This is a genomic window from Latilactobacillus sp. VITA-14 (assembly GCF_046580785.1).
Classification (GTDB): Bacteria; Bacillota; Bacilli; order Lactobacillales; family Lactobacillaceae; genus Latilactobacillus; species Latilactobacillus curvatus.
The window spans coordinates 1,642-59,312 of the sequence record NZ_JBJKTM010000004.1 but is presented as its reverse complement, the minus strand read 5'-3'; the positions used below and the strand labels follow the sequence as shown (position 1 = coordinate 59,312).

General features: G+C 42.9%; 55 protein-coding genes, 1 rRNA gene and 2 pseudogenes (2 of these 58 only partly in view). 43 read left to right on the top strand and 15 right to left on the bottom strand.

Annotated elements, in window-relative coordinates:
* The 8 genes from ACF1X7_RS02955 to ACF1X7_RS02920 all read left to right on the top strand — a co-directional run.
* On the top strand, positions 1–110 hold the end of the coding sequence (locus ACF1X7_RS02955; RefSeq protein WP_039099239.1) for a DRTGG domain-containing protein. 1,213 nt of this gene lie to the left of the window's left edge; the window shows 110 of its 1,323 coding nt (coding positions 1,214–1,323); its start codon lies beyond the left edge, outside the window; its stop codon occupies positions 108–110.
* Between the two features lie 3 nt (positions 111–113).
* On the top strand, positions 114–1,064 hold the full coding sequence (locus ACF1X7_RS02950; protein ID WP_039099241.1) for a DHH family phosphoesterase: 951 nt from the start codon (positions 114–116) through the stop codon (positions 1,062–1,064).
* A 47-nt stretch (positions 1,065–1,111) separates the two neighbouring features.
* Entirely contained in the window at positions 1,112–2,467 is a 1,356-nt protein-coding gene (locus ACF1X7_RS02945) for a DEAD/DEAH box helicase (RefSeq protein WP_004265041.1), read from the top strand.
* 25 nt (positions 2,468–2,492) lie between these two features.
* Positions 2,493–3,482, top strand: a complete 990-nt coding sequence (locus ACF1X7_RS02940) for a hypothetical protein (protein WP_235601705.1) — start codon at positions 2,493–2,495, stop codon at positions 3,480–3,482.
* Between the two features lie 250 nt (positions 3,483–3,732).
* Entirely contained in the window at positions 3,733–6,375 is a 2,643-nt protein-coding gene (alaS, locus tag ACF1X7_RS02935; protein ID WP_064776913.1) for an alanine--tRNA ligase, read from the top strand.
* Positions 6,376–6,571: 196 nt separating this feature from the next.
* The gene (locus tag ACF1X7_RS02930) at positions 6,572–6,832 is read left to right on the top strand and encodes an IreB family regulatory phosphoprotein (RefSeq protein WP_039099245.1); all 261 of its coding nucleotides are present in this window, start codon (positions 6,572–6,574) and stop codon (positions 6,830–6,832) included.
* Positions 6,832–7,269, top strand: coding sequence for a Holliday junction resolvase RuvX (ruvX, locus tag ACF1X7_RS02925; protein ID WP_004265055.1), 438 nt, complete (start codon positions 6,832–6,834; stop codon positions 7,267–7,269). Before ACF1X7_RS02930 ends, ruvX begins: the two co-directional genes overlap by 1 nt.
* 29 nt (positions 7,270–7,298) lie before the next feature.
* A complete protein-coding gene (locus tag ACF1X7_RS02920) occupies positions 7,299–7,610 on the top strand; it encodes a DUF1292 domain-containing protein (protein WP_004265101.1) in 312 nt (103 codons plus the stop codon).
* Positions 7,611–8,003: 393 nt separating this feature from the next.
* Here the strand turns inward: ACF1X7_RS02920 and rnhC are convergent, their stop codons facing one another.
* A complete protein-coding gene (gene rnhC, locus ACF1X7_RS02915; RefSeq protein WP_064776914.1) occupies positions 8,004–8,927 on the bottom strand; it encodes a ribonuclease HIII in 924 nt (307 codons plus the stop codon).
* Positions 8,928–9,215: 288 nt separating this feature from the next.
* On the opposite strand from rnhC, the gene ACF1X7_RS02910 reads away from it, so the two are divergent.
* The 8 genes from ACF1X7_RS02910 (at position 9,216) to dltD (ending at position 17,373) form a co-directional block, all read left to right on the top strand.
* Positions 9,216–9,755 carry a CvpA family protein gene (locus tag ACF1X7_RS02910; RefSeq protein WP_064776915.1) on the top strand — a complete coding sequence of 180 codons (540 nt, stop codon included), beginning with the start codon at positions 9,216–9,218 and terminating at the stop codon, positions 9,753–9,755.
* A gap of 60 nt (positions 9,756–9,815) precedes the next feature.
* Complete coding sequence (locus ACF1X7_RS02905) at positions 9,816–12,179, top strand: endonuclease MutS2 (protein WP_039099248.1); 2,364 nt, start codon at positions 9,816–9,818, stop codon at positions 12,177–12,179.
* Between the two features lie 301 nt (positions 12,180–12,480).
* Positions 12,481–12,792, top strand: coding sequence for a thioredoxin (gene trxA / locus ACF1X7_RS02900; protein ID WP_004265032.1), 312 nt, complete (start codon positions 12,481–12,483; stop codon positions 12,790–12,792).
* A 149-nt stretch (positions 12,793–12,941) separates the two neighbouring features.
* Complete coding sequence (locus tag ACF1X7_RS02895; protein ID WP_004265165.1) at positions 12,942–13,091, top strand: teichoic acid D-Ala incorporation-associated protein DltX; 150 nt, start codon at positions 12,942–12,944, stop codon at positions 13,089–13,091.
* 18 nt (positions 13,092–13,109) lie between these two features.
* Positions 13,110–14,636: a D-alanine--poly(phosphoribitol) ligase subunit DltA gene (gene dltA, locus ACF1X7_RS02890; protein ID WP_064776916.1), complete on the top strand. Its 1,527-nt coding sequence runs from the start codon at positions 13,110–13,112 to the stop codon at positions 14,634–14,636.
* A complete protein-coding gene (dltB, locus tag ACF1X7_RS02885) occupies positions 14,629–15,837 on the top strand; it encodes a D-alanyl-lipoteichoic acid biosynthesis protein DltB (RefSeq protein ID WP_069468421.1) in 1,209 nt (402 codons plus the stop codon). The genes dltA and dltB overlap by 8 nt, the downstream gene beginning before the upstream one ends.
* 29 nt (positions 15,838–15,866) lie before the next feature.
* The gene (gene dltC, locus ACF1X7_RS02880) at positions 15,867–16,103 is read left to right on the top strand and encodes a D-alanine--poly(phosphoribitol) ligase subunit DltC (protein ID WP_069468420.1); all 237 of its coding nucleotides are present in this window, start codon (positions 15,867–15,869) and stop codon (positions 16,101–16,103) included.
* Between the two features lies 1 nt (position 16,104).
* Positions 16,105–17,373, top strand: a complete 1,269-nt coding sequence (dltD, locus tag ACF1X7_RS02875) for a D-alanyl-lipoteichoic acid biosynthesis protein DltD (RefSeq protein ID WP_056966567.1) — start codon at positions 16,105–16,107, stop codon at positions 17,371–17,373.
* 234 nt (positions 17,374–17,607) lie between these two features.
* Here dltD and ACF1X7_RS02870 read toward each other — a convergent pair whose 3' ends face one another.
* A complete protein-coding gene (locus tag ACF1X7_RS02870; RefSeq protein WP_056966566.1) occupies positions 17,608–18,345 on the bottom strand; it encodes a YslB family protein in 738 nt (245 codons plus the stop codon).
* Between the two features lie 188 nt (positions 18,346–18,533).
* On the opposite strand from ACF1X7_RS02870, the gene murI reads away from it, so the two are divergent.
* From murI to ACF1X7_RS02840, 6 genes are all read left to right on the top strand, one after another.
* Positions 18,534–19,361, top strand: a complete 828-nt coding sequence (gene murI, locus ACF1X7_RS02865; protein ID WP_411162414.1) for a glutamate racemase — start codon at positions 18,534–18,536, stop codon at positions 19,359–19,361.
* Positions 19,345–20,562 (top strand): XTP/dITP diphosphatase, encoded by a 1,218-nt coding sequence (locus ACF1X7_RS02860; protein ID WP_004265085.1) that lies wholly within the window; start codon positions 19,345–19,347, stop codon positions 20,560–20,562. Before murI ends, ACF1X7_RS02860 begins: the two co-directional genes overlap by 17 nt.
* 115 nt (positions 20,563–20,677) lie before the next feature.
* Complete coding sequence (locus ACF1X7_RS02855) at positions 20,678–21,199, top strand: metallophosphoesterase family protein (protein WP_004265059.1); 522 nt, start codon at positions 20,678–20,680, stop codon at positions 21,197–21,199.
* Positions 21,200–21,297: 98 nt separating this feature from the next.
* Complete coding sequence (gene cbpB, locus ACF1X7_RS02850) at positions 21,298–21,789, top strand: cyclic-di-AMP-binding protein CbpB (RefSeq protein WP_039099255.1); 492 nt, start codon at positions 21,298–21,300, stop codon at positions 21,787–21,789.
* Between the two features lie 582 nt (positions 21,790–22,371).
* Positions 22,372–23,373 (top strand): hypothetical protein, encoded by a 1,002-nt coding sequence (locus ACF1X7_RS02845; RefSeq protein WP_146955208.1) that lies wholly within the window; start codon positions 22,372–22,374, stop codon positions 23,371–23,373.
* Between the two features lie 29 nt (positions 23,374–23,402).
* The gene (locus ACF1X7_RS02840) at positions 23,403–23,597 is read left to right on the top strand and encodes a transposase (RefSeq protein ID WP_375792395.1); all 195 of its coding nucleotides are present in this window, start codon (positions 23,403–23,405) and stop codon (positions 23,595–23,597) included.
* Here the strand turns inward: ACF1X7_RS02840 and ACF1X7_RS02835 are convergent.
* Positions 23,562–23,966: pseudogene (locus ACF1X7_RS02835) on the bottom strand (excinuclease ABC subunit A); the annotation flags it as partial. The gene ACF1X7_RS02840 and the pseudogene ACF1X7_RS02835 sit on opposite strands and share 36 nt — an antisense overlap.
* 127 nt (positions 23,967–24,093) lie before the next feature.
* Here ACF1X7_RS02835 and nrdI point away from each other — a divergent pair.
* From nrdI to nrdF, 4 genes are all read left to right on the top strand, one after another.
* The gene (gene nrdI / locus ACF1X7_RS02830) at positions 24,094–24,552 is read left to right on the top strand and encodes a class Ib ribonucleoside-diphosphate reductase assembly flavoprotein NrdI (RefSeq protein ID WP_172821868.1); all 459 of its coding nucleotides are present in this window, start codon (positions 24,094–24,096) and stop codon (positions 24,550–24,552) included.
* 27 nt (positions 24,553–24,579) lie between these two features.
* Positions 24,580–26,727: a class 1b ribonucleoside-diphosphate reductase subunit alpha gene (gene nrdE, locus ACF1X7_RS02825; RefSeq protein WP_411162421.1), complete on the top strand. Its 2,148-nt coding sequence runs from the start codon at positions 24,580–24,582 to the stop codon at positions 26,725–26,727.
* Positions 26,728–26,833: 106 nt separating this feature from the next.
* Complete coding sequence (locus ACF1X7_RS02820) at positions 26,834–27,760, top strand: ribonucleotide-diphosphate reductase subunit beta (RefSeq protein ID WP_061827404.1); 927 nt, start codon at positions 26,834–26,836, stop codon at positions 27,758–27,760.
* A gap of 14 nt (positions 27,761–27,774) precedes the next feature.
* Positions 27,775–28,725 carry a class 1b ribonucleoside-diphosphate reductase subunit beta gene (nrdF, locus tag ACF1X7_RS02815; RefSeq protein WP_016265840.1) on the top strand — a complete coding sequence of 317 codons (951 nt, stop codon included), beginning with the start codon at positions 27,775–27,777 and terminating at the stop codon, positions 28,723–28,725.
* A gap of 107 nt (positions 28,726–28,832) precedes the next feature.
* On the opposite strand, the pseudogene ACF1X7_RS02810 reads toward nrdF, so the two are convergent.
* From ACF1X7_RS02810 to ACF1X7_RS02800, 3 genes and pseudogenes are all read right to left on the bottom strand, one after another.
* Positions 28,833–28,982 (bottom strand): annotated as a pseudogene (locus ACF1X7_RS02810) (transposase); the annotation flags it as partial.
* A gap of 210 nt (positions 28,983–29,192) precedes the next feature.
* Positions 29,193–30,089: a DUF368 domain-containing protein gene (locus tag ACF1X7_RS02805; RefSeq protein ID WP_064776923.1), complete on the bottom strand. Its 897-nt coding sequence runs from the start codon at positions 30,087–30,089 to the stop codon at positions 29,193–29,195.
* 31 nt (positions 30,090–30,120) lie between these two features.
* The gene (locus tag ACF1X7_RS02800; RefSeq protein WP_064776924.1) at positions 30,121–31,017 is read right to left on the bottom strand and encodes a mechanosensitive ion channel family protein; all 897 of its coding nucleotides are present in this window, start codon (positions 31,015–31,017) and stop codon (positions 30,121–30,123) included.
* 156 nt (positions 31,018–31,173) lie between these two features.
* On the opposite strand from ACF1X7_RS02800, the gene ACF1X7_RS02795 reads away from it, so the two are divergent.
* The gene (locus ACF1X7_RS02795) at positions 31,174–31,608 is read left to right on the top strand and encodes a DUF948 domain-containing protein (RefSeq protein WP_004271257.1); all 435 of its coding nucleotides are present in this window, start codon (positions 31,174–31,176) and stop codon (positions 31,606–31,608) included.
* Between the two features lie 5 nt (positions 31,609–31,613).
* The gene (locus ACF1X7_RS02790) at positions 31,614–32,066 is read left to right on the top strand and encodes a YtxH domain-containing protein (RefSeq protein WP_004271254.1); all 453 of its coding nucleotides are present in this window, start codon (positions 31,614–31,616) and stop codon (positions 32,064–32,066) included.
* A gap of 639 nt (positions 32,067–32,705) precedes the next feature.
* Here the strand turns inward: ACF1X7_RS02790 and ACF1X7_RS02785 are convergent.
* Positions 32,706–33,803, bottom strand: a complete 1,098-nt coding sequence (locus tag ACF1X7_RS02785) for a M24 family metallopeptidase (RefSeq protein ID WP_004270512.1) — start codon at positions 33,801–33,803, stop codon at positions 32,706–32,708.
* A 217-nt stretch (positions 33,804–34,020) separates the two neighbouring features.
* On the opposite strand from ACF1X7_RS02785, the gene ccpA reads away from it, so the two are divergent.
* On the top strand, positions 34,021–35,022 hold the full coding sequence (gene ccpA / locus ACF1X7_RS02780) for a catabolite control protein A (RefSeq protein ID WP_004270523.1): 1,002 nt from the start codon (positions 34,021–34,023) through the stop codon (positions 35,020–35,022).
* 184 nt (positions 35,023–35,206) lie between these two features.
* Here the strand turns inward: ccpA and ACF1X7_RS02775 are convergent, their stop codons facing one another.
* Positions 35,207–37,906 carry a transglycosylase domain-containing protein gene (locus ACF1X7_RS02775; protein ID WP_411162413.1) on the bottom strand — a complete coding sequence of 900 codons (2,700 nt, stop codon included), beginning with the start codon at positions 37,904–37,906 and terminating at the stop codon, positions 35,207–35,209.
* Positions 37,907–38,261: 355 nt separating this feature from the next.
* Here ACF1X7_RS02775 and ACF1X7_RS02770 point away from each other — a divergent pair, with 355 nt between their 5' ends.
* Positions 38,262–38,969 carry a glucosamine-6-phosphate deaminase gene (locus ACF1X7_RS02770; RefSeq protein WP_069468415.1) on the top strand — a complete coding sequence of 236 codons (708 nt, stop codon included), beginning with the start codon at positions 38,262–38,264 and terminating at the stop codon, positions 38,967–38,969.
* Positions 38,970–39,264: 295 nt separating this feature from the next.
* Here ACF1X7_RS02770 and ACF1X7_RS02765 read toward each other — a convergent pair whose 3' ends face one another.
* Together ACF1X7_RS02765 and ACF1X7_RS02760 are read right to left on the bottom strand one after the other, a co-directional pair.
* Positions 39,265–39,969, bottom strand: a complete 705-nt coding sequence (locus tag ACF1X7_RS02765) for a DUF4811 domain-containing protein (protein WP_089542335.1) — start codon at positions 39,967–39,969, stop codon at positions 39,265–39,267.
* On the bottom strand, positions 39,966–41,441 hold the full coding sequence (locus tag ACF1X7_RS02760; protein ID WP_411162412.1) for an MDR family MFS transporter: 1,476 nt from the start codon (positions 41,439–41,441) through the stop codon (positions 39,966–39,968). Before ACF1X7_RS02760 ends, ACF1X7_RS02765 begins: the two co-directional genes overlap by 4 nt.
* Before the next feature lie 155 nt (positions 41,442–41,596).
* Here ACF1X7_RS02760 and ACF1X7_RS02755 point away from each other — a divergent pair, with 155 nt between their 5' ends.
* Positions 41,597–42,031, top strand: coding sequence for a MerR family transcriptional regulator (locus tag ACF1X7_RS02755; protein ID WP_004270507.1), 435 nt, complete (start codon positions 41,597–41,599; stop codon positions 42,029–42,031).
* A gap of 287 nt (positions 42,032–42,318) precedes the next feature.
* Here ACF1X7_RS02755 and pepV read toward each other — a convergent pair whose 3' ends face one another.
* From pepV to ACF1X7_RS02735, 4 genes are all read right to left on the bottom strand, one after another.
* Entirely contained in the window at positions 42,319–43,722 is a 1,404-nt protein-coding gene (gene pepV, locus ACF1X7_RS02750) for a dipeptidase PepV (protein ID WP_004270506.1), read from the bottom strand.
* Between the two features lie 149 nt (positions 43,723–43,871).
* A complete protein-coding gene (locus ACF1X7_RS02745; RefSeq protein ID WP_411162411.1) occupies positions 43,872–45,956 on the bottom strand; it encodes a heavy metal translocating P-type ATPase in 2,085 nt (694 codons plus the stop codon).
* Positions 45,957–46,146: 190 nt separating this feature from the next.
* The gene (locus ACF1X7_RS02740; RefSeq protein WP_004270504.1) at positions 46,147–46,479 is read right to left on the bottom strand and encodes an ArsR/SmtB family transcription factor; all 333 of its coding nucleotides are present in this window, start codon (positions 46,477–46,479) and stop codon (positions 46,147–46,149) included.
* A gap of 14 nt (positions 46,480–46,493) precedes the next feature.
* On the bottom strand, positions 46,494–47,888 hold the full coding sequence (locus ACF1X7_RS02735) for a glycerophosphodiester phosphodiesterase (protein ID WP_039099269.1): 1,395 nt from the start codon (positions 47,886–47,888) through the stop codon (positions 46,494–46,496).
* 291 nt (positions 47,889–48,179) lie between these two features.
* Here ACF1X7_RS02735 and ACF1X7_RS02730 point away from each other — a divergent pair, with 291 nt between their 5' ends.
* The 7 genes from ACF1X7_RS02730 to ACF1X7_RS02700 all read left to right on the top strand — a co-directional run bounded on the left by ACF1X7_RS02730 (position 48,180) and on the right by ACF1X7_RS02700 (position 53,326).
* On the top strand, positions 48,180–48,494 hold the full coding sequence (locus ACF1X7_RS02730; RefSeq protein ID WP_004270514.1) for a hypothetical protein: 315 nt from the start codon (positions 48,180–48,182) through the stop codon (positions 48,492–48,494).
* Between the two features lie 12 nt (positions 48,495–48,506).
* Positions 48,507–49,118, top strand: a complete 612-nt coding sequence (locus ACF1X7_RS02725; protein WP_039099270.1) for a metallophosphoesterase — start codon at positions 48,507–48,509, stop codon at positions 49,116–49,118.
* 18 nt (positions 49,119–49,136) lie between these two features.
* Positions 49,137–50,516 (top strand): bifunctional metallophosphatase/5'-nucleotidase, encoded by a 1,380-nt coding sequence (locus tag ACF1X7_RS02720; protein ID WP_004270527.1) that lies wholly within the window; start codon positions 49,137–49,139, stop codon positions 50,514–50,516.
* A gap of 18 nt (positions 50,517–50,534) precedes the next feature.
* Positions 50,535–51,140, top strand: a complete 606-nt coding sequence (locus ACF1X7_RS02715) for a YutD family protein (RefSeq protein ID WP_052202757.1) — start codon at positions 50,535–50,537, stop codon at positions 51,138–51,140.
* Positions 51,141–51,163: 23 nt separating this feature from the next.
* Positions 51,164–51,949, top strand: coding sequence for a TIGR01457 family HAD-type hydrolase (locus tag ACF1X7_RS02710; protein ID WP_004270522.1), 786 nt, complete (start codon positions 51,164–51,166; stop codon positions 51,947–51,949).
* A complete protein-coding gene (locus ACF1X7_RS02705; protein WP_004270510.1) occupies positions 51,937–52,569 on the top strand; it encodes a TIGR01906 family membrane protein in 633 nt (210 codons plus the stop codon). Before ACF1X7_RS02710 ends, ACF1X7_RS02705 begins: the two co-directional genes overlap by 13 nt.
* Positions 52,570–52,678: 109 nt before the next feature.
* On the top strand, positions 52,679–53,326 hold the full coding sequence (locus ACF1X7_RS02700; protein WP_039099271.1) for a VTT domain-containing protein: 648 nt from the start codon (positions 52,679–52,681) through the stop codon (positions 53,324–53,326).
* A 296-nt stretch (positions 53,327–53,622) separates the two neighbouring features.
* On the opposite strand, the gene ACF1X7_RS02695 is transcribed toward ACF1X7_RS02700, so the two are convergent.
* Positions 53,623–54,609, bottom strand: a complete 987-nt coding sequence (locus ACF1X7_RS02695) for an NAD(P)/FAD-dependent oxidoreductase (RefSeq protein WP_039099272.1) — start codon at positions 54,607–54,609, stop codon at positions 53,623–53,625.
* Positions 54,610–54,775: 166 nt separating this feature from the next.
* Here ACF1X7_RS02695 and ACF1X7_RS02690 point away from each other — a divergent pair, with 166 nt between their 5' ends.
* From ACF1X7_RS02690 to ACF1X7_RS02670, 5 genes are all read left to right on the top strand, one after another.
* Positions 54,776–55,360 carry a peptidylprolyl isomerase gene (locus ACF1X7_RS02690; RefSeq protein ID WP_039099273.1) on the top strand — a complete coding sequence of 195 codons (585 nt, stop codon included), beginning with the start codon at positions 54,776–54,778 and terminating at the stop codon, positions 55,358–55,360.
* Positions 55,361–55,383: 23 nt separating this feature from the next.
* Positions 55,384–56,247, top strand: a complete 864-nt coding sequence (locus tag ACF1X7_RS02685) for an ROK family protein (protein ID WP_004270509.1) — start codon at positions 55,384–55,386, stop codon at positions 56,245–56,247.
* Between the two features lie 141 nt (positions 56,248–56,388).
* Positions 56,389–56,769, top strand: coding sequence for a CvfD/Ygs/GSP13 family RNA-binding post-transcriptional regulator (locus ACF1X7_RS02680; RefSeq protein ID WP_004270515.1), 381 nt, complete (start codon positions 56,389–56,391; stop codon positions 56,767–56,769).
* Positions 56,766–57,152: a hypothetical protein gene (locus ACF1X7_RS02675; RefSeq protein WP_064776930.1), complete on the top strand. Its 387-nt coding sequence runs from the start codon at positions 56,766–56,768 to the stop codon at positions 57,150–57,152. The genes ACF1X7_RS02680 and ACF1X7_RS02675 overlap by 4 nt, the downstream gene beginning before the upstream one ends.
* Positions 57,153–57,541: 389 nt before the next feature.
* Positions 57,542–57,671, top strand: a 16S ribosomal RNA gene (locus ACF1X7_RS02670); it runs 1,219 nt beyond the window's last position.

Genomic DNA, 57,671 nt, shown 5'->3' with positions numbered 1-57,671 from the left:
GCTTGCTCGAAATTGGACGGCGTTCAGCTAAAATCGATGTCGATGTTTACGCCAATCATGTGATTGTGGCTAAGGCCCTCGTCACTGGTCAACTCTTAGAAAGAGGTTAATAAATGACAACTCCAGAACAAATTATTGCTAAAATTGAAACTTACGATACGATTATCATCCATCGTCATGTCAATCCTGATCCTGATGCGATTGGCTCACAAGTTGGCTTAGCTGAAGTACTGCGTAACAGCTACCCAGATAAGACGATTTACCAAGTCGGGAGCGACACCGGTAACTTGGCATGGCTCGCAAACGTTCAAGAAATTGAACCGGCTGCTTATCAAGGTGCATTAGTGATTGTGACTGATACAGCCAACTCACCTCGGATTAGTGGTGAGACGTTTAACTTAGGCGCTGAATTAATCAAAATTGATCATCATCCCAACGATGATCCTTATGGGGATTTAAACTGGGTGTTACCTGATGCCTCAAGTACCTCAGAAATCATTATTGACATCGTCAATAACAGCGAAGGCCACTTACAATTCAATCAAGCAGCTGCGCGTGTTTTATACGCCGGGATTGTTGGTGATACGGGGCGCTTCATGTTTAATTCAACCAGTCCACATACCATGGAATGTGCCGCCCAAATGATGACGTTTGATATTCACCATGATAAGCTCAATCAAAAGATGAACGAAATCACGTTGGAACAAGCCAAATTACAAGGGTACTTATTCGATCAACTTCAAGTGAACGACCAACAAGTCGCCTACTTAGTGGTTGATCGCGCAACCCAGGACCGGTTACATGTTGAACCGCAACAAGTACACTCGATTGTTGGAACACCCGGTCGTTTGAAAGGGGTATTAACGTGGGTCATCTTCGTGCAACAAGCAGATGACACTTACCGCGTGCATTTCCGCTCAAAGGGCCCAATCATTAATGAACTAGCGAAGCAACATGATGGCGGTGGTCATCCACTCGCTAGTGGCGCTAAGGCAGCTGATCAAGCTGAAATCGACATAATTATTGCAGAATTATCAGCGCTAGCCGCGCAGTACACTGAATAGACGCAGATCCAGATTTACCGGATTCAAACAATAGAAAGCAGGACTTTATGGATAATCAATTTACACAATTTAATCTAAAACCCGAAATCATTGCGGCTTTAGACGACATGCACTTTACAAAACCCACGGCGGTTCAACGGCGTGTGATTCCAGCCATCAACGCTGGTAAAAGTGTTATCGGTCAATCACAAACGGGGAGTGGGAAAACCCACGCGTTCTTATTACCCCTTTTAAATAAACTGGTGCCTGAAAAAGACGAAGTTCAAATCGTCATCACAGCCCCAAGTCGCGAATTGGCTTACCAAATCTATACGGCTGCCGAATTAATCACTCAACACATGACGGGGGATATTCGGATTGGTCGTTATGTTGGTGGGACTGACAAGCAACGCCAAATCGAAAAACTCGAACAACATCAACCACAGATTGTGATTGGGACTCCTGGTCGAATTTTAGATTTAATCAAGAGCAAGGCGCTTAAGATTTATACAGCGAAGATCTTGGTCATCGATGAAGCGGATATGACACTTGACATGGGCTTTTTGAAGCCAGTTGATGACATCGCTAGTCGTTTGCCAGAAGACTTACAAATGATGGTCTTCTCAGCAACCATTCCTGATAAGTTACAACCCTTCTTACAAAAATACATGCACAATCCTGTGATTGAAGAAGTTAAAAACGAAACTGTGATTAGCCCAACAATCGACAACTGGTTAGTGCCAACGAAGGGGAAAGCCCTCAACCAAACCATTTATTCATTATTGACGATGGGCCATCCTTTCATGGTCTTGGTTTTCGCTAATACGAAGAGCAAGGTTGATGACATCCACCGTTATTTACAATCACAAGGCTTGAAAGTCGCTAAAATTCATGGTGATATTCCACCACGCCAACGTAAACGGATTATGAAAGAAATTCATAACTTAGACTATCAATATGTTGTGGCAACTGATTTAGCGGCCCGCGGTATTGATATCGAAGGGATTAGCATGGTCATTAATGCTGAAGTCCCACGTGAAGATTTAGAATTCTTCATTCACCGGGTTGGTCGGACTGGTCGGAATGGTCTTAAAGGAACCGCGATTACGCTTTATGGTCCAGATGATGAACAAGCCGTTGCACAAATTGAAGCAATGGGTATCAAGTTCACACCAAAGACATTTAAAGATGGCGAATTGGTCACATCATATGATCGGAACCGTCGTAAAAAACGGGTAGCTACCACGCATGAATTAGATGTCGGCATGAAAGGGATGGTCAAAAAGGCCAAACTTAAACGCAAACCCGGTTATAAGAAAAAGATTAAAGCAGCCATTAAACAAGATGCACAAAAGAAACGCCGGATTGAACAACGACTTGAATTACGTGAAAAGAAACGTCAAAACAAGAAGCAAAATAGCTAGTTAATTCATAATCGAGGTGGCTGTGATGCATGAAAATGACTTACAATTACTGAACTGGTTATCGTTATCCGAAGAAGCACGGCGCGCTAATTTTGGCCAGGTGTTGCGCTACTTTGTTAGCCCGCTGATTCCAATTGAAGCGATTCAGAGTGAGACCGCAACGATTGGCACTCAAGTATTTCAAACTTACAGTGCCCGGCTAGCTGGGCAGCAGTTTATTTTTATCCCCGGCCAAGCTAATGTGCAGTTGGGATGGCAAGCAGGGGCAGCCCACTTAGCACCGAGTGAGTGGTTTGCACAAACTAAACGTACGTTACTAGTTGATCAAGGACTCGTTTGGGCGACGCAAGCGGATGTCAATCAATACGTTGATCAGATGACATCAGAATATCGGATTGTTAATATGGCACCGATGTTAGTGGCACAAACACCAATTTCAAGTGAGTGGGTACTCCAAGGCGAGTATGAAACGACAACAGGACGTTTTAATGGAAACCAACTAGTTGGGCGTCAGTTTTTGGCGGAAATCCAAAATACCTTGTTTCGGGCGCGGCGGGAACAAAATTCAGCTGAAACACTTGAAAGTGCGCACCTAATTTTACAAGCGGGTGGGCGACCAGATTGTTACCAAGTGTTTGAAAAAACTAATGGTGACGAAAGTGAACTACGCCAGACATTGCGGCGGCGCGGTTTTGATCTGGTGAGTGTTGATCAGTATGAATGGCTTAAAGGTGCAGGGAGTAAGACGTTGTGGTTAAGTGGTAATCACTTACCACGACCGACTCAGCGCCAGCAGATGCCATTTGGGTTGCAAGCAACAGCCGCTGACGGTTATGAACTTACTCAAGATCCACTTGTTTATAAGGGTGGTGCTTGTGTGACAGGGGGACGGTATAGTTTGGAACAATGGTTGCCTGAAGCACCCGCCTATGAATCTGGGATTCAAACGGCGGCATTGGGCAATCCGACGCTTCAGTGCTACTATCGGCCTGCGATTACCGTTACCTTGGATTAGTTGACAATTCAGCAAATCTTTTTTATACTTTGGAAGTGTTGGGATATACGCAACGAACTGACGGAGACAGGAACGCCTTTCTAGACTGAGAGAAGGTGCCGCCATTGGTTGACGTGCTCCCCAACATCACAAACAATTCAATAAACTCATAAAGAGGTTAACGACTAACATCGTTGCAATCAAGGTGGTACCGCGCTTTTGCGTCCTTGAAATTGCAGCGGTGTTTTATTTTTTTGAAGGAGCAAACATGATGAAAAAACTAACCAGTGCGCAAGTGCGCCAAATGTTCTTAGATTTCTTTAAAGAAAAGGGTCATGATGTCGAACCAAGTGCATCGCTTGTCCCAGATGATGATCCGACATTATTATGGATTAACTCAGGGGTTGCGACCCTAAAGAAGTATTTCGATGGTCGCGTTGTACCTAATAATCCACGGATTACCAATGCACAAAAGAGTATTCGGACCAACGATATTGAAAATGTTGGGAAGACTGCTCGTCACCATACTTTCTTCGAAATGCTCGGCAACTTTTCTGTCGGGGACTATTTCAAAGAAGATGCGATTCCATGGGCTTGGGAATTCTTAACCAGCGACAAGTGGATTGGTTTCGATCCTGAAAAATTATACGTGACGGTTTATCCTAAAGATCAAGATGCGCACCGGATTTGGCATGAAAAAGTCGGTTTGCCAGAATCACACATCATTGAAGTTGAAGATAATTTCTGGGATATCGGTGAAGGCCCCTGTGGCCCCGATTCAGAAATTTTCTACGATCGTGGTCAAAGCTTCAACAACGTTAGCGAAGATGATCCTGAAAACTATCCTGGTGGCGAAAACGAACGTTATCTGGAAGTTTGGAACATCGTATTCTCAGAATTCAACCATTTACCAAACGGCGAATATGTTGAACAACCCCACAAGAACATTGATACGGGGATGGGCCTCGAACGACTTGTTTCAGTGATTCAAGAATCCCCAACCAACTTTGAAACAGATTTATTCATGCCATTGATCGAAGCGACAGCTAAGATGAGTGACCACAAACAATACGGTCAAAATGCAGCTGATGATATTTCATTCAAGATTATCGCAGATCATGCGCGGGCTGTGACGTTTGCAATTGGTGACGGTGCAATGCCGGCCAATGAAGGTCGCGGCTATGTACTCCGCCGTTTAATTCGTCGGGCCATCTTAAATGGTAAGAAACTCGGCATCAACGACGCTTTCATGTACAAGTTAGTACCAATCGTTGGTGAAATCATGCAAAGCTATTACCCAGACGTATTAGCACAAAAAGAATTCATCGAAAAAGTCATCCGTTCTGAAGAAGATCGTTTCCGTGAAACCTTGAATGATGGTTTACGTTTATTGAACCAAACGATTGACAGTGTCAAAGCTGCTGGTCAAAGTGAAATTGCTGGGGCAGATGCTTTCAGGTTATTTGATACGTATGGTTTCCCAATCGAATTGACAACTGAATATGCCGAAGATGAAGGCTTAACGGTTGATCAAGCTGGTTTCGAAAGTGAAATGGCACAACAAAAATCACGTGCACGTAATGCCCGTAGTGATGAACAATCAATGGGGATGCAAAACGAACTTTTAATGGATATCAAAGTGGAAAGTACCTTCACTGGTTATACAACGCTTGAAACAGAAAGTAAGTTAAGCGTCATCTTACAAGATAATGCCGAACAACAAACGATTAAGAGTGGTACGGCGCAATTAATCTTCGACCAAACACCATTCTATGCTGAAATGGGGGGCCAAGTTGCTGATCAAGGGATCATTAAGAACCTAGCTGGGCAAGTAGTCGCTAAAGTGACTGACGTGCAATACGCACCAAACGGGCAACCATTACACACCGTTGAAGTGCTCGAAGAAATGATTAGTGGTGTCCACTATGTCTTATCAGTTGATCCAACCTTCCGCGGTGGCGTCATTAAGAATCACACCGCAACGCATTTATTGGATCAAGCCTTGCGTGATGTTTTAGGCGAACATACGCATCAAGCTGGTTCATTGGTTGAACCTGACTACTTACGGTTTGATTTTACGAACCTCGGTCAAGTCACACCAGATCAATTAGCCACTGTGGAAAAAATTGTGAACGAAAAAATTTGGGCTGCACTACCTGTGAATACTGTTGAAACCGATATTGAAACAGCTAAACAAATGGGGGCCATCGCACTCTTTACCGAAAAATATGGTAAGACAGTCCGAGTGGTTCAAATCGGTGATTACTCAATGGAACTTTGTGGTGGGACGCATGCTGCTAACACTGCTGATCTTGGTCTATTCAAGATTACGAGCGAATCTGGGATTGGTGCCGGGACGCGCCGGATTGAAGCCGTGACTTCAAAGGCAGCCTTCAAGTATTTGAATGACAAACAAGCCTTATTAAATGAATTAGCTGGTGAATTGAAAGTTGCTCAAACCAAGGATTTACCTAAGAAGATTCAACAATTACAATCTGACTTAAAAGCAGAACAAAAAGAAAACGAACAACTCAAAGCAAAATTTGCCCAACAACAAGCTGGCAATGTTTTTGAAAATGTCGAAACAGTTGGTCAATGGCGCTTAGTGGCTGCTGATGCAGAAGTTGCCGGAATGAACGAATTACGACAATTAGCGGATCAATGGCAACAAAAACAAATTTCAGATGTCTTAGTGCTCGCAACAGTTGCGGGAGATAAGGTTAGCTTGATTGTCGCGGTCGCACCTGATGCGATTAAAGCGGGGATTAAAGCCGGTGATTTGATTAAACAAATCGCACCACTCGTTGGTGGTGGCGGTGGTGGCCGTCCAGACATGGCCCAAGCTGGTGGGAAGAATCCAGCTGGGATCGCAGATGCTTTGGTAGCTGCTAAAACAGCTTTAGCGAACGCTTAACTTATAACGGGATTGTCGTCAATTTTTTATTGATTGCAATCCCGTTATTTTTTTGTTCTTTTTGTTAATCAATTTAGCGAAATGTGTTATAGTTATCTCTCATCTGCATTCTGCTAAGAGAGGGGAGAGTTGTACTTTGTCCTGTTTTCGAGTAGAATATGGTTGTATAAGTAGCGAAAAGTTGAGGTGTTGAGAGATGAATCTAGATAAAACAGTCCATTTTGATTTTGGTAAAAACAGCCCCAAGAATGTTCATGAAACATTAACGACGGTCTATCAGACATTAGAAGAGAAGGGCTACAACCCAATTAATCAGATTGTAGGTTATCTGTTGTCCGGTGATCCAGCATACATTCCGCGCTATAATGATGCTCGTAATTTAATTCGCAAGCACGAACGTGATGAGATTATCGAGGAATTAGTTAAAAATTATTTGGATAAGGAAACGACGAAATAATGCGCTTAATGGGATTTGATGTAGGATCAAGAACGGTTGGCATTGCGATTAGTGATCTATTGGGCTGGACAGCTCAAGGGGTCGAGATTATTCGCATCAATGAAGATGAATCAGAATTTGGGTTAGACCGCGTCAAGGAATTGGTTGCAGAACATCAAGTGACTGGTTTTGTTTTGGGGTTACCCAAGAATATGAATAATTCGATTGGGCCACGGGCGCTTAAAGCGCAAGAATACGGGGCAATGCTGAGTGAACTTTTCCCAGAGATTCCGGTTGATTACATCGATGAACGCCTAACAACGGTTCAGGCTGAACGCATGTTAGTGGAACAAGCAGATACGTCACGTAAGAAACGGAAGCAAGTGATTGATAAGCTTGCTGCGGTGATGATTTTGCAGAACTACTTGGACGCGCACGGTCGCTTAACACAAGGCTAATAAATAAAACAATTAAGGAGTTTTGATGAATGACTGAAGATAACAAGAACATCCACCAAGATGAAGAACAACAAATTACACTAATCGACGACCAAGGTAACGAAGAATTATACCAAGTGCTCTTTACATTTGATTCAGAAGATTACGGTAAATCATACGTGCTATTGTACCCAACAAGCGCTGAAGAAGATGAAGAAGTTGATATCCAAGCTTTCTCATTCACATCAGACGATGCAGGCGATGCCAGCAAAGGTGACCTATTCCCAATCGAAGACGACGAAGAATGGGAAATGGTTGAAGAAGTACTAAACACATTTTTGGCAGACGACAACATGAAATAAGTGCGTTCAAACCGGTTATACTTTGAGGACTATGCTAGCCGCAGAAGTATGGTTTGAAAAGCACGTTAAAGAAAAGAAGTGCGTCATCAACGGGGAACTTCTGAGCATTTGCCTAACTTAGCGAATTGGCGATGCAATCGCCGATTTGATAAGTGTAGCAAAGCACAGGAAGTTGTTGATGAAAGCACGTTATCACTATCTATTTCAAAAAGGGTCCCGATAGCAATTAATTAAATTGCAGTCGGGACCCTTTTTTTATGTGGAGAAGGTGTGGGTTGAAACGTGCTTTTTAAAGCTGACTCTTGTGCTTAGCTTCGTATTGCAAACGACCGACTTTGTCGGTCATTCACAACACTGTGCTAATGCTCAGAGTCAACCCGCTTTAAACGTACTCTATAATAATTTTTTCGCTTTTTCCGTGTTAATAAAATGCAATTTAGCGAATTCGCCTAGGTAATCGATGCCACCTTGTGCGAGTAAATCTGCGGCGATTTGGTTAACTGCTTGATGATTGCCAAGCGGAATTTGGCGGCCCGCTTTTTTAGACAGTTCAAGCATTGATAGGTTGGCTTGGTGGCGTGCAATGATTGAAGCGGCAGCAACGGCGAGGTGAAATTGTTCCGCCTTGGTTGAGAAATAAACGTTCTCGCGTAAAACAACCGGTTCATTCTTCAAATAGTTGTAGTAAATGCCGCGTGGTTCGAATTGATCAATGAGGATGCCAGCGGGTTTTTCGGGTTGGATTTTTTGGAGGACTTTGAGGAGTGCGAAATTATGGCTGATGGCCTTCATTTTTTCGATGTTCATTGTGGCGTGTACTTCATTGTATTTCGGTGGCATGATGTTGACGATGTGATAGGGGAGTTTAGCCATCATCTTGATTGCCATCTGATCGATTTGTGCATCGGTTAGCGTTTTGGAATCCGCGACGCCTAGGCTATTGACGAACGCCAGATTTTCTTGGCTGACATAGACGGCGGCGATGGTCAGCGGACCGAAGTAGCTTCCGTTACCAACTTCATCTGAGCCTAAAACGGACCATTTGGCAAAATCAGCTGGTAAAACATCGCCTTTGGCGGCTTTAGGCTTAGTACGGCTAGCAGATTTTGCTTTGCTAGGGGCAGCGGTGCCCCACTTAGCAGCTTCTTGTTCGGCACTAGCGCCTTGGAAAAGTACTTTGCCAGATTTATAGCCGGTAATGCTTAGTCCATTGGCTTGGTGCGCAAAAACGGCCCCCGGCGGTAGTTGACGGTTGGTCGGATAATTTTTTTGAATAGTAGTTAATTGTGAGGGTGTCACTTTAATGACTGCTTGCATACGATTGGCTCCTTAATGAGTGGCAAATGAAGAGATTCGGAGTAAAATTGCCACTTTCCCTTATTTCATGATAAAATAGTTCAGTTGAACTAGCAAATAAAATTAGAGTGCGACTGCAGATGGTCATACTCTGAGGATTAGTATAGACTCGTGAATAAGCGACGAAGTCGATTGTTTGCGAGGCGTAGCTAACCGGAAGAAGAGGGCTTATGGAGCACGTTTCAGAATATTTTATCCAATCAATCATACACACATCCGCGCCACAAAACGCGTATCTAAGGGGAACTCATGTTAAGTCTAATTATTATCTTAATGCTGTTATATGCCATTTACACAGGGGTCAGACGGGGGGTTATCATGCAAGCCGTCTACACGATTGGCTACTTTATCGTCTTTTGGATTGCCAAAGCGATGAGCCAAACACTAGGGCCTAAGCTAAGTTTAATGGTGCCATACCCATCGGCAACTGAAGACAGCTATTTTGCATTTTTCCAAAAGAGTATCGGGTTATCACTCGATGATGCGTTTTATATCGGCGTCGCCTTTGTCCTCGTGATGTTTATCGGTGGCTTGTTGGTGCGCTTCATCGGACTATTGTTGAATTCATTGACTTATATGCCAGGTTTGAAGCAATTTAACAAGGCAGCCGGTGGACTTTTGAGTTTCTTGGTCGTTTACGTGGGGCTCTTTTTGCTCCTCTACGTGCTGGCTTTAGTGCCAGTCGATGGCTTACAGAAGACATTGGAAAACTCGACAGTTGCGCGCGTCATTGTCTTACACACACCAGTCCTCACCTCTCAAGTGACGAGCTGGTGGATTGCTGGCTAAAATGGATAGTGCAGTTGGGGCTGACGGAAGTCGCCCCTTTTTTAGAAGGAGCTAACTTAAATGAATCATAAAATATTACAAACACTAGAATACGATAAAATTAAACAAATGCTTCAAGGCCATGCCATCACGGCGTTTGGTCAAGAACAAATCACACAATTAACCCCCTCCAACGATGCGGAATTGATTCAAGAACGCTTGGACCAGACCAAAGATGGGGTCGATATTGAACGGCTAAAAGGTGGCATTCCTTTGCCACAGTTAGATAATATTCGTCCGCACCTGAAACGAATCGAAATCGGTGCGACTTTAAACGGTACCGAACTCGCGCAAGTTGGGCGAGTTTTACGTGCGACTTCTGCGGTTGTGCGTTTCTTTGATGACTTAGAAAAAGATGAATTAACCTTAAAGGCGTTGCCAGACTTAGTTGCCCAATTGGTGACTTTACCGCAACTAACTGAAAAGATTAGAAGTTCTGTTGCTGATGATGGCGCCGTTTTAGACACGGCTTCAACCAAGTTGCGTGGCTTACGGACTAGTTTAAAACAATTGGAAGGCCAAATCAGATCGCGGATGGCAAGTTATACACACGGTGCTAAAGCTAAATATCTGAGTGATTCGATTGTCACGATTCGGAATGACCGCTATGTCATTCCTGTTAAGCAAGAATACCGTGGCCAATTCGGCGGCGTTGTGCATGATCAGAGTGCTAGTGGTCAGACCCTTTTCATGGAACCACAAGCCCTCATGGAATTGAATAACCGCTTGCGCCAATTACAAATTGAAGAACAACAAGAAATTGAACGGATTTTGGCGGAATTATCGGAAGCCATCATGCCAGAACGCCACAATATTTTAGCCAACGCTGAATTATTGGGGCAACTCGATTTTGTCAATGCTAAGGCTCAACTTGCTAAAGCGTTGAAGGCCACTGAACCGCTGATTAATTTAGAAAACCATGTTGAACTCAAACAAGCACGGCACCCATTAATCGACCCAGCTAAAGTCGTTGCTAATGACATCGCGATTGGGGCGGATTATCAGGCCATCGTTGTTACGGGTCCCAATACCGGTGGGAAAACCATCACGTTGAAAACATTGGGCTTAGTCCAAGTGATGGCACAATCTGGTTTATTTATCACTGCGCGTGAAGAGAGCCAAGTCGGCGTCTTCTCGGATATTTTTGCTGATATTGGTGATGAACAATCAATTGAACAGAACTTGAGTACGTTCTCAGCGCACATGGAAAATATCATTCAGATTCTCCAACATATCGATGATCGTAGTTTGGTCTTGCTCGATGAATTGGGGGCAGGGACTGATCCACAAGAAGGGGCGGCTTTAGCCATCGCTATCTTGGATCAAATTGGGATTGTTGGCGCTGATGTCGTTGCTTCAACCCATTATCCAGAATTGAAAATTTACGGTTACAATCGGCCACAAACGATTAATGCTAGCATGGAATTCGATGTTGCTACCTTACAACCAACGTACCGTTTATTAATTGGGGTGCCTGGTCGTAGTAATGCGTTCGATATTTCAACACGACTTGGTTTACCAAGTACAATCGTCCAACAAGCCAAACAATTGATGAACGATGAAAGCCAAGATTTAAACAATATGATTACCGATCTCGAAAATCAACGTAAGGCAGCCGAAACGGAATACCAAGCCTTGCGCCATGAATTATCAGAAGCCACTGATTTACATCAACAGTTATCCAACGCTTATCAACAATTCTTCGAAGACCGTGAAACAGAAATGACGAAGGCGAAAGAAAAAGCGAATGCAATCGTCGAAAAAGCTGAAGTTAAAGCAGACAAAGTGATCACCAAGTTGCGGGATATGCAGATGAATCAAGGCGCCCAGATTAAGGAAAATCAATTAATCGATGCGAGGTCGGAATTAGGGCAATTGCACCAAGAAACAACCTTGAAAAAAAATAAAGTATTGCAACGAGCAAAACGACGTCAAACCCTTAAAGAAGGCGATGATGTTTTAGTTACTTCATACGGTCAACGTGGGACATTAGTCCGGCAAATCGATGCCAAGAACTGGGAAGTTCAAATGGGCATTATCAAGATGAAGATTGCTAATGAAGACCTCGAGAAACAAAAGGTCGTTGAGGATAATCGACCTCAACGACACGTGACAACTGTCAACAGCGGTGGAGCGCGGCATGTTAAAGCCCAACTTGATTTGCGGGGCAAACGCTACGAAGAAGCAATGGCTGAAGTCGATCAATATGTCGATGCGGCCTTGTTAGCGAACTACCAACAAGTGACAATCGTCCATGGGAAAGGCACCGGTGCAATCCGCCAAGGTGTCCAGGACTACCTAAAAGGCAATCGCCAAGTCAAAAAATACGAATACGCCCCAGCAAACGCAGGCGGCAATGGCGCAACAATCGTAACATTCAAATAGAGTGCGGAAGCAGGCAGTTATACGCCGAGGATTAGCATAGGCAGCCGAATGACCAACTTGTTGGTCGTGTGGCTGGTGTAGCTAACCGGAGGAGTATGCCTGCTGGAGCACGTTTACGCCCCCAATCCAACCAGTCCTTTCTGGTTTTGAGTGGGAGTGTTTTTTTAGGCTTGTTAGATTAAACGGGGATGAAATAGTCCGTTTGTAACGAATAATAAGCGAGTTAAGTTGTTATTTACGCCATATAGGAGTATTATAAAAAATAATATGTTTTGTACAATTGAATGGAGGGCAAAGAATAATGGTTGAAGTATTGACAGATAAAAATTACGAAGAAGAAACAAAGAGTGGCGTTGTCTTGACAGACTTCTGGGCAACTTGGTGTGGTCCTTGTCGGATGCAATCACCTGTTATCGAATCATTGGCAGAAACTAACGACAAAGTTAAGTTCAGTAAAATGGATGTGGATGCTAATCCAGAAACGCCTGCTAATTTCGGAATTATGGCGATTCCAACGTTAGTGGTTAAAAAAGATGGTCAAGTTGTTGAAAAAATTACTGGCTTCCATAATAAGGAACAACTAGAAACGATTTTGGCACAATATACCGACTAATTATTAAAACACCTACTATTCAGTAGGTGCTTTTTTTATGTGACAGCGTGTGACAAAAATGTTAGTGGTTGTTTAATAAACGTTGTGGTAACTTTAATGATGAACAAAATGATGAAAATCAAAAAGAGAGAGAAAGAGATGGTGAAAAAATGGGTCAAAAAATACTTAATTTTTGGAATAAACCGGCCGTCAATTTCATTGGCAAAACCATAATTTATTTTGTTATTCTGCTAATTCTACTTTATTTATATGATTACAGTGGTATCGGTAGTCCTAAATTTATCTACAATGAATTCTAATGAAGGAGCGTCGTTAAAATGAAAAAGAATATCATTCAACAAATTGATGCAATTGCAATTGACCAACCACAAACTGTGGCTTATCAATTAGGCACGACGCAACACACTTACGCCGACTTAAAGGCTGCTTCAGACCGGATTGCTCATTTCATTCAAAGCCAAGACTTGCCAGCTAAAGCACCGGTGATTATCTTCGGTGGCCAAAACTTCGAGATGGTGGCAACTTTTCTAGGTGCTGTTAAAGCAGGCCATTCTTATATTCCAGTGGAACAACATTCAGATCCAGCGCGGATTAAACAGATTGAATCAGTCGCAACGCCGGCTGCTGTCCTATCATGGGCTAGTGAAACAGCAATTGATGTTAATATGCCCGTTTTCGCAGAAACTCAATTGACAGATGTGATTGCAAACGGAGCAACCAATTATGATGCTAGCCAAAGTGTGCAAGGGAATGAGAATTTCTACATCATCTTCACGTCAGGGACAACAGGGTTACCTAAAGGCGTCCAAATCAGCGAAAGCAATTTACAAAGTTTCGTTGACTGGGCCAACCCAGCTTTCAACGTTGCGGATAACAGCCGCGTTCTAATTCAGGCCCCATACTCATTCGATTTATCAGTCATGGATTTATTTCCCGGGTTATGCTCAGGTGCAACCCTCGTCGTTTTAGAAAAAGCTGTGACGGACAACTTCAAGACGTTATTTGAAGTCTTGCCAACTCTTAAGGTGAACGAATGGGTTTCAACACCATCTTTTGCAGAAATCTGCTTATTATCACCAACATTTGATAGTGAACATTTTCCAGAATTAAAACAATTCGTCTTCTGTGGGGAAGAATTAACGCATCAAACAGCAACGAAGTTAATCGAACGTTTCGGTGATGCGCAAATCTTTAATACTTACGGTCCAACCGAAGCAACGGTTGCGATGACCAGCATCGAAATTACGGCGGAGGTCTTAGCGACTTACGACCGACTACCAATCGGCTACACAAAGGCTGATACTCAAACTGTCGTAGTGGACGAACAAAATAATCCAGTCACAGTTGGCCAACCTGGTGAACTCTTAATCAGTGGCCCAAGTGTTTCAAAAGGGTACTTGAATAATCCTAAAAAAACAGCTGCAGCCTTCTTCGAAAAAGACGGGCAACGTTTCTACCATTCAGGCGATTTGGTCACCCAAAACGAAGATGGCTTGCTCTTTTATAAAGGGCGGACCGACTTCCAAGTTAAGATGCACGGTTACCGGATTGAACTAGAGGAAATCGACCATCACTTAAGCCAATTAGCAGCCGTTCATCAAGCATGTACTGTACCGCGCTACAACAAAGCCCATCAAGTCACCCAATTGATTGCCTATGTTGTGCCAGCAGACGGTCAAGAAGCGGGCAATGATTTAACGAAGACGTTAAAAGCAGAACTCGCTGAAAATACGATGGACTATATGATTCCGCAACGATTTGTTTATCAAGAAAAATTACCATTATCCGTCAATGGGAAGATTGATCGTAAAGCGTTGATTAAAGAGGTTAATGGCAATGCTTAATTTACAACCGTACGCGAATCCGAACTACTTTCTCATTCTAGGTGCGGCGTTAATTCCGTTAGTGATTGGCTTACTTAACGGCAAACGTTGGCATGTTTATGAGACACTTGTCTCACTGCTCTTTTTGATCCTAATCTTTGACGGGGATAAGGTTCACCAGGGAATTGCCTTGATTAGTTATGTCCTGTTCGAAGGAGCACTGATTTGGGGATACACTGTCTATCGTCAAAAGCACAACAACACCTGGCTATTCGATCTGGCTGTTATCTTAGCGATTATGCCGCTAGTGATTGTCAAGTTCGTGCCATTCTTAAATCCGGGTAGTAATTCAATTCTTGGCTTCTTGGGGATTAGTTATCTGACATTTAAGTCAGTTGGGATGATTATGGAAACCCGTGATGGCAGTATTAAGAAATTTGAACCATGGTTATTCTTACAATTTATGCTATTTTTCCCGACGATTTCATCAGGACCAATTGACCGTTATCGTCGTTTCAAAAAAGATTACCTAAAAGTTCCTGATCGTGACCATTATCTCGACTTACTGGGTAAGGCAGTCCACAACTTCATGTTGGGATTTGTGTATAAGTTTATGCTCGGTTACTTATTCGGGACCGTGTTACTCCCTAAAGTTGCGCATTTAGCAATGGCGAGTCGCGGTGGGTTCCTTGATATCTCATGGGGGCTTGTTGGTTACATGTATGTTTACAGTATGTATTTATTCTTCGATTTTGCGGGCTACAGTTTATTCGCTGTTGCGACAAGTTATGTGATGGGTGTTGAAACGCCAATTAACTTTAACAAGCCATTTGCATCAACCAATATCAAGGAATTCTGGGATAGATGGCATATGACATTATCATTCTGGTTTAGAGATTACATCTACATGCGCTTAGTGTTCTTCTTGATGAAACATAAGATTACCAAGAACAAGGTCCTCATTGCCAATCTCGGCTATTTAACACTCTTCTTATTGATGGGCTTCTGGCATGGGTTGACATGGTACTACATTGTTTACGGCTTGTTCCACGCCATCTGGATCATCCTTACCGATGTCTGGTTGCGTTTCAAGAAGAAACACAAGGATCACATTATCAGCAATCGGTGGACGAACTACTTAGCAATTTTTGCAACGTTTAACACCGTTTGTCTCAGTTTTCTAATTTTCTCAGGCTTTTTGGACCGGTTATGGTTCCACTAAGACCTACACACTAAAGGAGCGATTTAATCATGGACGTAGAAAATACAGTAGTAGAAATTTTAGCAGATTTAACAGGGAACGACGATATTAAAGACGATATGGATATGGAATTATTCAAATCAGGGACATTAGATTCAATGGCAACTGTGCAAATGTTACTTGAATTACAAGGCCAATTAGATATTGAAGTACCTGTTTCAGAATTCGATCGTGAAGCATGGTCAACACCTAACAAGATCATTGCTCGCGTAAAGGAATTGCAATAAAATGTTTAAACGTTTATGGCAAATTTTCGGCCCGGTTTTAGTGGCCGGTCTCTGCTTAACAGCCTTATTACTATCACCTCTTCGATTAGGACGACCTAGCGAAAAGACGTTGTCGACAGCGGCGACGTCATTATCCGCCAATGTGCTAAAAGGGGAAGCCATCAAAGATGCTGCATTTAACGACAACTACATTCCGATGATTGGTTCATCCGAACTATCCCGAATGGACGCGTTACATCCATCTGTTATGGCAAACAAGTATGATTGGCAAAATAAGCCATTCCTACTAGGGGCACCAGGGACTCAGTCATTGACCCACTTTTTATCACTTCAAGCGACTGGTAATCACTTGAACGGTAAAAAGGCCGTCGTCGTTATTTCGCCACAATGGTTTGTACCACAAGGGGTAAAACCTGAGATGTTCGATTTCTTCTATTCACCACTACAAACCAGTTATTTCTTAATCCACGCGAAGGATTCTGAAAGTACGCGGTATGCAGCGAAACGAATTCTAGAACTCACAAGTGATACAACCAACGGGGTAATGCGGGATGCATTGAAGAACAAAGCTCTAGGCATACCTTTAACGGAGACGCAAAAAGTATACATTAATAATGTGAAACGCCCAGCGTTACAACATCAAGATCAACTCTTCAGCCAATTATTCATTCGGGGTCGTGAACGCGAATTGCGTAAAGGCTTGAAGGTGTTACCAAAACAACCTGATAACATGCAACTTGATCAAGTCGCAACGGAATTAGGACAAAAAGTAACGGGTGATAATCCGTTTGGCATTCAAAATAGTTTTTACAAAAAACGGGTTAAACCCAATGTTGGTAAATTGAAGGGTGAACAAAGTCACTTTAACTATGAAAGTTCACCTGAGTTTGCTGATTTCCAATTGATGTTAGATTACTTCGCAGCCCATAAAGTATCTGTTCAATTCATCATTCCACCCGTTAATGCGCGTTGGGCCGCTTATACAGGGCTCTCACAAGCGATGTTGAATCGTTTTGATAAGAAGATTCAATATCAATTGAGAACGCAAGGCTTCAACAACATTGTTGATATGACTAACGACGGTAATGAACAATTCTTCATGCAAGATACGATTCATCTTGGCTGGCGTGGCTGGTTGAAAGTTGATCAAAAACTCCAACCATTCATGAGAACGAAAAAAGCAAAAGCAGTGCACTATGACATGTCAAACGACTTCTTAAGTCGCGACTGGCAAAACGTCAGCGGCAATAACGTCCATGACTTTGATTAGAGTGAGACAGAGCCGGTTATCACTTGAGGATTAACACAGAACGGTGAATGATAGCGAAGCAATCATTTGACGTTCGGGGTTAACCGGAAAGAGATGGCTCAAGGAACACGTTTAGATTAGAGTGAGACAGAGCCGGTTATCACTTGAGGATTAACACGTTTAATATGCTAAGTATTCAAAAAGGGTAGGAACAAAATTTAATTTTGTTCCTACCCTTTTTTTTATAGCACATGCTTATCTGTGTTTTCTATGCATTTCTCGTCGACTTGGTAAGTCTGCCACGCGGGTTCTTGTGTAGTGTGGTGTTTCTTCAGAAGTTGGCTTGTTTTCTGGTTCCACCGGTTCAGGAACAACTGGTGTTTCTGGAACGGATTCTGGTTCTAGTGTGGGAGCAGCCACTTCTTCAGGGGCTGCTTCAACAGGTTGTGTCATCACAGGTGCTGGTTCTTCTTCAACAGATTCTGATTCACTTGGTACAGATGCGACTTGTGATGCATCAACCGTTAAATGAATGGCTTCGACTGCTTCGTCTTCAATTGGTGCTTTTGAATCTGTTTGGACGAAAATCGTTACGTTTTTTTTATTTTCAATGGTTGCTTTGGCTTCAGTCACAATCCGCAATTGTTGTTCGAGGATTTGGGCAACGAAGCCGGCTTCTAATTGGAAGTCAGGAGTATCGAAATCCGCAATCCGTGAAGCGACAATCGGGCCTGTTAATTCGAAGAAGTATTGTTCCTTCTTCTGTTTCTTAAGACTGAGATGGCCGAAGTTGATTTGTTCGAAGAAGGCACAGAGGTCTTCGAAAGAATCGAGTGGGAATTGCAAAGCGAGTTGCTTACCGGCCCAATAGCTGATGGCGTCATTTTCGGCCCCAAGAATTGATGGTAACAAGATATCCCGTAATGTTGCCTGTGTCAGATATGATGCAGTTTGTGGATTTTGGGCGAGTTGTTCATAGCGTGATTGAGTCACAGTGGCACTCCTTTATGGTTCGTTTTTTATAAGTACTCCTATTATACCGCGAAAACTCTTTATTTTTTATAAAAATTAACGCCAACTGTGAATTGCCGGCCGTGCCCGTTGTTTTAGTTGAATTTTGCACCGAAAAAAGAGAAAATAGAGGTTACGAGTGTATCCTGAAATGAAAAGAGAAATCTAATATGCAAAAACAACCCATTGGTTTTATGGATTCAGGTGTGGGGGGCCTAACCCTCTTAAAAGAGGCGCTTAAACGTCTACCCAACGAAGACATGGTCTTTATCGGGGATCAAGCGCGCCTACCATATGGTGAAAAGCCGGCGGAAACCGTGCGCAAATTTGCGTGGCAGATGACCAATTTTCTACGGGGGCAAAATATTAAAGCATTGGTTGTCGCCTGTAATACCGCAACGGCGGCCGCCTTACCTGATTTACAAGCGCAATTGACGATTCCTGTAATCGGTGTGATTGCACCAGGTAGCCAAGCGGCATTGGTAACGACCCGTAATCGGCATGTCGGGGTAATTGCCACGACCGGAACGATTAACAGTGGCGCATATGCCTATCAACTAAAGGCACTCAAACCGGAGACACACGTCACGAGTTTGGCTGCGCCGACTTTTGTACCGATGATTGAAGCAAACCAATTGAGTGGCGAAACTGTGCAAAACACGGTTGACGAAACCCTCGCGCCATTAAGCGGGACGGGAATTGATACGCTAATTCTCGGCTGTACCCACTTCCCATTATTAACTGCGGCGATTCAAAAGACAGTTGGACCGGCAGTCACGCTGGTTGACCCCGCGCATGCCGCTGTTGATAGTTTGATTCAGGCATTACAAGATCGCAATCAGTTGGTGGCCGATGCAACAGCTGGGCAACTACACACCTATACGACCGGATCTGTAACCAATTTCGAAGCAATCGCGCGTCAATGGTTAGCAATCCCAACTCTTGAAGCCCAACAAGTTATTATTAAGGAGGAAAAAAACGATGGTCCGAATGAATAATCGTGCTGATAATGATTTACGGCCAGTGCAAGTCACTTGGCGTTTTCTAAAGCAACAACCCGCTTCTGTTCTATGGCAACGCGGTGATACCAAAGTGCTCGCTGCTGTTCAACCTACAGAAGGTTCCTTGCAAGTCAATGGCAATGGCATAACAGCGCACCAATTAGAATGGTTGCAAACGACATTACGCCCCTTATTGGCAACCGAAGCACTCACTATCACCGTAACCTGTCTTGAAGATGGTGGCGGCTTATTAGCAGAACTCTTCAACGCTGTTTATTGCGCACTAACCTTATTACCAAAAGGCAAAGGCCCCAAACAAGTCGCTGCAGCCGTCACAGCAGCGATGGTCGCTGGTGAGTCACTCGGTGACCCAGACGCCGCGGAAAGCGACCTAGCGACTAGCTTGGTGACGATGGTGGCCACACCGCAGGAACAAATCATCGCCCTTGAACTCGGCGGACAACAAGCAGTCAATAGTAGTGAATTCAACGAACTTATTTTACGTGCGAGCCAAGGTGTGACGCGAACCAATGATCAACGTCAAGCTAGTTTTGAACGCGCCGTTCAACCGAATATCCAAGTGGCTGATACCGATGAACAAACAATCGTGATTGCCACGAAGAATCCAGGTAAGGCCCGCGAATTCGAATCCGTCTTCGCAGCGGAAGGGATTCAAATCAAAACATTATTAGATTACCCAGAATTGCCAAACATTGATGAAACTGGTTCGACATTTGAAGAAAATGCTCGCCTAAAGGCGGATCAAATTGCAGCGATCTTACACTTACCTGTCTTGGCAGATGATTCTGGTCTAATGGTTGATGAACTAGGTGGTCGTCCAGGAATTTATTCTGCACGCTTCTCTGGTGATCATAACGATGCCGGCAACAACGCGAAGTTGCTCTATGAATTAACGGGTGTGCCTGCTGAAAAGCGGACCGCAACCTTCCATACAACATTGGTTTTTGCTAAACCAGACCGACCAGATGAAGATTTAGTCGTTGAAGGTAACGTGAAGGGCCAAATTCTAGGTATTCCTCGTGGGGATAACGGCTTCGGCTATGACCCACTTTTCTACGTGCCAGAATTAGATGCAACGATGGCCCAACTCACGGTGGAACAAAAAAATAAAATCAGCCACCGCGCAAAAGCAATTGAGAACCTAGAAGATAAATGGAAAGAATGGATCAAAGACTAGCGTGCGACGGCAGGATCACGTTTAGATTTGGCTGATGTAGCTAGCCGGAAGAATATGTCGGAAGAAGCACGTTTCAAAAAAACAACGCCCCTTGGCGCCGAAAGGACTGTTTAGTATGCGTTTTGTTGTTGTGAGTGATAGTCATGGTGATCGCGATATTCTCGTGCAGTTAGTGGCGCAGTATCAAGATCAACCAGTAACCATGTTACATTGCGGGGATTCTGAATTAACAACCGATGATCCCTTGTTTAACCAAATGACCGTTGTCCAAGGCAATATGGATTTCAATGGTCAATTTCCAGCACAAGTTGTTGTCCCAGTTGCAAATGAACGAATCTTCTTAACGCACGGGCACTTGTATGGTGTAAATGGCGATTTAATGCGGCTTTTATTAGCGGCCCAAGAAAGCCAAGCTAATCTCGCGTTCTATGGGCATACACACCAATTGGCCTGTGAAATGCACGAAGGTGTGCTGCTCTTGAACCCTGGCAGCATTGCCCAACCACGTGGGCAGTTCCGTGACTTGAAAGGGACATACGCCGTTGTAGACGTCACACCTGACCAATATCAAATCCAGTACTACAATCGTCGGTTCGAACCCGTTTCGCAGTTACACTTTACATTTAAACGCGCCTAATTCTAAAGACTATCCAAAGTTTAGTAGCTATGGATGGTCTTTTGTGTTTGCTCTTTGTTACAATCTAAAAGTAGCATTAGTTTATTGGAGGCCAAGTGATGATTTCAGATGCATTTTCGAACTTATTATTAGAAAATAAAGAACACTTCTTAATTCCCGGTGAGGTTGTTGCGAGTGTTCAAGAAAGCAACTCCTTGGAACATGCGTTTATTCTACTAACCACGGTGAAATATTCGAGCATTCCCGTCTTAGACAACCATTCGAAGTTCAAAGGGATGTTGACGATGCCGTTAATTACCGAGACGATGCTCGGATTGAATAACCTCAGTTTCGAAAATTTGCGGAAGCTGACCGTTAAAGATGTCATGCAAACCGATGTCGTGACGATTAGAGATCCATATGATATTGAAGAAACGCTCCATCTCTTAGTTGATCACCCCTATCTGCCTGTGATTTCGGATGAAGGGGAGTTCACAGGGATTGTTACCCGGCGCGAAATGATGAAAAGCTTCAACCGAGTAGCCCATAATATCGAAAAAGAATACCAAATCGAGCCAATAACCGCAGAAACAACCCAAAAAGGACAATAAGGGTTAAAAAAGCGTCTTCCAGACACCAACGAATAATGTTTGGAAGACGCTTTTTGTTTTGGACTGAATCCAGCTTAATTACTGGTATATCAACATTTGTAAGCAAAATTAAGTTAGACGTAATGACTTTAAAAAATCCATGATAGTAGGTCATAACTCATGAGTTGTGACCCCTTTAATATAAAACCAGTTTACACCATTATTTAAGGACATACAAGTTTATTTTTCGTAATTATTCAAAAAATATATATTATCTAAACGTTGATATAATCGCATTTAAATGGATTTGTTCATAATATTTAAATTTCAAAAAAATTCGCGGACAAATATTTTATGTAATAAAGGTAATTATTAATAGAGGTCGCAACTCATGAGTTGTGAACCTCTTATATCGTTATATATTGTTCTTGGGTAATGATGGTTAGATGACTAATATTCACCCCTACATAGGCATTCTTGGGAGTCTAGCCTAGGGGGAAGTAGTGATACCGTCAAAGTTATGCCTGATGAACATAGTCAAAATATCGAAAAATTATCATGTAACAAAGTTTTAAAGGCATTAGAACTGGGAGGAAATTTGATATGCAAAAGAGAGTCGTCCATCTAATTTTAGCAATTATTTTCTTAACCACTACAATCGTACAGTCATTTGGTAGCGCATTAGCGGTGGCTATGAATAAGGAGACGGTGACAGCCAACACGACTTCTAAGATTGTGAACCCACGAAGCGCAATTGAAGGCGCGAGCTCAGTTTCTGAAAGCTTAGCCAGTTCGTTGCAATCACAATCGACAAGCAGTGCTTCAACAAGCTCAGATAGTAAGTCGAGTTCAAAGAGTTCTGATTCAGAATCGAGTTCAAGTACTTCTGAGAAAAAGGAAAGCGTTAAATCGACCACGAGTAAATCGGTGATTATTCAACCACGATACTGGCTTTCAGATTTGACTGATCCGGGCAGTGAATATCCAGACTTTTCGATTCCTTTATCTGGTCAAAACAACGTTACAACGATTGAAGATGTAGCTAACCCTGTTGATGGCAACGGTGACCAAATTGAAATTCCATATTCTTACAATGCTTTCCCGGTTTATATTCCTGGAGTTTCAAGTGAAACAGTGCATATGCCTGCTATAGATGAGTATGGATCGCTTGCTGGCGCGAACCTTAAATATGATGAAAATGGTCTAATTAAAGATAACTACATTGATTATAAAAAAGTGATGATATATAAAGACAGTGCGGGGAAAATGCATTGGATTGATATGAAGCAACGGTTTATTGGATATGAGAAACATGGTTGGTATAATGATGCGCCGGCATATCTTGACAATAACTTTACTTCTAATAGCACGGGTAAAAATAATTTAGGTACATTAATCAATGCTTGGGCAACTACTAAGATTGGTAAGGGAACGGATAAACCTGGTAAAGCTCCTGGATTATTGGGGATTACAGGGACTTACGACGCGTTGAATTTCTTCCCTGCTTATATTCCAAATAGTAATTCTGTCGGTGATGCAGCGATGCGATTACCTGGATGTAAGCTGATTCCTGAGACAACTTTTAAGAGAGGGTATAATGAATAAATCATCTCTCAAAAGGAAGGAATTTTTACATGCCAACTCGTTACGACAAAGAATTCAAACAAAACATTATCAACCTATATAAGCAAGGCGAATCAGCTGCCCAACTGGCCAGAGAATATGGCATTGGCTATTCAACAGTTCATAAGTGGATCCAGGGCCAGGCCAAAACTCAATCCGGTAAATCGCCAGACGAAATCATGGTTGTGTTTAGCATAATTATCTAAGGCTAATTTAGCTTGAAGCGGATTGTCACCAATCCCTACAGTGGTGTATAAACCGAGTTTTTGGCGGATCGTCGTTTGAATTAACCGTGCTACTTCACGAACGGAATTGCCAAACAGACGCCACGAATGGGTCATATCCAAAATGCTTTCATCAATTGAATAGGGCCAAACTTCCTTTTCAGCCGCAAACTGATGAAAAACTTGATTAATCTGCAAATTACGTTGAATATAAAGGTTCATGCGGGGTGGCACAACCCATAGTTGCGGGTCATTGGGTAAGTTATGTTTGCGGGAGACATTGGCTTTGATATGAAATAAGTGTTTAGCTTCGGGTGACGTGGCTAAAATTAGTCCTCCATTGGTATTTTCAACACAATTTTTAGCTCAATCAGACCTTTAACTAATTTACCTGATTGTTGCAATTTCTATATGTAGTGCTATAATGTAATTCTAACCACCATATATAGAGAAAGGACGATGATTAGTTACGGAAACCATAAATATCCTCTACATCAGCTTGAGTGGCAACACAAAATATTTTATTAGCAGACTGACAACATACTTTGAGAAAGAACGTCATGTTCAGGTTAGTTCCATTAATGTTAAAGAACACCCTGAATTCACCACTCTTGACCAGCCGTTTGTTACCTTCCTACCAGCCTTTATTAAAGGTGGTAATGGGGTTAATAACGGTTATACTGAAATATTAACTACTATTTTGGGAGATTACCTCGCGTACGAAGGCAATTACCAGCATTGCTACGGTATTATCGGTAGCGGTAATCGTAATTTTAATAAGCAGTTTGCACTCACGGCTAAACAATATGCTAAACGCTTCGGTTTTCCTTACATTACCGATTTTGAGCTACGTGGCACCGTACACGACATTCCTCGCATTGCCGATGCCATCTTAACCTATCGCGATCAATTCTGTTTTCAAACAACAAAGGAGTAATCCCTAATGGTAACTAGCACCCCAGAAATGGAAAATACCTATTTTTACTTAAATAACCTAGTAAATATCCCAAGCAACGGAGAAATTCCGCTACATTATGATCAAGAAGCCCTAAAGGCTTATTTCGAAGAGACAGTTAAACCGAAGACCAAGCAATTTGATTCGTTAAATGCCAAGTTAAATTACTTGGTTGACGAAGATTATATCGATCCAAGTATCCTGGAACAATACTCTCACAAGTTTGTGCAGTCCTTGTTCGACCAAATGAGAGACCATCACTTTCGTTTTCGCAGCTTTCTCGGTGCCTACAAGTTCTACACACAATATGCCATGAAAACTAATGATGGCCAGCAATTTTTGGAAGACTTTGTCGATCGCGTCGTCTTCAATGCCCTCTATCTCGCTAATGGTGATGAACAACTTGCCAATGACGTTGCCGATGAATTGATTTCACAACGTTATCAGCCTGCCACCCCCACGTTTCTCAACGCGGGTAAAAAACGGCGCGGTGAAATGGTATCATGTTTTTTAATCGATGTGGCCGACTCCATGCTCTCAATTGGACGTGGCGTTAATTCTGCCCTTCAACTATCTCGAATCGGTGGGGGCGTCGGCGTTAACCTGTCAAACTTGCGCGCCTCAGGTGATCCTATTAAGCAGATTTCCAACGCCTCGTCTGGCGTTATACCAGTGATGAAGTTACTTGAAGACTCATTTAGCTACAGTAACCAACTTGGGCAACGGAACGGCGCCGGAGTGGTTTATCTCAACGTCTTCCATCCTGACATCTTACATTTTCTGGATACCAAAAAGGAAAATGCGGACGAAAAAATTCGGGTGAAGACCTTGTCCCTCGGTTTGATTGTTCCTGATAAATATTATGAATTACTCAAGACTAACGAACCAATGTATCTTTTTAGCCCCTATGATGTCGAACGTGAATATCGTACGCCATTTGCTTACATCGATATCACCAAAGAATATAACAACATGGTCGCTAACCCCAATATTAAGAAGTCAGTCTTTAACGCGCGGAAACTAGAACAAAAGATTTCTCAACTCCAACAAGAATCTGGTTATCCTTACATCTTGAACATTGATACGGCCAATCAAACTAACCCTGTCGATGGCAAAATTATTATGAGTAACCTTTGTAGTGAGATCTTACAGCCTCAAGAACCGTCAAAACTTGATGATGACCTATCGTACAAGACAACTGGCACCGATATTTCATGTAATCTCGGATCAACCAATATCATGAATATGATTGACTCGCCGGACTTCGGTCACTCAGTTGAGGTCGCTGTTCGTGCGCTCACCCTCGTAACTGACACAACCGACGTTAAGGAAGTACCGACTGTTAAACATGGTAACGAACTTTACCACACGATTGGATTAGGGGCTATGGGTCTGCATACTGCCCTTGCACGCCACCAAATTGAGTATGGCTCACCAGAGGCCCTTGAATTTACTGATGCCTACTTCCTAGCTTTAAACTACTATTCACTCGTTACGAGCAATCGAATTGCCCGTGAACGCCACGAAACCTTCGCTAAATTTGACCAATCAAAGTATGCTGATGGCAGTTACTTCGATCAATACTTGAACGCAGACTTTGAATTTAAGAGTACCAAAGTTGCAGAGATTTTCAAAAACATTAAATTACCATCTGTTGCCGACTGGGAGGCCCTCAAACAGGCCGTCATGGCGGATGGTCTTTACCATCGTAACCGACTTGCCGTGGCACCGAATGGTTCCATTTCGTACGTCAATGAAACAAGTGCGTCACTTCACCCAATCACACAATTAGTAGAACAACGGCAGGAAAATAAAGTGGGATCAATCTTCTACCCGGCACCTTACCTGTCTAACGAAACTTTGCCTTACTACACACCCGCATATGATATTGATCAACGAAAAATTATTGACACCTATGCCGTAGCTCAAAAGCACATTGATCAAGGTATGAGTCTGACACTATTTATGCGTTCAGTTTTGAAACCTGACCTTTACGAGTGGAAGGACAATAACAATTTAAAGATGACAACCCGAGACCTTAACCGGTTACGGAATTACGCCTGGACAAAAGGCATTAAGTCACTTTATTACATTCGAACGTTTACAGAAGACGATGAAATTAAAACGGCAAATGAATGTGAATCATGCATGATCTAGGAAATTCACTTGGGGTCTTACCGTCCGTTTAACACACCGGCATACGTTATTGGGTCACAAGACCCATATACCCATGAATCCTAATTAAGGAGACGAACAAATAACGATGGACTACTTATACTACAAAGCAATTAACTGGGATGATATTAAAGATAATTTCGATAAATACATGTGGGAACGACTCACCACTAACTTTTGGTTAGACATTCGGATTCCCATCACGAATGATCAAACGGCTTGGCAACAGCTATCAGATACTCAACAACAGGCCATTACTCGTATGTTGGCAGGTACATCAATGTTAGCCGTCTACCAATCAGAAGTTGGCACCCCTGCTATTCGCCACGATCGGAGAACTCAACAAGAAGAATCCGTATTAAACACCATTACCTTTATGAAATCAGTCCATGCCAAAAGCTGTACGACCATTTTTCGGGCTCTGATTCCGGGTAACGATGGTGAAAGTTTTACTTGGGCAGATGATAATGCCAATCTGCAAGCTGAAATTGACCAACTAGCCCAAACGAGCACTAGCGATATGGCCTTACAGAAAAAAGCCCTTTTTATTCTGACTGAAACTGGGCTCTCGTTTGGTAAATACTGGACAATACTTCAAACACAGGATCTCGTCAATACTTACCAAATGTTGGCTAATATTCTCCGCGGTAGCGCCCTTTTTAGTGCTTATATTGGTTACAAATTTCGCCTCAGATTTGAAGAACTCACTGTAAGTGATCAAACCGAACTGCAGTATTGGATTAATACACAGTTTGATCAACTCATGCAAACTGAAAAAGACTTCTTAGAAGCTAACCTTGACGATGCCACCGAAGCCATCAATCTGGCCTCCTATGGTGCCAATCATGCATTAATGTTACTTGGCTTTAACGCTGTCTACGAAGTTCAACCGTCTTCACTAGTGGCGCAACTCAAAGAACTGATGATTGACCAAAATCAATTTTTGCAACAGGTAACGGCTTCAAACAATGAATCGGACACTGAAAAAATGACCGATAACGACTACGACTTTTAAGGAGCATTCAACTAATGAGCTATAAAACAATTAATTGGGACGTCATCGAAGACGAACTTGACGAATATGTATGGGATAAAGCAACGGCACAATACTGGCTGGATACGCGAGTACCTGTTTCTAATGATTTACGGGACTGGCGGACACTCTCTGGCACCGAAAAATCGGTTATCAATCGGGTTGTGGGTGGATTAGCCTTGCTGGACACACTCCAATCCGAAGAAGGAGTCGACGTGCTGCGGCCCGACGTTCGGACACGAAAAGAAGCAGCAGTCCTCAATGACTTTTTGATGATGGAGTCAATTCATGCCAAAAGCTACGGCACTATTTTGACATCTTTGAACGATCAAGCCACTGTTGACGAAGTATTCAAATGGATGAACAATAATCCCAGAATGCAATACAAAGCCAAACGGATCAATGATATTTATCAAACGGGAAACAACCTTGAAAAGAAAGTTGCAAGCGTCTTTCTTGAAGGAATTTTGTACTACACCAACTTTTTTACCCCACTTTGGTACCGTGGTAACAATAAGCTGGCAAATCTTTCTGAAGTTATCAAACTGGTGATCCGCGATGAATCTGTTCATGGTACCTACCTCGGCTACAAATTTCAATTGGGATATAACGAGCTATCGGCGACTGAACAAAAAACATTCAAAAAGTGGATGGATGAGTTGCTCGATGATCTCCTTGAGAATGAGTTTGCGTTCACCGAAGAAGTCTACGCGCCGATTGGTTTAGCGGAAGACGTTAAACAATTCGTTCACTACAACGCCAACAAGGCGCTCCAAAATATGGGCTTCGAATCTCGCTTCCCCAATGCTGAGATTAAAGATATCAACCCAATCGTAATGAACGGAATTTCAACCGAAACGGCCAATCATGATTTCTTTTCACAAGTTGGTGCTGGCTATCTAATGGGTAATGCTGAAGCTATGAGTAGCGGCGACTATGACTTCTAACATAGGCTTCTAGGCATAATTCAAATTTAAAAAAAGCCAATGTCCACAGGAGATATTAAAGGTGCCTCTGTCAACCGGTGTTGACGAAGTTATATTTAGAAACCAATTTATTTACGAATTGGTTTCTTTTTTCGATTTTGATTCCAATCCCGAATTCGATAAATAAAGGTTTTCCAGTTCTTGTAATCATACGCGGTTCTTTTGGTTTGCTTGATTTTACGGTTCACACCTTCTGCGAAATCATTTGATACCCGTCCGTCCATTGAACATCTTAGAGCGATTAAAGCACTATAACAAATAAAAACTATCCACAACCTGATTGGGAAGGGTGTGGATAGTTTTTTTGTGAAAACGTGCTTTTTAATTGCAACACCTTCCGCTTAATCTAAAATGAGCCTTAATCTCAAAAGACGAGATTGAGGCTCATTTTTAATTAATGCTCAGAGGCAAATCGCTTTAACAGCACTCTATGCTTTGTCGAAGTAGATTGTTGCGATTGTGCCTAGGATGATCATAGCGATGATGAGTGCGATGGGTCCTAGTAGTGCTGTGGCGGTTGTTAGGGCTGGCCAGGCTGGTACGACGCCGGTTTGGGCAAGAATCCAGATGGCGGCAATGACAACACCGAGCACACCGGCGTAAACGTATTCGACGAAGTGTGCTAATAGGTAGTGCATTAATTTAGCAACAATCACAGTTCCGATGACGGCCCCAATGATGAACGGTAAAAGGAGCGCGACGCTTTTGAACGCTTCTGTGGCTTGTGTCAAGCGTCCTGTGACGAGGTAGACCATTAAGTCGAGTAGTTGACTGACAGCGTGATAAACAGTGCCATATTGCTTCACAATCATGAGCATGATTGACCCAGAGACGCCTGGGATGAGCATGAGTGATACTGAGAAGAAGCCGGCAAATAGTAACGTGCCAAAGTCTTGGAGGGTAGTGAGTTGTTTGATAGCGATGTCGGATTCAGATTGGTGACCACCAATCTGGGTGAGTAGTAGCATAATTGCGCCACAGACGATGGCGATTAACACTTTTTGCCAGTTGAGTCCGGCGAGTCTACGCCAGATGAATGGGAGACTGCCGACGACAAGACCGATGAAGAAACTGTATGCCGCTAGTGGATAAGCGGTGCATAACCAAAGAATGATTTTGGTGGAGAGTAAGACGCCGATCCCAGCGCCAATCCCGATTGGCCATAAAAAGCCAATTGCTTGGCGCCAATCTTTTTTGAATTGCGCGATAGCCGCCAGAAGCGGTTCGTATAGACCAACGATAACGGCGAAAATGCTGCCGGATAGACCAGGTATTACGAGTGCGACGCCGATTAGGGCACCTTTGAGTGCGTTAATAAGTGGCATAAGCGGTTCTCCTTTTTATATGAGGGGACTTTTATTTGGTGGGAATTGTAACGAGTGTTGAAGGTAATGGGACACCAGCTTCATTCAAGGCTTGCAAGTAAGCCTGTAAGAAAGTACGGTTAGTGGCAACTTGTTCGCCGTTAGTGGTGTGCATAACAATCTGGTAAGCAAGAACACCATCTGCGAGGGTGGTTACCCCGAGAATCGTAGGGCCATCTTGTATTTCAGGATGTTTGGGCACCAGTTGCACATTGACTTCATTGACGGTTGCCGCTAACAGCTGTAAGTCGGTGTCGGGTAAGATGCGAATGTTAATCAGAACACGCATATCATTGCGGGATAGGTTGCTGACGATCGAGATATTGCGGTTAGGAATGAAATTTAAGGTGCCATCGTAACTTTGAACTTGTGTGGTTCGTAAGCCAATCGCGTTGACGGTGCCTTCTACCGTACCAATTTTAACCATATCACCCACATCGAATTGTTGTTCTGCGAGGATGAAAAAACCGGTAACGATGTCGTTGACGAAACCTTGTGCGCCTAACCCAATGGCTAAACTGAAGATCCCAGCGCCGGCAATCAAGGTACCAACAGGAACGCCGAGAACGCTGAGTAGCGCATAGAGATAGAAGAAAATCACGAGGTATGAAAAAGCGTTGACCATCAAAGTATAAATGGTGTTCATGCGGTTACTTGAGAAACCATCAGTTTTGCGGTATTTTCTGAAGCTGCGCTTAATGATGTACTTACCTAAGCGATTGATGAGGTAGAATAAAGCGGAGAGTAGGATAATTTGAAACAATCCAGCAACGAGGGTGCTGAGTAATTTATCCCAGTCAATTGAAGTGATGTAGCGCATAAAAATATTGGTCTGTTTCTGAACAGATTCGACCGGAGTTGGTGCGGCCGCTAATAAACGTGTGAACATGCGTGAAACTCCTTTTTTGTAGCATGTCTTTAGTTTAGCAAATGTCAGAAAAAATGGCACCTAATATAGTGAAGATAATTGAAGGTTAAGGGAAATAATGCTATTCTAGTCTTTAAGAGACAATGTAATAGATAACGAAGTAGGAGGAACAAATCAATGACGGGTGGTCAAATTGCGGCGCTAATCGCCGCAGGGGCTTTTGCGGTCCTAGTTGTTTTTCTAATAGTGATGCTATTAAAAGTCACAAAAGTATTAACGGATGTTTCTAAGACAGTAACGGAAGCCAACAAGAGTGTCACGGTTGTTACTGAGAATGTTGATATTTTATCTAAAGAAGTAGAAGGTTTACTCAGCAAAGCCAACGTATTGCTAGACGATGTGAACGGGAAAGTCGCTGACTTGGATCCTGTTTTCAGAGCGGCTGGCGAACTTGGCGAGAGCGTTTCAAGTTTGAATACGGCAAGTCGCAATTTAACGGAACATGTTACCAACGTTGGGCGGACAACCGCTAAGGCAACGGTCGCTTCGAAGGTTGGCGCAAGTGCATTAAGATTTTATCAAAATCGACGTCAAACAAAGGATAAGGAGTAATTCTCATGGCAAAAAAAGGACATTTTCTATTAGGTGTATTAGTCGGTGGCGCAGCAGCCATTGGTGCAACATTAATGTTAACTCCTAAGACGGGTAAGGAATTACAATCAAAATTAGTGGACTTAGGTGATGATTTAATGGATCGCGCACAAGACTACTACTATTTAGCAAGTGAAACAGCAGCAGACTTAAAAGACGACGCAAAGCTACACATGAATCGCGTCCATGATTATGCAAGTGATTGGCAAGACAATGCGTCTGATATCAAAGAACAAGCAAAAGCACAATTTGATGAAAAAACAGCAGACTTGAAATCACAATTTGGCGGCAGCCTTGAAGCTAGCCAAGAAGATTTCGACGATATCGTGATCGACGGCAAGAGTGCATTTGGCCAAGCCAAAGACGAAGCAGCCGCCGCTGTTGAAACTGTTCAAGAAGAAGTCACTGAAGATAAATAATCAATGAAAAAGCCCCCGCCAAGCCTGATTTAGCGGGGGCTTTTTTGCTTGTTTGAATTGACGACTAGTGCAAATTTTAAAAGTCGGTGTTATAATGAAAACATAGAAAAAGAGCCGTGCGACAACACGACTCTTCTCCACAGTCCGCCTAAGACGGTGGCAAGTTTTTGGTAAAAAATAACCGTGACTCGTCAAAGTTTAGACGGTTATTTTTTTTGATTAAATTTTAGAATCTCAATGACTAACATGGCAACCGAAATTGCCAACATCAGTGTGTTGAAAACCGACATGTTATCCTTTCTCAAGGTAACGCTTAATCAACATAGGCATCACCTCATTTCTGAGCGTTAGCCACCGTCATAAACTTACTGTTAGGATTACTGTAACATAGTTTGAATGGTTAACGACTAGGGATTATAAAGTTCTTTAAAACAAAAGGCAGGCGAAATCATTTTGTGATTTCGTCTGCCTTTTTTAATTAGTGCTCAGTTACTGACCGCAATTAAGGGCACCCTTATTGAAACGTGCTGTTTCAAACTGCCTTTTCCGGTTAACCAAAAAACGCGAATCATGACGAAAAGCGTCATAATCCGCGTTTTTAAGTTAATCCTCAAAGCCAACCCGTTTGAATCAGCACTCTTAGAATGTTTGTAGTTCTTTTGTCATGTGTGTGAAGGCTTCTGATCCTGTTTCTGTTACGTGGACACAGTCTTCAATTCGAACACCGGCAACGCCTGGGATGTAGATTCCTGGTTCGATTGAGAAACACATGCCTGGCTTGATAATCATGTCGTTGCCTTCCATGATTGATGGGAATTCGTGTTCTGAAGTTCCAATGCCGTGACCTAGACGGTGGATGAAGTATTCGCCGTAGCCCGCTTTAGTGATGACGTCACGTGCAATCTTATCTAATTCAGCCGCTGTGATACCGGGTTTGATTGCTGCTTGGGCAGTTAAGTTTGCTTCAAGACAGACTTTGTGGATTTCGAGTGATTTCGCATCGGGTTTGCCAAAAGCAACGGTCCGCGTCGCATCACTCATGTAACCCTTATGCAATGTCCCAAGGTCAAAGAGCACGAGGGCATCTGGGGTTAAAATGTTGGCTTCGGGGCCACCATGGGGGTTAGCTGCGTTGATACCTGATTGTACGATGGTATCAAAACTCATATGCATAACGCCTTTGCGCATTAATGCGTATTCGATTTCTGCAACGATATCTTGTTCTGTTTTACCTGCTTTTAAGGCATTGAAACCAACTTCGAAAGCATAATCGGCTTCACGGCCGGCTGCTTCCATTAAAGCGATTTCTTCAGGTGTTTTAATTAATTTTAAGTTTTCCATGAAACGTGAAGCGTCGCCTGGGAATGTTGCGTCTGGGAATTGCTTTAGAATGGCTTCGTAACGTTGAACAGGAAGGTCGTCTTTTTCAAGTGCCCAACGTGTAGGGTTCGCATTCCGTTTCTTGATTTGATCTGCGATGATTGCGTATGGATCTTCGTGATCGAGATAGCCGTAAACGTCGAGTTTCCAGCCAGCTTTTTTAGCAGATTCAACTTCTAATTGTGGTGTAAATAGGAATGGGTCCTGATCTGCAAAAACAAAGAGGGCTAAGACCCGTTCTGCAGGATCACTTTCGAAACCAGTGAAATAGAGGATGTTGGTTGGATTACTGATGTAAGCCACATCCATATTATTCTCACCAAGCCAATTTTGTAATTGGGCTAATTGATTATTCATCTAAAGCACTTCCTTTACAATTGATATCACTAGTATATCACAACCAATGTAAACGGTAATGTAAACCACAAATGAAAACAAAAATGTAAATTTCATGAAAATTAGTGTAAACCGCTTGCATTTGCTTTAAATCTCTGTTAAATTAATCAAGAAGTAAAATGAAAACTGCTGAAAATATAATCTGTTTTATTTTACAAATGAAAGGAATCATTTAATCATGGAAAAACAAACAATTACAATTTATGACGTTGCGCGCGAAGCCGACGTTTCAATGGCAACTGTCTCACGAGTTGTCAATGGTAACCCGAATGTGAAACCCGCAACACGTAAGAAGGTTCTTGAAGTTATTAACCGTCTTGACTACCGTCCAAATGCGGTGGCCCGTGGATTAGCAAGCAAGAAGACAACAACGGTTGGGGTCATCATTCCCGACGTTAGTGACATCTATTTTGCATCACTTGCTCGTGGGATTGACGATGTTGCGACAATGTACAAGTACAACATTATTTTGGCTAACTCAGATGAAAACAACCAAAAGGAAGTTCAAGTGTTGAATACCTTATTGGCAAAACAAGTTGACGGTTTAATCTACATGGGCCACAGTATTTCAGACGAAATCCGCGCTGAATTCTCACGTTCAAAGACACCAATCGTGTTAGCTGGTTCAATTGATCCAGACGAACAAGTGGGTAGTGTTAACATCGATTACGTTGCCGCTGTTAAAGATGCAACTTTGAAGTTAATCAAAAATGGTCATGACAAAGTGGCGTTCGTTTGTGGTAGCTTGAAATTCCCAATTAACAGCAAGTATCGTTTATGCGGTTACAAGGATGCCTTGAATGAAGCAGGCATTGCTTATGACGAAAGTTTAATTTTTGAAACAGAATACAGCTACAGTGCTGGTGAAGCATTGTTCAGCAAAATCAAAGCAACTGGGGCAACAGCTGCTGTTGTCAGTGATGACGAATTGGCAGTTGGTGTCTTGAACGGGGCAGTTGATGCCGGCGTTCAAATCCCAGCTGAATTCGAAGTTGTGACAAGTAACAACACGAAGTTAACTGAAATGGTACGTCCTAAGATGACGTCAATCTCACAACCATTGTATGATATGGGTGCCGTAGCAATGCGGCTTTTAACAAAGATGATGAACAAAGAAGACGTAAACGACAAGACAATCCTATTGCCATACAGTATCGTAGCAAGAGAATCAACAAAATAGAGTGCTATTGGTTGCGGTCAGTAATTGAGCATTAATAAAAAAATCCCGTTAATCCAGGTTTTAGGATTAACGGGATTTTTAGATTAAGCGGAAGTTGTTGCAAACAAGAGCACGTTTCCACCAATCAAAAAAGGCCTCAGTTCCAAACGATTTTAAATCGTTAGAACTGAGGCCTTTTTTTAGTTTAGTTCGTTGTCTCTGTATCTGTTGGATTGGTATTCGCTGTATAATTCGTACCGGTTGTAGTGCCAGTCGTAGCAGCAGTACCAGTCGTAGCAGCAGTACCAGTTGTGTTTGCTGTGTAATTATTTGTCGTTGTTGCTGCGGTGCCACTGCGACGACTACTGTAGCCACTAGTTGGATTTAATTCATCAGCGGTGCTATAGGTAATTGAACCATAGCCGTTGTTATAACCTAAATAGTGGTTCCAGAAAGTTTCGTAGTTCCGGGCAGAACCGCCAATCCCGAATTCATAGCTAGTTGCTTTTGGCGTCCAGTTGTTATAAAGCGAGGTGACGGTTGAACCGTTCAAGTTCTGTGAGCTGCCGTTGATTGAAACCGTGCCAGGTAATTGACCAGTTAATTTCAAGACTTTGCTGCTTGTGACCGTACTTGGCTTTTCATGATCATCTTCCAAACGCATGAGGCTTGGGTTGATCTGATAAACGCTGTTGGCCAATTTTGACCAGTATCTTTCATTAATCTGGCTTGAGTTGTCAGTTAAGTTACGACCAGTACTGTCATAACCCATCCATGAAGCGAGGGTGATCCCAGGGGTACTCCCGATAAACCAGATATCGCGGTTATCATTTGAAGTCCCGGTTTTCCCAACTAAGTTGTTGGTATTAAAGTAGAGTTGATCGTAAATTGAAGTAGCAGTCCCATCTGTTAAAACGCCGGCTAACATTTGGTTCATGATGTACGACGTTGCTTTTGAAAAGACGCGTTTCTTCTTAGCGTGATGTTGGTAAACGGCATTACCGGCGGGATCCGTAATCTTTTCAATCACGTAGGCGTCGGTATGTTCACCTTGATCCGCGAAGGTTGAAAATGCACTGGCCTGTTCTAAGACGCTGACCCCATCACTGGTCCCACCAAGTGAAATCCCCAGTTGACTGTATTCATCAGCGGTGAGGTTGATGCCCATCTTACTCATGTACTTAGAAGGATCTGTTGTGTTCTTCAAAGCGTTATAAAGGTTAACGGTTGGAATATTCAATGACTGGGCTAACGCTTCGTCAGCTGGAATGAATTTGTTCTGGATCGTGCCACCGTAATCGGTTGGTGCGTAATCCTTGAAGTTGGTCTTGAAATCGGCCAACATCGTTTTAGAACCAATCAGTTTCTGATCGATTGCCGGACCATAGACTAACAATGGCTTGATAGTTGAACCAGGAGAACGTTTGGTCAACATGTAGTTTGTTTGTTTGAGTGAGAAATCACGTCCGCCGACAAAAGAAATCACTTTCCCAGTGCGGTTATCTAACAAGACGCTCCCGTTTTGAACAGGGGACGAAACGGTCTTTTGTAACCCCGTTTCTTCGTCAGTAACGGTATCGGTATAAGTCCGTCCGAATGTTGCGCCCTGTTGGTGAACAACCCCTTGCATGGCATCGTAAATTTCTTGATCGATAGTACTGTGAATTTGATAGCCTTTAGTGCTGAGTAATTCAGTTGCTTGTGTTTCATATTGTTTGTAGAGATTTGGATCTTTGTTGAGTTTGGCAGTTGAAACATTGGCTTCTTTAGCTAACTGTTTGGCCATAATATCAGTTGCTTGTGTTTCAAGTAAGTTATAAACATAGCCATAACTCTTCGTTGTTTCGGCTGGATCGGCTTTTGGTTGGAATTCTTTGGTTAAGTCGACTTTCTTAGCGGCTTTGTATTCAGCCTTTGTAATGCGATCGTCACGATACATCCGGAATAACACGGTATTTTTACGATCTAGACCATATTTTAAGTATTCAGGATTTTTAAGGGTGCCGTCTTGATCATATGGTGTATAGACGGAAGGACTCTGTGGCAGACCAGCAATGTAGGCAGCCTCGGCTAGAGAAAGATCCTTAGCATTTTTGCCGAATAGGCCCAATGCTGCTTCTTGAACACCAGCGATATTTTGTCCTTTATTGTTACGGCCAAGAGTGGCAACGTTTAAGTAGTCTTGTAAGATTTCTTTTTTAGTGAAATACTTATCGACCCGCAAGGCGAGCAAGACTTCGGTTGCTTTCCGTTTAAAGGTTACTTGGGAGGTTAAAACCTGCATCTTAATCAATTGTTGCGTTAAAGTCGAGCCACCGGTTTGTGAACCAAACCCAGTGACATCGGAAATAACGGCCCGCAAGAGTGCTTTGGGGACAACCCCATCGTGTTTATAGAAATCCTCATCTTCGGTTGCAACAATCGCATCCTTTAGATAAGGGGACATCTCATTGATGTTGATGGGAGTCCGAATTAAGTCGGTTTTGATTGCGCCGAACTTATTGTTCTTGGCAAAGTATAAACCGGCTGCTTGATCGGTATTATCAAGTTGTTGCTTTAGCACTTGATAACTAGGAATTGGTTCGGATTTCATTAACGCAGCAAAATAGCCCGCGCCAATTCCAGCAGCGAGCGCCATACAGATTAAGCCAATTGAGATCCCATAGAGAAAGATACTCTTAATGGCTTCAAAGAAGACGTTAATCTTAAAAGAGAGTGGTGATTGGCTCAACTCTTGGATGTAGGCTCTTTTTTGTTCCTTAGTTGGTTGTGCAGAACGTTTATCGGGTAAATGGAGCAAATGTGCGAGTCTGTCTTTAGCAGATGTCAATAGCGTTGAGACCTTTTGTCTGCTCGACTGGAGCAGTGCTCGCCATCGACTGGAACGGTGCTTTGGATCATTCAAATAATAACGCCACCTTTTTTCTCATACTGTTCCATATTATATAATAGTTCAGCGCATTATCATACCCGATTTCGGATTTGTAAGACAAATGAAAAATATCCAGAAATGCACGGCAATCAATGAATATAGTGCAATTGGTTAACCAATTTGAATCAGCAGACACAAAAAGGGGGGCGTTTGCTAGCGATTAAAAGTAAGCTTTTAACGAAATGCCGTGAAAACGCTAAACGTTAGGTATACCAATTATTTAGCGCATTTTTAGCGTCAAAAGGCTTGCAATTGAAATTTTAGCCGTTTATAATTGGACTATACCAATGAATGACTTGAATTTTTAAATGATGAGGAGATAATCATGATGAAAATTATTAAAGTGAAAGATCAAGTAGAAGGCGGCCAAAAAAGCTTTGAAATCTTCAAAGAAGGTTTAGCAAACAACGCTAAAGTATTCGGTTTGGCAACTGGTAGTTCACCAATTAAATTCTACGAAACATTAGTGGCTAGCGACTTAGATTTCATAGGTTGCACATCCGTGAACTTGGACGAATATGTTGGCTTATCAGCTGATGACGACCAAAGTTACCACTATTTCATGAAGAAGAACTTATTCGACAAGAAACCATTTACTAAATCATACTTACCAAACGGCTTAGCAAGCGACATTTCTGCTGAATTAAAACGCTATGACCAAGTGATTGCTGATAACCCAGTTGATATCCAAATCTTAGGGATCGGCCAAAACGGTCACATCGGCTTCAATGAACCCGGTACTGCGTTTGACAGCAATACACAAGAAGTGCAATTAACAGAATCAACAATCAAAGCTAACGCACGTTTCTTCGAAAATGAAGCAGATGTACCAACAAAAGCAATCTCAATGGGGATTGGCTCAATCTTAAAAGCTAAGAAAATCGTCTTGTTCGCATATGGCAAATCAAAAGCTGAAGCCATCAAAGGCACAGTAGAAGGCCCACAAACAACAGACGTCCCAGCAAGTGCATTACAACTACACGACGACGTGACAATCATCGTAGACGAAGCAGCAGCAAGCTTGTTAAGCAAATAGAGTGCGACAGCAGGCGGTTATGCTCTGAGGATTAGTGGCATATCGTGAATGAGCGGCAAAGCCGATCGTTTTCGATATGTAACTAACCGGAAGAGTATGCCTGATGGAGCCCGTTTCAAAACAGAGTGCGTAGCCAGCCGGGTATATCCCGAGGATTAACACAGGATGGCGAATGATTGCGTCAGCAATCGTTTGACATTCAGGGTTAACCGCAAGGATATGGATGACGGAGCACATTTCCACCACAAAAAAATCCCCCACATCAAATCACGATGTGGGGGATTTTTTGATTGCATTATTTCAATGTTGCCATCACTTTAGCCATTGCGGCTTGTTGATAGGCGATTGCTGCTTTTTTAGCAACCGCTTGTTGTTGATCAGCAGTCATTGCTGGATTGGCTTGCATAGCAGCCATCACAGCTTGTTTACCGGCATTTTCTGCGCCAGTTTTAAGTTGTGCTTGTTGACCTTTTAATGTTTTAGCGAGTTGTTTAGCTTGAACATCACTTAGAACGAACCAGCCTTTAGCAACCTTAAATGTGTTGTGACGACTTACGAATTCGTGGTCGTTACTAGAAATTCCGAACCAGAATTTAGCCGTATTATTTTGATAAACGCGGTATTTGGTGGTTGTCACTAAGACTGCTTTATCAGCATTTTTTTGAACACTGTTGGTTGTCTTTTCAGTTTGGGTTGCTTTGGGTTTACTTTGGTTGGCATCGGTCCGATAAAGATAGACTTTTTCAGTGCCGTTACCAAGTGGGTGATAGAGAAGCATTGACATGCCCTTCGCATCTGCGCTTGAAACGAGCGTGTGCGTCTTAGTTTCGGTCACAGTTTTCATTCCGTAATGATTGTGATCATTTTGGACGATGAAAACGAGTGAAGCGATAAATGTGAGTCCAAAGATGGTCATTAAGATTGGTCGCCACATCTTTTGACCGAAAATCGATGAAAAGAATAATGCGAGTGTGCTGATAACGAGTGTAATGACGATCATGCCTTGGCACCTCCATTAATCGTAGATTTCTTTGAAGAGAGGAAGAATGTGATGATGAAGCCAATCACACAGAAAATCACAGCAACGATGAAGGCTGCGTGATAACCAGAAAGGGTGGCATCAATCATCTTATCGCGGAAGGCCAATGGTAATGTCTTGACCATGTGTGTGCTTGGCATATTGCCTTTTGTAACACTAGAAAGCACACTGATTAAGATGGCTGTCCCGATTGAGCTGGCAACTTGGCGGAAAGTATTATTAACAGCTGTCCCATGACTAATTAAGTTCATTGGTAAAGCGTTCATTCCGGAAGTTGTGACAGGCATCATCACCATTGAAATCCCAAACATCCGGATAGCGTATAACACAACGATGTAGATGATTGGGGTAGTAGCTGTTAGGAAGATGAATGGCGCAGTTGCAGCCATCAATAAGAACATCCCGGTCATTGCTAAGCGTTTGGCACCATATTTATCAAAAATACGGCCCGTAATTGGCATCATAATCCCCATCATGAGGGAACCAGCTAATAACGTTAAGCCTGAATGGAAGGCAGATTCGCCACGAATGTTTTGAATGTATAGTGGCAAGACCATTTCGGCACCGACCATCGCCATGTTCGTCACACCACTTAAAATAGCGGCAATTGTGAAGACAGGTGATTTGAAAACGCGGAGTTCCAAGAATGGGTTTTCCATCGTGAGTTGGCGCCAGATGAATAAAGTAATTACCACAACGCCAATTGCTAAGGTTGTGAGAACGAGCGCATCGCCCCAGCCTTTATCGCCAACTTCTGAGAAGCCATAAAGCAAGCTCCCGAAGCCGACAGTTGATAAAATAATTGAAGGGACATCAATTTTAGGTTTTGAAAGTTGAATAACACTCTTCATTTGGAAACTAGCGAGGACTAAGACGAGAATCACGATTGGAATAATCATGCCGAATAAAACACGCCAGTTGTATGAATCGATAATCCAGCCTGAAAGGGTAGGCCCTAAAGCAGGTGCCAGGCCGATAACAATCCCGGCCATCCCCATGGCTGTTCCCCGTTTTTCAGGTGGGAAGATGGTGAGCATAATGGTTTGCAAAATGGGCATTGAAATCCCAACACCAGCAGCTTGAACAAGCCGGCCGATTAATAGAGTTGCAAATGAGCTCGTTGGTGCGATGTAACAGATAATAGTCCCGATTAAGAAGACAGTCATTGCTGACATGTAGAGGACTTTTGAATTGAATCGGTTAATTAACCAAGCACTAATGGGGATCATAATCCCGTTGACTAGTAAGAAACCGGTTGTGAGCCATTGAACGGCTGAGGTGGACACATCGAATGCTTTCATTAATGTGGGGAAAGCAGTTGATAAAATCGTCTGGTTCAAGACGGTACAGAAAGTACCAATCAATAAGACCAAGACTAAGACTGTCCGATTATATGGTTTCCCATGAATATCTAATGGTCTAGCGTCTGACAAGATAAAAATCTCCTTTGTGTGTTTTTGTTGATGCGATTTATTAGTTTAGACGCATTTGGTATCTTTGTCAAGTGAGTTGACAAAGGTGTTATTTAACTTGACAATCCCAATAGATTATCTATAATGAAAAATAATAATAGGAATGGAGTGGGGACTTGCAAAAAGACCTTTTTTTAAAGTTAATAGATACGGATCGATTGATTTTTGGGATTAGTGAAGTTTGTAAAATGGCGGGGGTTACACCGCGTCAACTCCGCTACTGGGAGCAAAAAGGATACATTAAAGCGCGTGAATTGGATGGCAATAAGGCCCGCGAGTACGACGCGCAAACAATGATTAAGGCGATCTTTATCAAGCATTTCTTAGATGAAGGCTACACGCTAGGGGTTGCTGTACAGAAAATTCAAAAACACATGGATAACATGAAGGTTGTTCGTTCGATAATTCGGGAACATTTTGAGGGGATTGAAGAGATTGATGGCGAAATGGCTGTTAATCTCGGTTACTTCGATGAAACAAAGCAACAAATCTTATACGCAATTGTCAAAGATGGGCATTCAACGTTTAAGCTGATGCCTGCTGATAAATGAAGGCAATCAAAAAAACGGTCCAAAGCGATTAAGCTTTGGACCGTTTTTGATTGCTAAATGTGTTCTATCAGCCATATCCTTCCGGTTAACCCTGAGCCGCAAACGATTGCTACGCAATCATTCACAACTTTGTATTAATCCTCGGTGGATACCCGACTTACGTCACACTCTAAACGTGTTTCAGCAGGCATATTTCTGCGCTTAACCAAATTTGCAAAATCAGCGATTGCATCGCCAATTCGTCAAATCCAGTTAATGCTCGAAATATAAGCGCCTGCTTACGCACTCTATCTTGTTAATCTGTAAATTGCATCTGCATAGATTGCAATGGCATTCATGATATCTTCAATGTGCATATATTCATTTGCTTGATGCATCACATTTTCGCGTTCTTCTGGTAAGGCACCGAAAGCAACACCACGTTCTAAGATACGACCATATGTGCCGCCACCGATAACTTGTTCGTGACCTTTAAGACCAGTTTGTTCTTCGAAGACGCTTAATAATGTTGCAACCAATGGATCGTCACCAGGCACGTAATGTGGTTCTTGTGCATGACCGTCAATTGTTACGTCAGCAAGATCACTAAGTGTGTTTGCTAAACCGTCGCGTGTGCTTTCAGCAGTCACACCTTTAGGATAACGGACGTTCAAGAGCACTGTTGCTACACCATCTTGTGTGTAGTTGAAGACTGCAGGACATGCTGTTAAGTCGCCCATCACATCATCTGTGTGGTTGATGTTTAAGAGGTGCCCACGTGAATCTTCGTGCATTAAGCGGGCAATTGTTCCGATGTAGTTGCCACCTTTAGTATCTAAGGCAAAGTCAGCTAAGAAAGTTGCCAAGTGTGTTGCAGCATTTACGCCGGCTTTTGGTTCTTGAGCATGTGAACCTTTACCGATTAAGTCGATGATTGTTTGGTCACCGTCAGTTGTGATTGTCCCTTGTAACTTGTGGTCGGCAACATAGGCGTCAAACTTAGCTTGGAAATCAGCTGGCATTGCACCCGTTAAGATGGCTTTAGCTGTTTGTGGCACCATGTTGGCGCGTAAACCAGATTTGAAGCTAACCAATGTCATATCGCCATCAGCACCGTCAACTGGTTTGAAAGTCATGAGGTATGACACAATCCCTTTTTCACCATTGATGATTGGGAAGTTTGCATCTGGCGAAATTGCAAAGTCAGGTTTTGGTTCAACTTCGAGGTAACGGTTGATCCCAACCCATTCACTTTCTTCGTCAGTCCCAACGATAAAGTGCACTTTTTTGTTTAATTCGATACCGTTGTCTTTTAATAATTTCAAAGCATAATATGCTGCGATTGAAGGCCCCTTATCATCTGATGAACCGCGGGCATAAATCTTACCGTCTTTGATCACTGGTTCAAATGGGTTTGTTTCCCAACCGTCACCGGCAGGCACAACGTCCATATGACCTAAAATCCCGAATATTTCGTCGCCACTACCGAGTTCAATGCGACCTGCAACGTTTTCAACATTCTTTGTTGTAAAACCGTCGCGGTCAGCGATTGCTAAGAATTGTAGCAAGGCATCGCGGGGGCCAGGGCCAAGTGGTGCGTCGTCTTCTTTATGGTCAACGTCGCGCGCACTATTAATCTTGAGTAAACTTGTTAAGTCAGCAAGCATTTGATCCTTATACTTTGCTGCTTCTTGTTGCCAATTCAATGTCATTGCAGTCCCAGCTTTCATTGTTAAATTTTAACCAAAAAACGGTTAATTAATTATTAATCTATTCACATTTTAGCATATTATTACAGATTTAAAAAGCGCTTGCCATTAAAAAATAAAAGGTTCACAAAGTCTCCATGAACCCTTTAAGGTTAGTGCTTCTTTAAAATCCGAAGTGCGTTTAAAATCGCGATTAACGTTACCCCGACATCGGCGAAAACGGCTTCCCACATTGTGGCAATTCCAAAGGCGCCTAATAATAAGAAGATGCCTTTGACCACTAATGCGAAAATGATGTTTTGCCAAACGATGCGGCGGGTGTACTTGGCGATCGAAATCGCAGTTGCTAATTTTGTCGGTTCATCGGACATCAAGACGATATCGGCAGCTTCAATAGCGGCGTCAGAACCTAACCCGCCCATAGCAACGCCCACGTCGGCACGGGCTAAAACGGGCGTGTCGTTGATTCCGTCACCAACAAAGACGATTTTTCCGTTGGTAGCGCGGTCTTCTGTGAGTTTGGCGACGGCGGCCACTTTATCTTGCGGCAGAAGTTCGCTTTGATACTTATCGATACCTAAGACGGCGCTGACTTGTTGCGCAACGGGTTGGTTATCGCCAGTCAACATAATTATTTGATGAATCCCGGCGTATTTTAGCTGCGCGACAGCCGTTTGTGCATCTGGTTTGACGGTGTCCGCAATGACGATATACCCCAAGTAGCGGTTGTTGTAAGCAACATGGACACTGGTGCCCACTTCACTAGGTGTGAGTGTTGCGATGCCACTGGCTTGTAACCAACTAGCCTTACCAGCTTGTAAAAGTTGTCCGTTGAGTTGCCCGCTAATCCCGTGACCAGCGGTTTCTTGGACGTCAGATAACGTCTTTGTGAGTGGCGTTTGGTTAGCTGCTAAAATCGATTGACCAATTGGATGGGTCGAGTGTTGTTCGACAAGGGCAGCTAGTGCTAAAAGTTCATCAGGTTGTTGATCGACCGAATGAACGGTGGTGACGCTGAAACTACCTTGGGTCAATGTCCCAGTCTTGTCGAAAACAACGGTTTGGACATCGTTTAAAGCTTCGAGATAATTACTCCCTTTAACCAGGATGCCGTTTTTAGAAGCCATTCCAATCCCAGCGAAAAAGCCGAGTGGAATTGAAATGACGAGGGCACATGGACAAGAAATCACTAAGAAAATCAATGCCCGATAGAGCCAATCGCCAAATGGAGCACCGAATAAAAGGGGCGGTACAATGGCCATGGTGGCTGCAATGCCGACAACAATTGGTGTGTAGACTTTTGCAAACCGCGTGATGAAGTTTTCAGTAGGCGCTTTTTGACTGCTTGCATTTTCGACAAGGTCTAAAATCTTAGCGATGGTTGAATCAGCATAAGGTTTCGTGACTTCAAGCGTTAATAAACCTGATTGGTTAATCGTCCCACTGAGTAGTTCATCACCAGGATGAAAGGCGCGAGGAACAGATTCACCGGTAATAGCTGAGGTGTCCACGTAACTGTCGCCGGTAGTAATCACACCGTCGAGCGGGACTTTTTCCCCTGGTTTCACCACGATGTGTTCGCCAACCTGAATTGCTTCGGGTGCAACAACTTCGGTGGTGCCATCAGCCGCTAACCGATTGGCGATGGTTGGTTTAATTGCCACTAAGTTAGCAATTGAGCGCCGGGAATGATTAACCGCTAATGATTGGAAATATTCACCAACTTGATAGAATAACATGACACCAACGGCTTCGGCATATTGTCCGATTCCAAAGGCCCCAATGGTTGCAATTGACATTAAGAAATGCTCATCGAACCATTCGCCGTGGAGAATATTTTTGATTGCGGTCCAGACGATATCGTAGCCGATGACTACAAAGGCAGCTAGGAGCAACGTGGTTTTAGCTGGCGCGCTTAGAGGGACAAGATAAGAAATCGCCAAGCCTAAAGAGCTGACGAGAATTCGGATGAGATCATAATTAATCGCATGTTTTGCGGGGGATGGTTCTGGGGTTGGTGATTGTTGAATCCCCACATCTGGTTCAATGGTTGGCAAAAGAGTAGCGAGTTGTTGTTCGAATTCCGTAACAGCTTCTTGGCCGGTGAGTTCATAGTTTAATTTTTGAGTGGTGAAATTGACGGAGCAACTTTTAACGTTGGCCATCTTGTTAACGTTCTTTTCAATTTTAGTAGCACATGCGGCACAATCGATGCCGGTTAATTGAAGTTGTGCCATGTTATTTAGGCCTCCTTGTTGAGTGAAAAGCTAAATCGTAATCTTTACTAAATAAACAAACATATGAGCATATATTCATATGTTGACTATAAGATACCACCAAACACGATAGAATGCAATCGAGATGATGGGTTTGGGACATTAAAAAAAGCACCGACCAAAGTGAATTTGATCGGTGCCAATAGGATCCTTAGTGTTCGTTGACGTGGGCGATAACTTGCGAAAAAATATTGATGACATGGTTGTCAGCTAATGAATAGAAAACTTCCTTGCCTTCTTTACGACTTTTTACCAGTTTCGCTTGCTTGAGTGCACGTAATTGATGTGAAATTGAGGATTGCGACATCTCTAACACACTGACAATATCGCTCACCCGCAATTCGGATTGAAAGAGGGCGTACAAGATTTTAGCGCGTGTTTTATCGCCTAGTATTTTAAAAAGAATTGAGATGTGATCAAGTGTTTCTTCCTTTGGAAGAGTATTTTGGACGGAACGAATCAATTGTTCATAATCGGATGTCATAAAAGGTGACCTCGTTAGAATTTAATGGTAGTTAGTTGTAGAGAACGGGCAAACTGGTTAAACAGTTGCGCGTCGACTGGTGGTTGTTGGGGCAATTGCAGTGGCAGTGCTGGGTTAATCAGTAAGTTGGTTGGCCGCAATTGTTGGGGAATTTCACGGTAAAAGTGGGTTACCATCAGCGATTGGTTTGGGTTGAAGTCGATTAATGCTTGGCGACTCTTGAACCAACCACTAGCGACTTTCAACCAGACTTGATTACCAACATAGCGCACTCCTAAAATTTGCTGTTGTGAATTGGCACTAAGATAACCGGTTGTCTGGGTGGGGTGTAGCGGATTATTCCAAGTAGCGACAATGTTCGCAGTTGGTTTAATCTGCGCCGTTTTACCCACCAATAAAGCAGCGGCTTTCGCTGTTTCACCGACGTTGATGCTGTCGCTGAGGACAAAGCGGTTAGTGCCAATGCGGTAGTAAGTTTGATCGGCAATTGTAACGGCTTCGGTGATGTTGTAGATATGGCCCGCTTTAGCCGGCTTTTTATTGAGGGTTGGTTCATATGGATTTTCAACGGTGGGGAGGTCTTGAACGTCATTGACTTGCCCAATTGTGTCGATGGCTTCACTTTCTGCTTGATCCTGTGCGGCCTGATAGTGGCGTCCCAGTGCCGGATAGTTCGTGACCACGCCGTCGACATTTAGGTTGACTAACCAGTTCCAAGTCGCTTGGTTTTCAGACATCTCATTCCAGACATATACTTTTTGATGGAGATAATGGAGCTGTTTAATGATGGTTGGGGTGACGAGGGATGATGAGATGTTAATCCCGTCGGCGTATTTAAAACTCTCGAATGAAATCCGCTGTAAACTGCCAACGATAAAAATGCGGGGAATCTCTGGCATTAAACGTTGCATGTTTTGCAGACTAGCGAGGGAAAAGGAATGGACCATAACGCGGTCTTGCATGTGATATTGTTGAATCAGCGCCACGAGTTTTGCTTCCATGTCCTGCGGATTTCCCTTTTTGGTTTTCTTGGTTTCGATGAGGAATTTCGCATTTGGGTTGTTTTGATAGTGCTCAAATAATTGATCGACGCTGTGTGGTGGTTCCCCGTTACTCATTTTGAGTTCACTGAGCTTGGCAAAAGTATTTTGCGAAACAATCGCATCGGTCCCCGTGACGCGTTGTAAGTTACGGTCGTGGGAGATGACTAAGACGCCATCTTGAGATTCGTGTAAATCGAGTTCGACATAGTTAGCGCCTTGCGAAAAGGCCATGTCGATACTTTGAAATGTTTCTTCGGGTGCGTTGATGGGGTCGCCACGATGAGCGACAACGGTAAAACCGGTTAAAAACCAGAAACAAAGGCTTGTTAATACTAAAAGCCCCCATCGTGAATGTTGCTGTGACAAATCAATGGCCTCCTCAATTGATAAAAACTACTCTTTTTAAGATACCATTATTCCTTTCAAATGCCTACGGTTGTTACAGAACTTTAAAGAAACGGATAAATAAATTAAAAATAACAATTGACAACGCTTACATTAGGCGGTATATTATGTTTGTAAGGTACTTATGCAATTACCTTTTTATCAATTCTCTTTCTCTCTTATGCCAACCACTATCTGCGGGTAGTGGTTTTTTTGTGTACATATTGGTAGAATAAACGTAACTGAAATCGGATTAGAATAGGAAGTAACACAATGGCGGAGAAGTACCAAACATTTGATATTATTGAAGAAATTACGCGCTTAGATGGCACAACGTATTATGAATTGGCTAACATCTTTATGAATGGGCGTGCCGAACTAGCGGCTAACCGGGGATTTATTAAGCAAGTCCGGATTTTACAACTCAACATTCCGCATTCGAATGCGGTCCAAACTTACGAAGCTTACATTAATGAACGTTACACAATGCCTGCGGTTGATTTTGACCACTGGGAAGAATGGGAAAAAGAAGACGGCGCAGTTGCGCAAGCCTTTCAGGAGATTTTAAAAGCAAATCATATTGGTTAGGTGGGATTGTGAATGATTTATTTCACAGCGGATACGCATTTTTTTCACGCCGAATTATTAGGTAATAATGATTTTGCGCCGCGTCCGTTTAAAGATGTAGCTACGATGAATGCAACGATTATTGCTAACTGGAATCAACGGGTGCAAGCTGACGACCAGGTTTATTTGTTGGGTGACGTCGCAATGGTGCCCAATAAGCCGAGTGCTTTTGCTGAAGTCGCTGCTGTGTTAGAGCAGTTGAATGGGCAGCTGATTATTATTAAAGGTAATCATGATAACCGTGCTTTTTTGAAATATTTGGCGAAACATGATGCGGGATTATCAGCTGGCAAGGCGCATTATCAATTTGCTGATGTCGGTGAGCTAATTAAGATCAATCACCATCAGTATTTTTTAACCCACTATCCGTTATTATTGGGAAAGGTCCAACAGACGTTCAACTTGCACGGACATATTCATCATTATATGTTGCCGATTGCAGAGAATATCAATGTCGGGATTGATGCACCAGAGCGCGAATTATTACCTGAACGGGTGCCGTTTGGAACACCCCTTGCGGCAAATGAGATTGAAATCATTTTTGAACGCAAACAAGCCGCGCTGGCAAACCCCAGCCACGACTAGCTGAAGGGAGTAAGCAAAATGGAAACAATTCATATTTTACACACGAATGACTTACATTCACATTTTGAAAATTGGCCCAGAATGCGGCGCTTCCTCTTAGAACATCAAGCAGCATACCGAAAACAAGGGGATACGGTCTTGACCTTCGACATCGGGGATGCAATGGATCGTAGTCATCCATTGACTGAAGCAACGAATGGTCAGATTAATACCGAGTTACTCAATCAAATTGGGTATGACGGAGTAACGATTGGAAACAATGAAGGAATCGGTAATAGTCATGCTGATCTGGAACATTTGTATGATAAGGCGAATTTCCCGGTATTACTGGCTAATCTGTATGAACAAGCAACAAACGAAAGGCCAGCATTTGCGCAATCTTACCGACTAATGACGACCGATGCTGGAACGCGGGTAGCAATTATTGCCTTGACCGCACCATTTTTCTTAACTTATCGGCCGAATGGTTGGGAACCGACGACTGTCAGTGAAGAGTTGCCGCGGCAATTAGCGGCGATTGAAGGTCAATATGACATCTTAATCGTCCTATCACATCTTGGGATTACGACTGATAAGTGGCTGGCGGAACAATTCCCTGAGATTGATGTCGTCTGTGGTGCGCACACGCATCATCTTTTAGAAGAGGGGCTGCTGGTTAATCAAACCTTATTGACGGCTGCCGAGAAGTACGGTCATTACCTTGGTGATATCACGCTTGAACTGGATGATCAGCACCATGTGATGCATAAAAGTGCTCGGACGGTTTTAACCGCGGATTTACCAGTTGTGAAGACTGACGCAGCAGAAATTGAAGGCTACCTGAAAAAGGGGCACGCACAATTAGCCGCCGAGCATGTTGCCAAGTTGCCACACGCTTTTAAAATCAACGCAATTGGTGAATCAGAAATGATGACGACCGGTTTAAAGGCAATTGAAGAAGCGACCAGCACTGAAGCTGCCGTATTGAATACTGGCTTGTTCTTGCAAGATTTGCAGGCTGGGATTGTTACTAAAGATGATTTGCAAACTCAATTACCGCATCCAATGCATCTGATTAAAGTGACGCTCAAAGGGTATGATTTGTGGCGGATGGTGCTTGAAATGGAGAAAAACCGGCTCTTTTTACGCAAGTTTCCTATTAAAGGGATGAGTTTCCGTGGTAAAATCTTTGGAGACATCGTTTATGACGGGATAGCGGTTGATATGAAATTGCGGCGCGTCTTTTGGCATGGGCAAGAAATTGATCCAGAAGCCAGCTATACGTTGACGACCGTCGATCATTATCTATTCATTCCATTCTTTCCAACAATTGAGATTGTTGGCGAGACCGAGATCGTGTTCCCTGATTTTCTCAGAGACGCGGTCGCTAAATATTTAAGTAAACATTATCCCTTATAAGGGAAGAGGAGGTTCGCTGTGGCGGATACGAAAAACAGTCCCAAGATTGCCAAGAAAGTGACCAAGGCGATTGAAAAAGAAATGATCGCTTCAGCCAAACAACCGGAAGTGCCACAACACGTTGTCATGAAGACTGAAACCACGCTTGAGATTGATAAATGTGCTTATGAAGTCGTTGTGAACTATCGTGAAGGCTTCGACGCTGAAAAGTTGAACGAACGCTATAATGAAGTGTTGGCTAAGTACGATTATATTGTGGCTGACTGGGGCTTTGAACAACTGCGTTTGAAGGGCTTTTACAAAGCAACCAACAAACGCGCTAATAAAGATCAATTAATCAATACGTTACAAGATTATCTATACGAATACTGCAACTTTGGTTGTGCCTACTTTGTTTTGGAACGTCAAGGCAAGCCAATCATTAAGAATGAGAATCGGCGGAGTAATCGCCAACGTGGTCAGCAACGGCGTCGGCGTCAAAAGCCAGGTTTTACAGAACGGAAAGTCACCGATAACAAGCAAAAAGTGACTAAAGAACGCCCTCAAAAGGCGGTAACCGAGAATCAAAAATCAGTTAATAAGCGTCATTTTAAGATCCGTCCTTTGGAACACAATAAAAAGTAAAACGTAATTGGAGTTAGACAACTATGACAAACACAGATTATGCAGGGTATTTAATTGATTTAGACGGCACCGTGTATCGCGGCCGTGATCGGATGCCAGAAGCCAAAGATTTCATTGAACGCCTACAAGCAAAACAAATTCCGTTCATGTTTTTGACGAACAACACTACGAAATCACCAGCTGCTGTGATTCAGAATTTGGCGGATAACCATGACATTCATGCGACAGTTGACCAAGTGTATACCCCTTCTTTGGCAACGGCGCGCTATCTATTGAATTTAAACGGTGGTACAGCGAATGGCAAAACGGTCTACGTGATTGGAGAACTCGGTTTGAAGCAGGCTCTATCAGATGCCGGTTTTAGAACCAATGAATTCGATCCAGACTACGTGGTAGTTGGTTTGGATTATGATGTGACTTATCACAAGTTTGAATTAGCAACGTTAGCGATTAAGCGCGGTGCATTATTCATCGGCACCAATGCGGATACGAATTTACCAAACGAACGCGGGCTAGTGCCAGGTGCTGGTTCAGTGATTGCGATGGTTGAACGGGCAACGCAACAAAGTGCACTTTATATCGGTAAGCCTGAAAAAATCATTATGGAAATGGCCTTAGAGCAATTCGGCTTGACGAAGGAACAAGTGGTGATGGTTGGCGATAACTACAATACAGATATCAAGGCTGGCTTGAATGCAGGGATGGATACGTTGTTAGTTTACACTGGTGTTTCAACGCCAGAGGATGTGGCAAAAGAAGCCTTGCAACCAACGCATATCATTAACGACTTAACCGAATGGGACGTTTAAAGCGGGTTAGAAGTACCACTAGTTGGGCGGCGTTGTATTTGGCGTTAGTCAGCAGTGCGATTTTAATAACGTTATTGTTAAGCTGGGCACTTTATCCGCTAGTGAGTCACTACCTCGATCTAGCGAGTCAACGGGAATTAACGCAACCGCGGCTGATGATGAACTTTAACCGGTTAATGGGCTACTTACTTGTGCCATGGCAACCACGCTTACAACTACCTGACTTTCCAATGTCATTGGATGGTCGGCAACATTTTGTTGAAGTGAAACGCTTGTTTGGTTTAGCAGTAGTTATTTGGCTAGTAACGATTGGAGCGGCGATTCAGCATTGGCGGAGTCGGCGCAAGACCAATCGGGTTTGGCAATACGTCCGCCCAATGCAAGTTGCTCTTGTGGTGCCACCCATATTAGGGTTTATTGCTAGTATGAATTTCGATCGGTTTTTCATTACGTTCCACGAATTATTGTTTCGCAATCTGAACTGGCAGTTTGATCCAATCACTGATCCGATTATCTTAGTGTTACCGGAAGTCTATTTTGGCCTTTGTTTTGCACTCTTCTTCATTTTGTTAGAGGGTAGTTTTGCTTGGCTGTTATGGCGCGGTAAACGTGCGCTATAACGTTTGGCTTTTTATTAAGAAAATGCAAAAGTGATTGCTTTGATGCATGGATTCGGTATCCTAATAAGGGATATATTTTTAAATTGAAAAAGAGTATAGGAGAAATCGCATGACGCAGTTAATTGATTTTGTTTTGCATATTGATGCCCACCTGGTCAATATTGTTAATCAGTTCGGCAACTGGACCTATGTCATCTTGTTTGCCATTATCTTTGTTGAAACCGGGGCGGTTATCTTACCGTTTCTACCGGGGGACTCGCTTTTATTTGCCGCTGCTGCTTTGGCAGCCCGGACTGATAATGACTTGAATGTCTGGCTGTTTGCTGCCTTGTTCTTAATCGCCTCAATTGCGGGTGATTCATTGAATGAACAAATTGGCCAACGGGTCGGTTTAGCCGCCACGAAGAATCGGTTCTTCGGCAAGTTTATCAATACCGAGAAAATTGAAGAGGCGCAGGTCTTCTTTGATAAGTATGGTGGTAAAACCATTGCAATTGGCCGTTTCATGCCGATTATTAGAACATTCGTCCCATTTGTTGCCGGTGGGAGCCAGATGGCCTTCATGAAGTTCTTCCGGTACGACGTGATTGGGAGTATCTTGTGGGTGACACTCTGTTGCGGAGCTGGTTACTTCTTCGGAAACATTGTTGTTGTGCGTGAACATTTCTCACTCGTTGTGTTAGGGATTATCGGGGTCTCATTGATTCCGATGGTTATCACAGCGGTTAAGAGTCAAATGAAAAAAAATAATGCTTAATAGCATACTAAAAAGCACTGCATCAACGGTTAAAACGTTGATGCAGTGCTTTTTTAAAACGTGCTTTAGCTAGCAACTTCTTCCGTTTAGCCACGGTTTGCAAACGGTCGGCTGTGCGGCTCATTCACTAACCGATGCTATACTCAGAAGCTAACCGCTAGTTAAAGCACTCTTATCGAAACGTGCTCCATAAGCCACCTTCTTCCGGTTAGCTACGGCCAGTAAATCATCGACTGCGTCGCTAATTTACTGGACTAGGCTAATCCTCAGAAGGTAATCGGGCATATTGCGCACTCTTACATAATGGACGTGCTGTGTAGTGGTTGGCGTTTTTCTGGGTAGAGATTCGTTAGTAACTCAGTCACAGCCATTGGTGCTTCACCAAATCCGCTGGCAATTAACTTCACTTTACCAGGGTAGGTAGCAATATCGCCGATCGCATAGATGTTCGGGATGTTCGTCTCGAGTTGTTGGTTAACAGCGACTTGATGGTGGTCCAATGTTAATCCCCAATCACGGAGAATTCGAGTATCAGAGATAAACCCATAGTTAACAAGGAGTTTGTCAATTGTTAGCTGCTCTTGATCGGTTGATTTCATCTTATTTAAAGTTAATGCGAGTTGTTGGTTCATTTCGGTCAAACTATCGATTAAAAACGGCGTCTTAATTTGGACAGTTGATTGTTTGAGTGCTTCAACGCTACTTTCAAGCCCGCGGAATTGATCCCGACGGTGAATTAAATAGACTTGTTTAGCCACTTTTTCGAGCATTAGTGCCCATTCAATGGCCGAATCACCACCGCCAGCAACGGCAACGGTTTGATCTTTGAACTGCGCCATTTCTTTTGCGAAGTAGTGAATATAGTGATTTTCCCATTCTGGATCGTAATCGACAGCAAGTTTCCGCGGTGTGAAAGCCCCGTTCCCAACGGCAATGACGATGCCTTTGGTGCGTGTCGTGCCCTTCGTTGTTTTAAGAACGAAAGTCCCATCTTCTTGGGGTTCGATACCTTGCACAGCAGTGGATAATTGCAAGGTTGGTTGGAAAAGTGCCAGCTGTTCAATTAAGTTTTCGGTGAGCTGTGCACCAGAGATACCACTGAAACCAGCGACATCATAGATTTGCTTTTCTGGATAGAGTGTTGCGACTTGACCACCGAGTTCGGGGAGACTTTCGATAATCTGAACATCGGCCTTGCGCATACCAGCATAATAGGCAGCAAACATTCCGACAGGACCGCCGCCAATAATGGTGATATCAAAGAGATGATTTGAATCAAGCATGAGATAACTTCCTTAATAGTAGATTTCTTAAATCCTTAATAGTAGATTTCTTAAATTAGTATACTAGAAAAAAATAAGGAAAGCATGTTTAATGAAATAATCGTAGTAATTTATGAAGCAATTCGCTATCATAATGATTGTGAGTCAAAACAAGGAGGACGATTAAATGACATATCCACAATTAGACCTTGCAAACTTTGCAGGGCCAACAGCTACTTTTGACACAAACCGTGGCGAATTTACAGTAGCACTTTTCCAAGACCAAGCACCTAAGACAGTAGAAAACTTTATCGGCTTAGCTGAAAAAGATTACTATGACGGTGTGATTTTCCACCGGGTCATCAACGATTTCATGATTCAAGGTGGCGATCCAACCGGTACTGGGATGGGTGGCGAAAGTCTCTGGGGCCAACCTTTCGAAGATGAATTCAACCAAGAAGTCTTTAACTTAAATGGTGCATTATCAATGGCTAATGCTGGTCCTAATACGAACGGCAGCCAATTCTTCATCGTAACAAACGAACATATCAACCAAAACATGTTGTCACAAATGCCAGGTGCTGGTTACCCAGAAGAAGTCATTACGGCTTATGAAAAGGGGGGTACACCTTGGTTAGATTTTAAACATACTGTATTTGGTCACGTCTTGAGTGGGATGGACGTTGTTAATAAGATCAACGCTACAGAAACAGGAATGCAAGACAAACCAGTTGAAGAAGTTATCATCAATCACATTACGATTAATCATTAATTTTAATTGAAGAGGTGTTTTAGATGCTAGTAGGTGGAATTGAAGCAGGGGGCACGAAGTTTGTCTGTGCCGTAACAGATGGAAAAAATGGGATACAAGAACGAATTAGTATGCCAACCGAGACGCCGGAACAAACGATGCCACGGTTATTTGAATATTTTGATCAATTCGATCATTTAGATGCCATTGGTTTGGCATCGTTTGGCCCAATTGATGTTAACCCGAAATCAAAAACATATGGCTCAATCATCGATACACCCAAAGCAGGGTGGGAACACTATGATATCTTAGGAGCAATGAAAGCTCATTATCCTGATACCCAGTTTGCCTTTACAACGGATGTGAATGCCGCAGCCTATGGTGAATTGAAGATGGGCGCTGCTGATGGACTTGATAGTTGTGTTTACTTAACTGTCGGGACGGGGATTGGTGGCGGTGTTGTTGAACACGGTCAGATTTTACAAGGTTACAGCCATCCTGAAATCGGCCACATGTTAATTCGGCAACAACCAGAAGATTCATACGAAGGGACATGTCCTTATCACCACAATTGTTTGGAAGGCTTAGCAGCTGGTCCAGCAATCGAACGCCGTTGGGGCAAGAAAGGCCACTTATTGCCGGCTGATCATCAAGCATGGCAAATGGAAGCTGACTATTTAGCTCAAGCCTGTGTAAATATTGCTTTAATGCTATCGCCAGAACGAATTGTCTTCGGTGGTGGGGTGTCGAAACAAGCCCAACTATTCCCAATGATTCGTGAATCCTTTAAACGTCAAATGGCAGGTTATGTGCAAACGCCTGACCTTGATGACTACATCGTGCATGTTGCATTAGGGGATGACGCTGGGATTACTGGGGCACTTTTACTAGCAGCTGATCAACTTTAGTTAAATGAGAACCTGAGGGATGTTTCCTCAGGTTCTTTTTACATATTATAGAAGGAATTGTATAAAAGGTCTTAGCCGATAGCTTGCCTTTTACTAACTGGAAGGCTTAAAATAGATAGGAATATTGAAATGGAGGAAAATATGGGTTATCGAATTGGACAAAAGATTACAGGTACTGTAACAGGCATTCAACCATATGGTGTATTTGTTTCATTAGATGCAACGGTCCAAGGCTTAATCCACATCTCAGAATGTGGTCATGGTTTTGTTAAAGCGTTAGATGAACAGTTTAAAGTCGGTCAAGTGTTAGATGTATTAGTGTTAGATATCGATGAATACACACATAAGATTAGTTTGTCGTTACGTGCGCTACATAAAGCACAAGATTTAGCACCACAGCGTGCTAAGAAACACTATTGGACAAATCGCCGGATTCATATTGGGTTTGCGCCCATTGCAGAACGATTACCAAGATGGACTGAAGAAGCGATAGAAGACTTGAATAAGGGTGAGAATGTATGAGTGCTAAAGTAGCTGGAACGATTATGTATAAGACAGAGCAAGGACAATATGATTTTTTGGTCCAACCACAAGTTGATGCTTCTTATAAGATGCTGGTGACCAATAAGCAAGATGATCAAACACCACTTGCTGCTGTATTAATTGCAATCCAAGCACAGCTAAATATTGATGTTAACGAATTGAGATTGATCAATTTAGCGAATATTAATCTTGAAGGTGAGAACGTTTCGTTCTTTGTCTTTCAGTGGGGAGCTCATGAGACTGATTTTTATACCGAACAATTGAGAATAATTAGTGAAGCCGGTTTTCGATTCGCGAACCCTAGTGAGTTCACGGATTTACTGGATAAGTTAGAAGTCACGAGTGTCCCGCACTTGAATTAGTTCGGACAATCGGTGAATATCTATTCAACAATGTACGCTTTTGAAACTTTTTATATTTTTATTCAAAAAAAAGTAAACAATCGCTTGACGATGTCTTGGATTATTGGTATAGTATTCTATGTTGTCAGCGAGAGAAAAGCTCATTGCTAACGAAATAACGGGTCAAGCGAGATTGAATAAATATTCAAAAAATATTTATAAAAAACGCTTGACAGTGTTCGTTAGAAATGATATATTAATTAAGCTGTTTCAACACAGTAGATCTTTGAAAACTGAACAAAGTTTCGACAAACCAAATGTGTAGGGTCGCCCTTCGGGGCACAAAATATATTTGCAAAGTCAATTTCGCTAGCAAATAAATTAAGTAACAAAACAAGAGCTACAAACTTTTAATCGAGAGTTTGATCCTGGCTCAGGACGAACGCTGGCGGCGTGCCTAATACATGCAAGTCGAACGCACTCTCGTTAGATTGCAAAACAATGAATTAAATAAACGATCGCTTTAACTGAAACGTTTAT

What these genes read in the sequence shown, in the direction of transcription:
- ACF1X7_RS02950 (WP_039099241.1), top strand. Translation starts at nt 114, where the DNA reads ATGACAACTCCAGAACAAATTATTGCTAAAATTGAAACTTACGATACG.
- ACF1X7_RS02945 (WP_004265041.1), top strand. Translation starts at nt 1,112, where the DNA reads ATGGATAATCAATTTACACAATTTAATCTAAAACCCGAAATCATTGCG.
- ACF1X7_RS02940 (WP_235601705.1), top strand. Translation starts at nt 2,493, where the DNA reads ATGCATGAAAATGACTTACAATTACTGAACTGGTTATCGTTATCCGAA.
- alaS (WP_064776913.1), top strand. Translation starts at nt 3,733, where the DNA reads ATGAAAAAACTAACCAGTGCGCAAGTGCGCCAAATGTTCTTAGATTTC.
- ACF1X7_RS02930 (WP_039099245.1), top strand. Translation starts at nt 6,572, where the DNA reads ATGAATCTAGATAAAACAGTCCATTTTGATTTTGGTAAAAACAGCCCC.
- ruvX (WP_004265055.1), top strand. Translation starts at nt 6,832, where the DNA reads ATGCGCTTAATGGGATTTGATGTAGGATCAAGAACGGTTGGCATTGCG.
- ACF1X7_RS02920 (WP_004265101.1), top strand. Translation starts at nt 7,299, where the DNA reads ATGACTGAAGATAACAAGAACATCCACCAAGATGAAGAACAACAAATT.
- rnhC (WP_064776914.1), bottom strand. Translation starts at nt 8,927, where the DNA reads ATGCAAGCAGTCATTAAAGTGACACCCTCACAATTAACTACTATTCAA.
- ACF1X7_RS02910 (WP_064776915.1), top strand. Translation starts at nt 9,216, where the DNA reads ATGTTAAGTCTAATTATTATCTTAATGCTGTTATATGCCATTTACACA.
- ACF1X7_RS02905 (WP_039099248.1), top strand. Translation starts at nt 9,816, where the DNA reads ATGAATCATAAAATATTACAAACACTAGAATACGATAAAATTAAACAA.
- trxA (WP_004265032.1), top strand. Translation starts at nt 12,481, where the DNA reads ATGGTTGAAGTATTGACAGATAAAAATTACGAAGAAGAAACAAAGAGT.
- ACF1X7_RS02895 (WP_004265165.1), top strand. Translation starts at nt 12,942, where the DNA reads ATGGGTCAAAAAATACTTAATTTTTGGAATAAACCGGCCGTCAATTTC.
- dltA (WP_064776916.1), top strand. Translation starts at nt 13,110, where the DNA reads ATGAAAAAGAATATCATTCAACAAATTGATGCAATTGCAATTGACCAA.
- dltB (WP_069468421.1), top strand. Translation starts at nt 14,629, where the DNA reads ATGCTTAATTTACAACCGTACGCGAATCCGAACTACTTTCTCATTCTA.
- dltC (WP_069468420.1), top strand. Translation starts at nt 15,867, where the DNA reads ATGGACGTAGAAAATACAGTAGTAGAAATTTTAGCAGATTTAACAGGG.
- dltD (WP_056966567.1), top strand. Translation starts at nt 16,105, where the DNA reads ATGTTTAAACGTTTATGGCAAATTTTCGGCCCGGTTTTAGTGGCCGGT.
- murI (WP_411162414.1), top strand. Translation starts at nt 18,534, where the DNA reads ATGCAAAAACAACCCATTGGTTTTATGGATTCAGGTGTGGGGGGCCTA.
- ACF1X7_RS02860 (WP_004265085.1), top strand. Translation starts at nt 19,345, where the DNA reads ATGGTCCGAATGAATAATCGTGCTGATAATGATTTACGGCCAGTGCAA.
- ACF1X7_RS02855 (WP_004265059.1), top strand. Translation starts at nt 20,678, where the DNA reads ATGCGTTTTGTTGTTGTGAGTGATAGTCATGGTGATCGCGATATTCTC.
- cbpB (WP_039099255.1), top strand. Translation starts at nt 21,298, where the DNA reads ATGATTTCAGATGCATTTTCGAACTTATTATTAGAAAATAAAGAACAC.
- ACF1X7_RS02845 (WP_146955208.1), top strand. Translation starts at nt 22,372, where the DNA reads ATGCAAAAGAGAGTCGTCCATCTAATTTTAGCAATTATTTTCTTAACC.
- ACF1X7_RS02840 (WP_375792395.1), top strand. Translation starts at nt 23,403, where the DNA reads ATGCCAACTCGTTACGACAAAGAATTCAAACAAAACATTATCAACCTA.
- nrdE (WP_411162421.1), top strand. Translation starts at nt 24,580, where the DNA reads ATGGAAAATACCTATTTTTACTTAAATAACCTAGTAAATATCCCAAGC.
- ACF1X7_RS02820 (WP_061827404.1), top strand. Translation starts at nt 26,834, where the DNA reads ATGGACTACTTATACTACAAAGCAATTAACTGGGATGATATTAAAGAT.
- nrdF (WP_016265840.1), top strand. Translation starts at nt 27,775, where the DNA reads ATGAGCTATAAAACAATTAATTGGGACGTCATCGAAGACGAACTTGAC.
- ACF1X7_RS02805 (WP_064776923.1), bottom strand. Translation starts at nt 30,089, where the DNA reads ATGCCACTTATTAACGCACTCAAAGGTGCCCTAATCGGCGTCGCACTC.
- ACF1X7_RS02800 (WP_064776924.1), bottom strand. Translation starts at nt 31,017, where the DNA reads ATGTTCACACGTTTATTAGCGGCCGCACCAACTCCGGTCGAATCTGTT.
- ACF1X7_RS02795 (WP_004271257.1), top strand. Translation starts at nt 31,174, where the DNA reads ATGACGGGTGGTCAAATTGCGGCGCTAATCGCCGCAGGGGCTTTTGCG.
- ACF1X7_RS02790 (WP_004271254.1), top strand. Translation starts at nt 31,614, where the DNA reads ATGGCAAAAAAAGGACATTTTCTATTAGGTGTATTAGTCGGTGGCGCA.
- ACF1X7_RS02785 (WP_004270512.1), bottom strand. Translation starts at nt 33,803, where the DNA reads ATGAATAATCAATTAGCCCAATTACAAAATTGGCTTGGTGAGAATAAT.
- ccpA (WP_004270523.1), top strand. Translation starts at nt 34,021, where the DNA reads ATGGAAAAACAAACAATTACAATTTATGACGTTGCGCGCGAAGCCGAC.
- ACF1X7_RS02770 (WP_069468415.1), top strand. Translation starts at nt 38,262, where the DNA reads ATGAAAATTATTAAAGTGAAAGATCAAGTAGAAGGCGGCCAAAAAAGC.
- ACF1X7_RS02765 (WP_089542335.1), bottom strand. Translation starts at nt 39,969, where the DNA reads ATGATCGTCATTACACTCGTTATCAGCACACTCGCATTATTCTTTTCA.
- pepV (WP_004270506.1), bottom strand. Translation starts at nt 43,722, where the DNA reads ATGACATTGAATTGGCAACAAGAAGCAGCAAAGTATAAGGATCAAATG.
- ACF1X7_RS02745 (WP_411162411.1), bottom strand. Translation starts at nt 45,956, where the DNA reads ATGGCACAACTTCAATTAACCGGCATCGATTGTGCCGCATGTGCTACT.
- ACF1X7_RS02740 (WP_004270504.1), bottom strand. Translation starts at nt 46,479, where the DNA reads ATGACATCCGATTATGAACAATTGATTCGTTCCGTCCAAAATACTCTT.
- ACF1X7_RS02730 (WP_004270514.1), top strand. Translation starts at nt 48,180, where the DNA reads ATGGCGGAGAAGTACCAAACATTTGATATTATTGAAGAAATTACGCGC.
- ACF1X7_RS02725 (WP_039099270.1), top strand. Translation starts at nt 48,507, where the DNA reads ATGATTTATTTCACAGCGGATACGCATTTTTTTCACGCCGAATTATTA.
- ACF1X7_RS02720 (WP_004270527.1), top strand. Translation starts at nt 49,137, where the DNA reads ATGGAAACAATTCATATTTTACACACGAATGACTTACATTCACATTTT.
- ACF1X7_RS02710 (WP_004270522.1), top strand. Translation starts at nt 51,164, where the DNA reads ATGACAAACACAGATTATGCAGGGTATTTAATTGATTTAGACGGCACC.
- ACF1X7_RS02705 (WP_004270510.1), top strand. Translation starts at nt 51,937, where the DNA reads ATGGGACGTTTAAAGCGGGTTAGAAGTACCACTAGTTGGGCGGCGTTG.
- ACF1X7_RS02700 (WP_039099271.1), top strand. Translation starts at nt 52,679, where the DNA reads ATGACGCAGTTAATTGATTTTGTTTTGCATATTGATGCCCACCTGGTC.
- ACF1X7_RS02695 (WP_039099272.1), bottom strand. Translation starts at nt 54,609, where the DNA reads ATGCTTGATTCAAATCATCTCTTTGATATCACCATTATTGGCGGCGGT.
- ACF1X7_RS02690 (WP_039099273.1), top strand. Translation starts at nt 54,776, where the DNA reads ATGACATATCCACAATTAGACCTTGCAAACTTTGCAGGGCCAACAGCT.
- ACF1X7_RS02685 (WP_004270509.1), top strand. Translation starts at nt 55,384, where the DNA reads ATGCTAGTAGGTGGAATTGAAGCAGGGGGCACGAAGTTTGTCTGTGCC.
- ACF1X7_RS02680 (WP_004270515.1), top strand. Translation starts at nt 56,389, where the DNA reads ATGGGTTATCGAATTGGACAAAAGATTACAGGTACTGTAACAGGCATT.
- ACF1X7_RS02675 (WP_064776930.1), top strand. Translation starts at nt 56,766, where the DNA reads ATGAGTGCTAAAGTAGCTGGAACGATTATGTATAAGACAGAGCAAGGA.